Annotated in this window: 56 protein-coding genes and 1 pseudogene (2 of these 57 running past the window's edge); 41 read left to right on the top strand and 16 right to left on the bottom strand. The window is 67.5% G+C overall.

Annotation, left to right across the window (positions count from 1 at the left end):
• The 13 genes from ACNSTU_RS08005 to ACNSTU_RS07945 form a co-directional block, all read left to right on the top strand.
• A protein-coding gene (locus ACNSTU_RS08005; protein ID WP_290631810.1) for an acyl-CoA synthetase crosses the window boundary here: on the top strand, positions 1–504 show its 3' end. 1,047 nt of this gene lie to the left of the window's left edge; only the last 504 of its 1,551 coding nucleotides appear in the window; the start codon falls outside the window, past its left edge; the stop codon is at positions 502–504.
• Positions 501–1,511 (top strand): phosphotransferase family protein, encoded by a 1,011-nt coding sequence (locus tag ACNSTU_RS08000; protein WP_290631812.1) that lies wholly within the window; start codon positions 501–503, stop codon positions 1,509–1,511. The genes ACNSTU_RS08005 and ACNSTU_RS08000 overlap by 4 nt, the downstream gene beginning before the upstream one ends.
• Before the next feature lie 14 nt (positions 1,512–1,525).
• Positions 1,526–1,918: a DUF6285 domain-containing protein gene (locus ACNSTU_RS07995; RefSeq protein ID WP_290631813.1), complete on the top strand. Its 393-nt coding sequence runs from the start codon at positions 1,526–1,528 to the stop codon at positions 1,916–1,918.
• The gene (locus ACNSTU_RS07990; protein ID WP_290631815.1) at positions 1,915–3,216 is read left to right on the top strand and encodes an acyl-CoA dehydrogenase family protein; all 1,302 of its coding nucleotides are present in this window, start codon (positions 1,915–1,917) and stop codon (positions 3,214–3,216) included. The genes ACNSTU_RS07995 and ACNSTU_RS07990 overlap by 4 nt, the downstream gene beginning before the upstream one ends.
• A 3-nt stretch (positions 3,217–3,219) precedes the next feature.
• On the top strand, positions 3,220–4,032 hold the full coding sequence (locus tag ACNSTU_RS07985; RefSeq protein ID WP_290631817.1) for an enoyl-CoA hydratase-related protein: 813 nt from the start codon (positions 3,220–3,222) through the stop codon (positions 4,030–4,032).
• Positions 4,033–4,086: 54 nt separating this feature from the next.
• Complete coding sequence (locus ACNSTU_RS07980) at positions 4,087–6,786, top strand: LuxR C-terminal-related transcriptional regulator (RefSeq protein WP_290631819.1); 2,700 nt, start codon at positions 4,087–4,089, stop codon at positions 6,784–6,786.
• A gap of 158 nt (positions 6,787–6,944) precedes the next feature.
• Positions 6,945–8,105 (top strand): C4-dicarboxylate TRAP transporter substrate-binding protein, encoded by a 1,161-nt coding sequence (locus ACNSTU_RS07975; protein WP_290631821.1) that lies wholly within the window; start codon positions 6,945–6,947, stop codon positions 8,103–8,105.
• A gap of 80 nt (positions 8,106–8,185) precedes the next feature.
• Positions 8,186–9,349 carry an acyl-CoA dehydrogenase family protein gene (locus ACNSTU_RS07970; RefSeq protein ID WP_290631823.1) on the top strand — a complete coding sequence of 388 codons (1,164 nt, stop codon included), beginning with the start codon at positions 8,186–8,188 and terminating at the stop codon, positions 9,347–9,349.
• 94 nt (positions 9,350–9,443) lie between these two features.
• Positions 9,444–10,640 (top strand): C4-dicarboxylate TRAP transporter substrate-binding protein, encoded by a 1,197-nt coding sequence (locus ACNSTU_RS07965; RefSeq protein WP_290631825.1) that lies wholly within the window; start codon positions 9,444–9,446, stop codon positions 10,638–10,640.
• A 75-nt stretch (positions 10,641–10,715) separates the two neighbouring features.
• On the top strand, positions 10,716–11,291 hold the full coding sequence (locus ACNSTU_RS07960; protein ID WP_290631827.1) for a TRAP transporter small permease: 576 nt from the start codon (positions 10,716–10,718) through the stop codon (positions 11,289–11,291).
• Positions 11,288–12,595, top strand: coding sequence for a TRAP transporter large permease (locus ACNSTU_RS07955; protein WP_290631838.1), 1,308 nt, complete (start codon positions 11,288–11,290; stop codon positions 12,593–12,595). The genes ACNSTU_RS07960 and ACNSTU_RS07955 overlap by 4 nt, the downstream gene beginning before the upstream one ends.
• 42 nt (positions 12,596–12,637) lie before the next feature.
• Complete coding sequence (locus tag ACNSTU_RS07950; protein WP_290631840.1) at positions 12,638–14,623, top strand: acetoacetate--CoA ligase; 1,986 nt, start codon at positions 12,638–12,640, stop codon at positions 14,621–14,623.
• A gap of 38 nt (positions 14,624–14,661) precedes the next feature.
• Positions 14,662–15,816: a C4-dicarboxylate TRAP transporter substrate-binding protein gene (locus ACNSTU_RS07945; protein ID WP_290631842.1), complete on the top strand. Its 1,155-nt coding sequence runs from the start codon at positions 14,662–14,664 to the stop codon at positions 15,814–15,816.
• A gap of 56 nt (positions 15,817–15,872) precedes the next feature.
• Here ACNSTU_RS07945 and ACNSTU_RS07940 read toward each other — a convergent pair whose 3' ends face one another.
• Together ACNSTU_RS07940 and ACNSTU_RS07935 are read right to left on the bottom strand one after the other, a co-directional pair.
• A complete protein-coding gene (locus ACNSTU_RS07940) occupies positions 15,873–17,054 on the bottom strand; it encodes an acetyl-CoA C-acetyltransferase (protein WP_290631844.1) in 1,182 nt (393 codons plus the stop codon).
• A 254-nt stretch (positions 17,055–17,308) separates the two neighbouring features.
• Entirely contained in the window at positions 17,309–17,500 is a 192-nt protein-coding gene (locus ACNSTU_RS07935) for a hypothetical protein (protein ID WP_290631846.1), read from the bottom strand.
• Positions 17,501–17,631: 131 nt separating this feature from the next.
• Between ACNSTU_RS07935 and ACNSTU_RS07930 the strand changes: the two genes are divergently transcribed.
• Both ACNSTU_RS07930 and ACNSTU_RS07925 read left to right on the top strand, forming a co-directional pair.
• Positions 17,632–19,233, top strand: a complete 1,602-nt coding sequence (locus ACNSTU_RS07930) for a class I adenylate-forming enzyme family protein (RefSeq protein WP_290636808.1) — start codon at positions 17,632–17,634, stop codon at positions 19,231–19,233.
• A gap of 40 nt (positions 19,234–19,273) precedes the next feature.
• A complete protein-coding gene (locus tag ACNSTU_RS07925; RefSeq protein WP_418212226.1) occupies positions 19,274–20,698 on the top strand; it encodes a Glu/Leu/Phe/Val family dehydrogenase in 1,425 nt (474 codons plus the stop codon).
• Positions 20,699–20,705: 7 nt separating this feature from the next.
• Here the strand turns inward: ACNSTU_RS07925 and ACNSTU_RS07920 are convergent, their stop codons facing one another.
• Both ACNSTU_RS07920 and ACNSTU_RS07915 read right to left on the bottom strand, forming a co-directional pair.
• Positions 20,706–21,203 carry a hypothetical protein gene (locus tag ACNSTU_RS07920; protein ID WP_290635578.1) on the bottom strand — a complete coding sequence of 166 codons (498 nt, stop codon included), beginning with the start codon at positions 21,201–21,203 and terminating at the stop codon, positions 20,706–20,708.
• Between the two features lie 39 nt (positions 21,204–21,242).
• Positions 21,243–21,419, bottom strand: coding sequence for a PLDc N-terminal domain-containing protein (locus tag ACNSTU_RS07915; RefSeq protein WP_290635576.1), 177 nt, complete (start codon positions 21,417–21,419; stop codon positions 21,243–21,245).
• Positions 21,420–21,625: 206 nt separating this feature from the next.
• Between ACNSTU_RS07915 and ACNSTU_RS07910 the strand changes: the two genes are divergently transcribed.
• A complete protein-coding gene (locus tag ACNSTU_RS07910) occupies positions 21,626–22,243 on the top strand; it encodes a gamma-glutamylcyclotransferase (protein ID WP_290635574.1) in 618 nt (205 codons plus the stop codon).
• 12 nt (positions 22,244–22,255) lie between these two features.
• Here the strand turns inward: ACNSTU_RS07910 and bfr are convergent, their stop codons facing one another.
• The 4 genes from bfr to bluB all read right to left on the bottom strand — a co-directional run bounded on the left by bfr (position 22,256) and on the right by bluB (position 24,904).
• Positions 22,256–22,738, bottom strand: coding sequence for a bacterioferritin (gene bfr / locus ACNSTU_RS07905; RefSeq protein ID WP_290635571.1), 483 nt, complete (start codon positions 22,736–22,738; stop codon positions 22,256–22,258).
• Positions 22,739–22,863: 125 nt separating this feature from the next.
• Positions 22,864–23,085, bottom strand: coding sequence for a hypothetical protein (locus ACNSTU_RS07900; protein WP_290635569.1), 222 nt, complete (start codon positions 23,083–23,085; stop codon positions 22,864–22,866).
• Positions 23,086–23,148: 63 nt separating this feature from the next.
• The gene (locus ACNSTU_RS07895; RefSeq protein ID WP_290635567.1) at positions 23,149–24,183 is read right to left on the bottom strand and encodes an asparaginase; all 1,035 of its coding nucleotides are present in this window, start codon (positions 24,181–24,183) and stop codon (positions 23,149–23,151) included.
• On the bottom strand, positions 24,164–24,904 hold the full coding sequence (gene bluB, locus ACNSTU_RS07890) for a 5,6-dimethylbenzimidazole synthase (protein ID WP_290635584.1): 741 nt from the start codon (positions 24,902–24,904) through the stop codon (positions 24,164–24,166). Before bluB ends, ACNSTU_RS07895 begins: the two co-directional genes overlap by 20 nt.
• Positions 24,905–25,094: 190 nt before the next feature.
• Here bluB and ACNSTU_RS07885 point away from each other — a divergent pair, with 190 nt between their 5' ends.
• Positions 25,095–26,453 (top strand): alanine/glycine:cation symporter family protein, encoded by a 1,359-nt coding sequence (locus ACNSTU_RS07885; protein WP_290636771.1) that lies wholly within the window; start codon positions 25,095–25,097, stop codon positions 26,451–26,453.
• A 50-nt stretch (positions 26,454–26,503) separates the two neighbouring features.
• Here ACNSTU_RS07885 and ACNSTU_RS07880 read toward each other — a convergent pair whose 3' ends face one another.
• On the bottom strand, positions 26,504–27,163 hold the full coding sequence (locus ACNSTU_RS07880) for a cysteine hydrolase family protein (RefSeq protein WP_290632623.1): 660 nt from the start codon (positions 27,161–27,163) through the stop codon (positions 26,504–26,506).
• Between the two features lie 164 nt (positions 27,164–27,327).
• On the opposite strand from ACNSTU_RS07880, the gene ACNSTU_RS07875 reads away from it, so the two are divergent.
• The 4 genes from ACNSTU_RS07875 (at position 27,328) to ACNSTU_RS07860 (ending at position 30,404) form a co-directional block, all read left to right on the top strand.
• A complete protein-coding gene (locus ACNSTU_RS07875) occupies positions 27,328–27,810 on the top strand; it encodes a SufE family protein (RefSeq protein WP_290632621.1) in 483 nt (160 codons plus the stop codon).
• Positions 27,811–27,867: 57 nt separating this feature from the next.
• Positions 27,868–28,938: a tRNA-queuosine alpha-mannosyltransferase domain-containing protein gene (locus ACNSTU_RS07870; protein ID WP_418212225.1), complete on the top strand. Its 1,071-nt coding sequence runs from the start codon at positions 27,868–27,870 to the stop codon at positions 28,936–28,938.
• A complete protein-coding gene (locus tag ACNSTU_RS07865) occupies positions 28,935–29,924 on the top strand; it encodes an NADPH:quinone oxidoreductase family protein (RefSeq protein ID WP_290630605.1) in 990 nt (329 codons plus the stop codon). Before ACNSTU_RS07870 ends, ACNSTU_RS07865 begins: the two co-directional genes overlap by 4 nt.
• 114 nt (positions 29,925–30,038) lie before the next feature.
• On the top strand, positions 30,039–30,404 hold the full coding sequence (locus ACNSTU_RS07860; RefSeq protein ID WP_290630607.1) for a phasin family protein: 366 nt from the start codon (positions 30,039–30,041) through the stop codon (positions 30,402–30,404).
• 119 nt (positions 30,405–30,523) lie between these two features.
• Here ACNSTU_RS07860 and ACNSTU_RS07855 read toward each other — a convergent pair whose 3' ends face one another.
• From ACNSTU_RS07855 to ACNSTU_RS07845, 3 genes are all read right to left on the bottom strand, one after another.
• Positions 30,524–31,579, bottom strand: a complete 1,056-nt coding sequence (locus ACNSTU_RS07855; protein ID WP_290630609.1) for an EAL domain-containing protein — start codon at positions 31,577–31,579, stop codon at positions 30,524–30,526.
• Between the two features lie 18 nt (positions 31,580–31,597).
• Entirely contained in the window at positions 31,598–32,545 is a 948-nt protein-coding gene (locus ACNSTU_RS07850) for a GGDEF domain-containing protein (protein ID WP_290637070.1), read from the bottom strand.
• Positions 32,546–32,650: 105 nt separating this feature from the next.
• On the bottom strand, positions 32,651–35,029 hold the full coding sequence (locus tag ACNSTU_RS07845) for a helicase-related protein (RefSeq protein WP_290630613.1): 2,379 nt from the start codon (positions 35,027–35,029) through the stop codon (positions 32,651–32,653).
• A gap of 146 nt (positions 35,030–35,175) precedes the next feature.
• On the opposite strand from ACNSTU_RS07845, the gene ACNSTU_RS07840 reads away from it, so the two are divergent.
• From ACNSTU_RS07840 to ACNSTU_RS07830, 3 genes are all read left to right on the top strand, one after another.
• Entirely contained in the window at positions 35,176–36,078 is a 903-nt protein-coding gene (locus ACNSTU_RS07840; RefSeq protein ID WP_290637069.1) for a DUF4382 domain-containing protein, read from the top strand.
• Between the two features lie 65 nt (positions 36,079–36,143).
• Positions 36,144–36,785, top strand: a complete 642-nt coding sequence (locus ACNSTU_RS07835; protein WP_290630617.1) for a hypothetical protein — start codon at positions 36,144–36,146, stop codon at positions 36,783–36,785.
• 37 nt (positions 36,786–36,822) lie between these two features.
• Complete coding sequence (locus tag ACNSTU_RS07830) at positions 36,823–38,241, top strand: mannose-1-phosphate guanylyltransferase/mannose-6-phosphate isomerase (RefSeq protein WP_290630619.1); 1,419 nt, start codon at positions 36,823–36,825, stop codon at positions 38,239–38,241.
• Between the two features lie 141 nt (positions 38,242–38,382).
• Here ACNSTU_RS07830 and ettA read toward each other — a convergent pair whose 3' ends face one another.
• From ettA to ACNSTU_RS07815, 3 genes are all read right to left on the bottom strand, one after another.
• Positions 38,383–40,047 (bottom strand): energy-dependent translational throttle protein EttA, encoded by a 1,665-nt coding sequence (gene ettA / locus ACNSTU_RS07825; RefSeq protein WP_290630621.1) that lies wholly within the window; start codon positions 40,045–40,047, stop codon positions 38,383–38,385.
• A 100-nt stretch (positions 40,048–40,147) separates the two neighbouring features.
• Positions 40,148–41,053 carry a 30S ribosomal protein S6--L-glutamate ligase gene (gene rimK / locus ACNSTU_RS07820; protein WP_290630623.1) on the bottom strand — a complete coding sequence of 302 codons (906 nt, stop codon included), beginning with the start codon at positions 41,051–41,053 and terminating at the stop codon, positions 40,148–40,150.
• Positions 41,050–41,535 (bottom strand): ATP-dependent zinc protease, encoded by a 486-nt coding sequence (locus ACNSTU_RS07815; RefSeq protein ID WP_290630625.1) that lies wholly within the window; start codon positions 41,533–41,535, stop codon positions 41,050–41,052. The genes rimK and ACNSTU_RS07815 overlap by 4 nt, the downstream gene beginning before the upstream one ends.
• A gap of 370 nt (positions 41,536–41,905) precedes the next feature.
• On the opposite strand from ACNSTU_RS07815, the gene glyA reads away from it, so the two are divergent.
• From glyA to ACNSTU_RS07735, 16 genes and pseudogenes are all read left to right on the top strand, one after another.
• Positions 41,906–43,171: a serine hydroxymethyltransferase gene (gene glyA / locus ACNSTU_RS07810; RefSeq protein WP_290630627.1), complete on the top strand. Its 1,266-nt coding sequence runs from the start codon at positions 41,906–41,908 to the stop codon at positions 43,169–43,171.
• A gap of 9 nt (positions 43,172–43,180) precedes the next feature.
• Complete coding sequence (gene nrdR / locus ACNSTU_RS07805) at positions 43,181–43,651, top strand: transcriptional regulator NrdR (protein WP_290630629.1); 471 nt, start codon at positions 43,181–43,183, stop codon at positions 43,649–43,651.
• A 12-nt stretch (positions 43,652–43,663) separates the two neighbouring features.
• The gene (gene ribD, locus ACNSTU_RS07800; protein WP_290630631.1) at positions 43,664–44,797 is read left to right on the top strand and encodes a bifunctional diaminohydroxyphosphoribosylaminopyrimidine deaminase/5-amino-6-(5-phosphoribosylamino)uracil reductase RibD; all 1,134 of its coding nucleotides are present in this window, start codon (positions 43,664–43,666) and stop codon (positions 44,795–44,797) included.
• Between the two features lie 2 nt (positions 44,798–44,799).
• On the top strand, positions 44,800–45,462 hold the full coding sequence (locus ACNSTU_RS07795) for a riboflavin synthase (RefSeq protein WP_290630633.1): 663 nt from the start codon (positions 44,800–44,802) through the stop codon (positions 45,460–45,462).
• A 51-nt stretch (positions 45,463–45,513) separates the two neighbouring features.
• The gene (gene ribBA / locus ACNSTU_RS07790) at positions 45,514–46,629 is read left to right on the top strand and encodes a bifunctional 3,4-dihydroxy-2-butanone-4-phosphate synthase/GTP cyclohydrolase II (RefSeq protein ID WP_290630635.1); all 1,116 of its coding nucleotides are present in this window, start codon (positions 45,514–45,516) and stop codon (positions 46,627–46,629) included.
• Between the two features lie 42 nt (positions 46,630–46,671).
• A complete protein-coding gene (gene ribE / locus ACNSTU_RS07785; protein ID WP_290630637.1) occupies positions 46,672–47,139 on the top strand; it encodes a 6,7-dimethyl-8-ribityllumazine synthase in 468 nt (155 codons plus the stop codon).
• Between the two features lie 5 nt (positions 47,140–47,144).
• Complete coding sequence (nusB, locus tag ACNSTU_RS07780) at positions 47,145–47,681, top strand: transcription antitermination factor NusB (RefSeq protein WP_290630639.1); 537 nt, start codon at positions 47,145–47,147, stop codon at positions 47,679–47,681.
• 39 nt (positions 47,682–47,720) lie between these two features.
• Complete coding sequence (thiL, locus tag ACNSTU_RS07775) at positions 47,721–48,692, top strand: thiamine-phosphate kinase (RefSeq protein ID WP_290630641.1); 972 nt, start codon at positions 47,721–47,723, stop codon at positions 48,690–48,692.
• Positions 48,692–49,192 (top strand): phosphatidylglycerophosphatase A, encoded by a 501-nt coding sequence (locus ACNSTU_RS07770; RefSeq protein ID WP_290630643.1) that lies wholly within the window; start codon positions 48,692–48,694, stop codon positions 49,190–49,192. Before thiL ends, ACNSTU_RS07770 begins: the two co-directional genes overlap by 1 nt.
• Positions 49,193–50,119: a hypothetical protein gene (locus tag ACNSTU_RS07765; protein WP_290630645.1), complete on the top strand. Its 927-nt coding sequence runs from the start codon at positions 49,193–49,195 to the stop codon at positions 50,117–50,119. It abuts the gene before it with no gap.
• 48 nt (positions 50,120–50,167) lie between these two features.
• Positions 50,168–51,457, top strand: a complete 1,290-nt coding sequence (locus tag ACNSTU_RS07760; protein WP_290637068.1) for a putative PEP-binding protein — start codon at positions 50,168–50,170, stop codon at positions 51,455–51,457.
• 19 nt (positions 51,458–51,476) lie between these two features.
• Positions 51,477–51,911: an NUDIX hydrolase gene (locus ACNSTU_RS07755; RefSeq protein WP_290630649.1), complete on the top strand. Its 435-nt coding sequence runs from the start codon at positions 51,477–51,479 to the stop codon at positions 51,909–51,911.
• A gap of 79 nt (positions 51,912–51,990) precedes the next feature.
• Positions 51,991–52,644, top strand: coding sequence for a dienelactone hydrolase family protein (locus ACNSTU_RS07750; protein WP_290630651.1), 654 nt, complete (start codon positions 51,991–51,993; stop codon positions 52,642–52,644).
• A 71-nt stretch (positions 52,645–52,715) separates the two neighbouring features.
• Positions 52,716–53,201 carry a CapA family protein gene (locus ACNSTU_RS07745; RefSeq protein ID WP_290630653.1) on the top strand — a complete coding sequence of 162 codons (486 nt, stop codon included), beginning with the start codon at positions 52,716–52,718 and terminating at the stop codon, positions 53,199–53,201.
• Positions 53,186–53,254: pseudogene (locus ACNSTU_RS07740) on the top strand (CapA family protein); the annotation flags it as partial. The gene ACNSTU_RS07745 and the pseudogene ACNSTU_RS07740, both read left to right, overlap by 16 nt.
• Positions 53,255–53,359: 105 nt before the next feature.
• Positions 53,360–53,563 (top strand): hypothetical protein, encoded by a 204-nt coding sequence (locus ACNSTU_RS07735; protein WP_290637067.1) that lies wholly within the window; start codon positions 53,360–53,362, stop codon positions 53,561–53,563.
• A gap of 98 nt (positions 53,564–53,661) precedes the next feature.
• Here the strand turns inward: ACNSTU_RS07735 and ACNSTU_RS07730 are convergent, their stop codons facing one another.
• A complete protein-coding gene (locus tag ACNSTU_RS07730) occupies positions 53,662–54,783 on the bottom strand; it encodes a lysophospholipase (protein WP_418212224.1) in 1,122 nt (373 codons plus the stop codon).
• Between the two features lie 39 nt (positions 54,784–54,822).
• On the opposite strand from ACNSTU_RS07730, the gene ACNSTU_RS07725 reads away from it, so the two are divergent.
• A protein-coding gene (locus ACNSTU_RS07725; protein WP_290630659.1) for a DUF1499 domain-containing protein crosses the window boundary here: on the top strand, positions 54,823–55,354 show its 5' portion. 239 nt of this gene lie beyond the right edge of the window; 532 of the gene's 771 nt are visible here — the first part of the coding sequence; it begins with the start codon at positions 54,823–54,825; its stop codon lies beyond the right edge, outside the window.

Raw genomic sequence — 55,354 nt, 5'->3', positions numbered from 1 at the left:
GGTGACGACGTGCCGGTGGGCGAGGTGGGGGAGATCGCCGTGCGCGGCCCCACGGTCATGCAGGGTTACTGGGGCAAGCCGGAGCAGACCGCCGAGGCGCTGCGCGATGGCTGGATGCACACCGGCGACGGCGGCCGCATGGATGAAGACGGTTTTCTGTTCGTGGTGGACCGGCTCAAGGACATGATTGTCACCGGTGGCGAGAACGTTTATTCCGCCGAAGTGGAGGACGCCGTCCTGCAGTATCCCGACGTGGTGGCCTGTGCCGTCATCGGCGTCCCGGACGAGGATTTCGGCGAGCGCGTCCACGCGGTGGTGGTGCTGCGCGATGGCGCCGAGCTGGATCAGGATGCGCTCTTCCGGCATTGCAGCGCGCTGATCGGAAGGTTCAAGTGCCCGCGCAGCCTGGAAGTGCGCGACGAACTGCCGCTTTCCGCCGCCGGCAAGCTGCTCAAGTACAAGCTGCGTGAACCCCACTGGCAGGGGCGCGAGCGGCGGGTATGACGGCGCAGGACGGCGACTGGCAGCAGGCGCTCGATGCCCTGGCCGGGAGCATTCTCCCGGGCGGCAGGGCGACCAGCGTCACGCGCGTCAGCGGCGGTGCCAGCCAGGCGATCTGGGCCTTTGATGCCGAGACCGCGGATGCGCGCGAGCCGCTGATCATGCGCCTTGCCGGCGCATGGAACCAGTCGGACGAGCTCGGTGCCCTGGGTCTGGACACCGAGGCGGCCGTGGTGGATGCGGTCGCCGACTGTGGTGTGCCCGTCCCGCATGTGCGGCTGCGCCTGCAGCCGGACGACGGGCTGGGTGTCGGCTACGTGATGGACCGGATCGATGGCGAGACCATCCCCCGGCGCATCCTGCGCGACGCCGAGTACGCCGGTGCGCGGGAGCGACTCGCCGCCCAGTGCGCAGACGTGTTGGCGCGCATCCATGCCGTGCCCACGGCGGCGCTGCCGGCCGCCGTCCCACGTCCGGACATTGCTACGCAACTGGATGACCAGTACGCCGAGTACCGGGCTCAGGGCGTCCCGCGCCCGGTCTTCGAGTACGCCTTCCGCTGGTTGCGTGAAAACCGGCCGCCCGACCCGGATGCGCCCGTGCTTCTGCACGGTGATTTCCGCAACGGCAACTTCGTAGTGGGCGCCGAGGGGCTGCGGGCGGTGCTGGACTGGGAGGTCGCCCACGTGGGCGATCCCATGGAAGACATCGGCTGGATCTGCGTGAACTCGTGGCGGTTCGGCAACATGGACAAGCCCGTGGGCGGCTTCGGCGACCGGGACGCCTTCTACGCCGCCTACCGCGCCGCGGGCGGTGCTCCGGTAGACCGGGAGCGCGTCCACTACTGGGAAGTCTACGGCACGCTTCGGTGGGGCGTGATCTGCGGCAGCATGGCGCGGGCCTACCGGGAGGGGCGTGACCGTTCGGTGGAACGGGCCGCCATCGGCCGCCGGGCGTCCGAGACCGCCATCGACCTGTTGCGACTGCTGGTGCCCATCCGGAGCGCCTGAGGGGAGGAGAGGCGATGCGTGAACAGCCCGGCGCGGAAGACCTGATCGCTGGCGTGATCGAGTTCCTGGAGAACGACGTGGTGCCCGCCACCGAGGGGCGGCTGGCGTTCCACACCCGGGTGGCTGCCCGGGCGCTGGCCATCGTCCGCCGTGAGATCGAGCACGGGCTGACAGCGGAACTGGAGGAGCGGGTCAAGCTGGAAGCCCTTCTGGGCCGCCGGGGCACCAACAACACGCTGGTGGAGCAGTTGTGCGAACGCATCGCCGACGGGCGCATCCCGCTCGACAGCGGCAGCCTGCAGGACTACCTCTGGGCCAGCACCCTCAACGCCATGGCCGTGGACCAGCCCAACTACTCCGCCTACCGGCGCACCCTGGAAGAGCTGAACGAGAGTCGCCAGACATGAACTTCGATCTGCCCGATGCCATCACCGATTACCTGCAGGAGCTGGACGCCTTCATCGAGGACGCGATCCGGCCCCTGGAACTGCAGGACGACAATCAGCGCTTCTTCGACCACCGCCGCGAGTGGGCGCGCACCGATTTCGAGCGGGGCGGGCTGCCACGGCCGGAGTGGGAGGCGCTGCTGGCCGAGGCGCGCCGGCGTGCCGACCGGGCCGGCCACCTGCGCTTCCCGCTGCCCCGGGAGTACGGGGGGCAGGACGGCTCCCATCTGGCCATGACCGCCATCCGCGAGCACCTGGCGGCGCGGGGGCTGGGGTTGCACAACGACCTGCAGAACGAGCACTCCATCGTCGCCAACAATCCGTTCGTGCTGCTGTTCCGGGACTTCGGCACCCATGCGCAGCAGCAGGCGTTCATCCACGGCATGCTGGACGAGCACCTGCACCTGGCGTTCGGCCTCACCGAGCCGGATCACGGCTCAGATGCCACCCACATGGAAACGGCAGCGGTGCCGGAGGCGCGCGACGGCGTCGACGGCTGGCGGATCGACGGCGAGAAGATGTGGACCACGGGTATGCACCTGGCCACCCACTGCGTCGTGTTCGCCCGAACCCACGGCAACGCCGGGGACGCCAGCGGTATCACCGCCTTCATCGTGCCGGCGGACGCCCCCGGTGTGGTGATCGAGGAGTACCTGTGGACGTTCAACATGCCCACCGACCACCCGCGGGTGAGTTTCACCGACGTCTGGGTGCCGGATGACGCCATCCTCGGCGCCGCCGGTGACGGGCTCGCGGTGGCGCAGCATGTAGTGCACGAAAACCGCATCCGCCAGGCCGCTTCAAGCCTTGGCGCGGCCCAGTACTGCATCAACGAAAGCGTGACCTACGCCCGCCGGCGCAAGCCCTTCGGCCAGGCGCTGGCGAAGAACCAGGCCATTCAGTTCCCGCTGGTGGAGCTGGCCACCGAGGCGGAAATGCTGCGGTTGCTGATCCGGCAGACTGCCTGGCAGATGGACACCATGCCCAAGCTGGAGATCGAGCGCCGCCTCTCGGACCGGGTGGCCATGTGCAACTACCGGGCGAACCGGCTTTGCTGCGAGGCGGCCGACCGCGCCATGCAGGTTTTCGGCGCGCTCGGCTACTCGCGTCACCAGCCCTTCGAGCACATCTACCGTCATCACCGCCGTTACCGCATCACCGAAGGATCCGAGGAAATCCAGATCCGCAAGGTGGCCGGCTACCTGTTCGGGTACACGGGGCCGGGGAAGTGGCGCGACGCTGACGCAACCGTGGAGTGATTCATGAGCAGCACCTTCGAGACCATTACCCTGGAGCGTGCCGACGGCATCGCCTGGCTCACCCTGAACCGGCCGGACAAGCGCAACGCGCTCTCCATTCCCATGCAGGAGGAGATGCGCGCCGCGCTGGCCGAAGTGGCCGCCGATACTGGCGTGCGCGCCCTGGTGATCACCGGCGCCGGTGACGGCTTCTGCGCCGGCGCCGAGCTGGACAAGCTCTGGGGCGATGCCGGCGAACAGAGCTTCGGCGACGCCGTGGGCGACGTCATGGACCGGCTCTCCCATCCGCTGATCTGCGACATCCAGGCACTGCCGGTGCCGGTGGTGGCTGCCGTCAATGGCGCGGCGGCCGGTGCGGGCGCAAGCCTGGCCCTGGCCGCCGACGTGGTGCTCGCCCGGCGCTCGGCCTATTTCCTGCTTCCGTTTGTGCCCAACCTGGGCATTCTCCCGGACTTGGGGGCGACCTGGCACATGCCGCGCCTGATCGGGCGCGCGCGCGCCCTGGGGCTGACCCTGCTGGGTGACCGCCTGCCCGCCGAAGACGCTGCCAACTGGGGGCTGATCTGGGCGTGTACCGACGATGACGCCCTTCTGGATGATGCCCGCGCGGTGGCGTCACGGCTTGCCGCCGGCCCGCCGGACGTGGTGCGCCGGGTGCGGGAAGCGTTCGCGGCCTCGGAGCACAACAGCCTCCCGGCGCAGCTGGACTACGAGGGCGAGCACCAGCGCGGCCTGCTGAACCGGGACGCGTTCCACGAGGGCGTCGCCGCGTTCATGGAGAAGCGCGCGCCGCGGTTCGGGGAGCGCGGCGGCTGAATCCCGGGCGCCCCCTGCCCAGCGAAAGGGGCGGTGTGCTATAAGTGACGGCCTGTGAATACGCACCAGCCGCCATCACTACTGCTGTCCAAGCTGCGCCCGCCCCTGACCGCCCGGTTTCAGGTGCGGCGAGCTGCTGTGGTCGAGCGGATCGCCGATGACCGGGACAGCCGTCTGGTGCTGATTCGTGCGCCGGCAGGGTTCGGCAAGACCACGGTCATGCAGCAGGCCCGTGATGCCTGCGAGGCGCGGCAGGTGGCCACCGCCTGGCTCACCGCCGACCCGGCCGACAACGACGTCAATCGCTTTCTCGCGTTCCTGTCCGCGGCGCTGGACCGCATCGTCGCGGGGGGCGGCAGTCAGCGTGAACCGGCCTCTGCCCACCTGCAGCTCCGGGACGAGGCCAGCGGCGAGCTCGCGCTGGAACTCATGGACCGCGTCGCCAGCTGCGCCGTGCCGTTCTCGCTGTTCATCGACGAGTTCGAGTCGGTGCAGAACTCCACCGTGCTGGGGCTGGTCCGGGAGTTGGTGGACCATATCCCGCCAGGCAGCCAGCTGATCCTCGGCTCGCGCACCGTGCCGGAGCTTGGGTTCGGCCGCCTCCGGGCCCGGGGCCTGCTGCTGGAGGTGGAGCCGGCAGACCTGCGTTTCTCCATTGATGAGACCACCCACTTCCTGCGCGATCATCGCGGGCTCAGCCTGGACGCCAACCAGGTGGCGCGTCTGCACGAGTCCACGGAGGGGTGGGCGGCAGCGCTGTGGCTTGCCTCCATGGCCGTGGAGCGGCGTGCAGACGCCGGCGCGTTCCTGGAGGGCTTCTCCGGCTCCAGTGCCGCCATTGCCGATTACCTGGCCGAGGACGTGTTCGCGAATCTGCCGGAGCCGCTGCAGACCTTTCTCCTGCGCACCAGCGTGCTGCACCAGTTGAACGGTGACCTATGCAACGCCGTGGCGGGGGGCGCGGATGGCGCCGGCATGCTGGAGGAGCTGGAGCGGCGCAATCTGTTCCTGCTGCCGCTGAGCGACGACCGCAGCTGGTACCGCTACCACAGCCTGTTCCGGGACTTTCTGCGCAGCCAGCTTGACCGGCAGCAGCCCGGGGAGGTCGCCGCCCTGCACCGCGCCGCTGCCGACTGGTATCGCGAGCGGGGGCGGCCCATTCCGGCGGTGGAACATGCGCTGGCGTCCGATGAGTCCGACACCGCCGTTGCCATTCTGCTGGACAACGCCGAGCAATTGCTCATGGAGGGGCGGTTCCGGTTGCTGTCGCGCTGGCTGGGTGCGCTCCCGGCCGAGGCGCTGGATGCCCACCCCCGGTTGCGGGTGGTCCACGTGTGGGCGCTGGCGTTCAGCCGTGGCTACAAGGAGGGCATGGCCATTCTCGCACGCATGGATCATGGCGATATGGATGCCGGGACGCGCGCCCACGTGCTGTCGGTGCGGCCCATGTTGCTGACCATGATGGATCACGTGGAGCAGGCCTACGACGAAGCCATGGCCAATCTCCAGGAACTGGAGGCGGGGGTGAACTTCCCCTACAGCATGCTCGCCAACTCCGCGGCCTATCTGGCGATGATCAAGGGGCGCTACCGGGAGTCGCGCGAGCTGCTGGAGGCGTCCCGGCTGGCGCAGGACGTCGGTACCGGCCGCTTCAACATGATCTACTCCGAAGTGGTGGAAGCCACCATCGATCTGCTGCGCGGGCGGCTGCGCCAGGCCACCCAGCGCTTCCGCGTGGCCGCGGGAACCCAGCACGGCCACCGCCGCTTCGACACCAACGGCAATGTCATGGCCGGCGTGCCCCTGGCGGAGGTGCTCTACGAGACCAATGCGCTGGATCAGGCCGAGCGGTTGCTCAATGTCTACGTGCCGCTGGTGCGTGGGGTGCGGCTGCCCGATCAGATGATCAGCGCCCACGTCACCATGTCGCGGATCGCCGCCCTGCGCGGGGACGCGGAGAGTGCGTTCCAGCTCCTCACCGATCTGGAATACCTGGGCTACGAGGGGCAGCTTCCCCGGGTGGTCTCCAGCGCCCGGCTGGAGCGGCTACGCCACTGCCTGATCCAAGGCGATTTGCACGGTGCCCGCAACGAGTACCTGCGTGCCCGTGACCGGGCGTTGTGGGCGCGGGTCACCCCCTATTCCGCCCTGGGCAATGACATCGAAACCCTGGCGCTGGCGCGCCTGCGACTACTGGTGCACGGCTCCCGGCCCGACCGGGCGGTGGCACCGCTGCGTCAGGCCGTCAGCGAGACCGAGCGCAATCGCCGCCACCGCCGTGCTCTGAAGCTGCGGCTGCTGCTGGCGGCGGCGCTGGCGCGCGCCGGCGACGACGAGGGCGCCATGGCGGAGCTGGAGCCCGCCCTGCGCTTCGCGGCCGACGAAGGGTTTGTGCGCATCATCGCCGACGAGGGCGATGTGGTCACCGGCCCGGTGCGGGCGTTCACTACCAGCCGTGCCGGGGCCGACCTGCCCGCTGAGTACCGTGAACGGTTGTACGCCGCCTGCGGGCTCAGTGAACATGGCGCCACGGGCGCCTGCGCCGCCGGTGCGATGCCGGAGCCGCTCACGCCCAAGGAGGTGCGGGTGCTGGAGCAGCTCGCCGGGGGCAACTCCAACAGCGGCATCGCCGCCATGTTGTTCGTCTCCGAGAGCACCGTGCGCACCCACCTGCGCAACATCAACGCCAAGCTGGATGCCCGCAACCGCACCGAGGCCGTGGCCATCGCCCGGCGCCTCGGTCTGGTCGACTGAACTCCCGGGGTCCTGCCGTGAATGGACGGTGATTCGTCGCTTCGGACGATTCTGCCGCACGCCCCCGTTTCTAGACTGCTCCCATGCCGTCACCTCCCCTGGCTGGCGTGTCGTCAGTCGGGGCGGGCGGGTCGGCGGAACCTGGAGGAGAAGTCACCATGACCACAACGACGATAACGCGCGTGTCCGCTTCCGCTCTCGTGGCGGCCGGCCTGCTGCTGGGCGGGGCCTCGGCGGCCGATGCCCGGCAGTTGAACTACGCCAGCGGTTACCCCGATGGCTCCATCGGCATTGAAGCGGCCGAGCGCTGGGCCGATGCCGTGGAGGAATACTCCGACGGTGCCCTCAGCGCCCGGGTGTTCCCGCTGTCACTGCTGGATTTCGAGGAGGCGTCGTCCGGCGTTCGCGACGGCATCGCCGACAGCGCCTTCGTGCTGCTGCCCTATTTCCAGTCCGAGTACCCCCACGCCAACATGGTCGCCGAGATCTCCATGGCGCTGGAGCTGGCCGACGAGCGCACCCCGGGCCACGAAGGGCTGGCCTACGCCGGCGCCATGTCGGAGTTCATCTTCAATCACTGCCCCGAGTGCGTCGAGGAGTTCGAAGCCCAGAACCAGCTCTTCCTCGGGGGGTCGTCCAGCACCTCCTATCACCTGATCTGCACCGAGGAGGTGACCTCCCTGGATGATCTGCAGGGGACCCGCGTGCGTGCCGGCGGTGCGCAGTGGTCGCGGTGGGCGGATGCCCTGGGGGCGTCGTCGGTGTCCATGTCCGTGAACGACATGTACGAGGCGCTGAGCCAGGGGGTGCTTGACTGCGCCTCCATCGATCTCACCGGTCTGACCATCTTCAGCCTGTCCGACGTGGCCACGGACATCACCGTGCAGGTGCCGGGCGGCGCCTACGGCGGCAGCAGCCCGGCGAGCCTGAACCTGGACACCTGGCGCAGTCTCGACACCGACGGGCGCGAAGCCCTGATGCGTGCGGCCACGGTGATGTCGGCGGAGCTCAGCTACCTCTACGCCGAGGAGGACATCGCCAACCATACCCTGGCCGAGCAGGAGGGCATCGCCATTCACGAGCCCGATGACGCGCTGCTGGAGGCCTCCCACGACTTCATCCGCGAGGATCTCGAGACCATCGCCAGCCGCTATCAGGAGCGGGGCGTCGATCGGGCGGAGGAGATGATCGCGGAGTTCCGGCCGCTGCTGGACCGCTGGCTGAAGCTGGTGGAGGACGTGGACGACGCCGACGAGCTCGCCCGGCTCTACTGGGACGAGGTCTCCTCGAAAGTGGACGTGGACAGCTACGGCATGTAGCGCCACCGGGCGGAGCGGCACCGGATCGGTCCGGGTCGCTCCGCGCGTTCGCCCGTCACATCCGCCCCGGGGAGTTGCCCATGGGTATGCCGAGAACCATCTTCACCCCGGAACACGTGCAGTTCCGGGACGTTGCCAGCCGCTTCATGCGCGAGCGGATCGGGCCGCGCGCCGCCGCCTGGCGCGAACAGGGCCATGTGGACCGCGATGCCTTCCAGGCGCTCGGCGAGCAGGGGTTTCTGCTCATGTGGGCGGAAGACGACTACGGCGGTGCCGGCGTTCGCGACATCCGCTACGATCAGATCCTGCAGGAAGAGACGATCCGCCACGGCGAGATCGGCTTCTTCCACAACGCCCACTCCATGCTGGTGGGCCCCTACCTCGATCGCTACGCCACGCCGGAGCAGAAGCAGCGCTTCATCCCCCCGGCGGTGCGGGGCGACGCGATTCTCGCCATCGCCATGACCGAGCCCGGCACCGGCAGCGATCTTGCGGCGATCCGGACCCGCGCCGAAGACCGGGGCGACCACTGGCTCCTCAACGGCGCCAAGACCTACATCTCCAACGGCATTCTCGCGGATCTCGTGGTGGTGGCCGCGCGCACCGACCCGGACAGCCGCCACGGTATCAGCCTGTTCGTGGTGGAGCGCGGCATGCCCGGGTTCGAGCGCGGGCGGCGGCTGCAGAAGATGGGCCTGCACGCCCAGGACACCGCCGAGCTGTTCTTCGACGACGTGCGGCTGCCGAAGGAGAACCTGCTGGGCGAGGTGGGCAGGGGCTTCCGGCACATGGCGGAGTGTCTGGCGGTGGAGCGGCTGATGAGCGCCATCACCTCCATCGCCCATGCCCAGGTCGCCTTCGACATCACCCTGGAGTACATCAAGGAGCGCCGCGCCTTCGGTCGCCCCATCGGCACGTTCCAGAACAGCCGCTTCGTCATGGCGGACCTGCGCGCCCGGCTGGACGCGGTGCAGGCGCTGGTGGATCAGTGCGTCATGCTGGCCAATGACCAGGCGCTGGATGCCGAGGCCGCGTCCGGCGCCAAGCTGGCGGCCAGCGAGCTGGAGGGCGAGGTGCTGGACGCGTGCGTGCAGCTTCACGGTGGCGCCGGCTACATGGAGGAGTACCGCATCTGCCGCATGTACACCGACGCGCGCATCTCCCGCGTCTACGCCGGCACGTCCGAGATCATGAAGGAGATCATCGGCCGGGGTCTTGGCCTGGATGAGCGTCGATCGGGATGAATATCGTCGTTTCGGACGAGGCGCAGTCACCAGCCAGTATCCGAGGATGCCCAAGGAGAGCGCCGTCCACAGAAGACGGCTGCTGGCGATAACAATGACGAGACGTCTGGAGGAGATCATCATGGGGACCGGAACGCATCGAACTGGAAAACGACTTCTGGCAGTGTTGCCAGCCCTGGTCGCCGGCGTGGCGATGAGCGCGGCCGCGGATGCACGCCAGCTCAACTTCGCCATCGGTTACGCCGACGGCTCTCTTGGCGCCGACGCCGCCAACCGTTACGCCGACGCGCTGGAGGAGTACTCCGGCGGTGAGCTGACCGCGCGAGTCTTCCCCCGCTCGCTGCTGGAATTCGACGAGAGCTCCACCGGCCTGCGTGACGGCACGGCGGACAGCAGCATTCTGCTGTTGCCGTACTTCCCGTCCGAGTACCCCAGCTCCAACCTGGCGGCGGAGCTGTCCATGCTGCTGGAAGTGGGTGGCGAATCAGTGGACAAGTCAGGCCTCGCCTACGGCGGCGCCATGTCGGAGTTCATCTTTCATCACTGCCCGGAATGCCACGACGAGTTCCGGGCGCAGAACCAGGTATTCGCCGGGTCGGCGGCCACCTCGCCCTACTACCTGCTGTGCAATGGCGAGGTGACCAGCAGCGATGATCTCAGCGGCAAACGCATGCGCGTCGGCGGTGCCCAGTGGTCGCGCTGGGTTCGCGAGATGGGTGCCTCGCCGGTGTCGCTGTCCCAGCACGAGACCTACGAAGCCCTGAGCCAGGGCGCCGTGGACTGCAGCGTGCACTCCACCCCGGAGCTGACCATCGTCAATCTCATCGAGGTGATCGAGGACATCACCGTGGACATGCCCGGCGGTGTGTTCGGCGGTGTCGGCAGCAACAACCTCAACATGCAGACGTGGCAGAGCCTGGACGGCGACCAGCGCGAAGCGCTCATGCGCGCGTCGGCGGTGATGTCGGCGGAGATGAGCTGGGTGTACGAACAGGGTCACCAGGAGAACATGCAGAAGGTCCGCGACATGGACAAGATCACCGTCCACGAGCCGGACGACGGTCTGGTGGACGACACCGTTGCCTTCATCGAGGCGGACATGGAGCGCATCGCGGAGAACTACCGCGAGAACCATGGTGTAGAGCGGGCCGAGGAGATGATCGAGGACTTCCGAGGTATTCTCGAGGAGTGGATCGAGCGGGTGCAGGGCGTGGACTCCAGCGACGAGCTGGCCCGCCTCTACTGGGACCAGGTCTTCTCGCGCGTCGATCTCGAGTCCTACGGCGAGTAACCATTGTGCCGGCGTGGCGGCTGACCCGCCGCGCCGGCGTCCGTGAGACGTTGCCGCAATCTCCGGGGGCGGGGCATGTACACGATCGGCCGCTTGCTGTCGCGCATCACTGACTTCACCACCATTCTCGGCGGGCTCGCCATCGCGTTGATGATGCTGCACGTCACCGCTGACGTGATCGGCCGCTATTTCTTCAGTGCGCCGCTGCCGGGCACCATCACCATCGTCGCCTACTACTACATGCTGATCGCCGCTTTCGTGCCACTGGCATTCGCCGAGCAGAAGGGGGCGCACATCTCCGTGGAAGTGGTCACGGAGATGATGCCCGAGGTGTTGCAGAAGCACCTGAACGGGCTGGTGCTGGTGTTCTCCGCCACGGTCTTCGGCCTGTTGTCGGTGCGCACCTGGGAGGAGGCGCGCACCAAACAGGACATCGGCTCCATGGTTGTTCAGGCGGATACCTCCATTCCCGTATGGCCCACCGCGTATGCCTTACCCATCGGCTGCGGGCTGATGACGGTGGTGCTGGTCTACAAGTTCCTCGTCTACCTGTTCGGCGCCCGCTCCGGGCTGGATGAGGTCCGGGCGCGGCCGGAGGATCTCGCCAGCGATGACCGGTTCTCCTCCGACGACGGGGAGGGGCGCCCGTGAGTGATGTGGAGATCGGCCTCTACGGCCTCGGTATTCTCCTGGTGCTACTCGCCCTGCGGGTGCCCGTGGGCGTCGCGCTGATCGGCGTGTCGTTCGGCGGGCTGTGGTACATGGTGGGGTGGAACATCGCCTGGGGCGTGCTGGGGAACATTCCCTACAGCTTCGCCTCCAGCTGGGTATTGAGTTCGGTGCCCATGTTCCTGCTGCTGGGGTTCATCTGTTACCACACGCAGCTGACCCAGGGCATGTTCCGGGCGGCGCGGCTGTGGCTGTCGGGCCTGCCCGGCGGGCTCGCCATCGCGTCCATCTTCGGTTCGGCCGGGTTCGCGGCGGTATCTGGGTCGTCGGTGGCGTGCTCGGCGGCCATGGGCCGGATCGCCGTGCCGGAGATGATGCGCCACCGGTACCACCCGGAGCTGGCCACCGGCACCGTGGCCGTGGCCGGCACCATCGGTGCGCTGATCCCGCCGTCCATCATCATGATTCTCTACGGCATCATCGCCCAGGAGTCGATCCGGGCGCTGTTCCTGGGCGGTATCAGCGCCGGCATTCTCACGGCCATCGGCTACGTGATCGTCGTGCTGGTACGGGTGAAGCTCAAGCCGGAGCTCGCCCCGCCGCTGAACGAGAACATCCCGCTTAGCGAGAAAATCGCGGCCCTGAAGGACACCTGGCCGGTGCTGCTGATCATGATCGGCATCTTCGGCGGCCTGTTCAGCGGCGTGTTCACGCCCACCGAGGCGGGTGCCGTGGGCGCGTTCCTGGCCTGTCTGGTGGCGATCATCAAGCGCTCCATGACGTGGGAGCGCTTCCGCAACGCCATCCTGGAGACGGTGCTGACCACCGCCGCGCTCATGGTCATCGCCATCGGTGCCAATCTGCTCACGCGCTTTCTGTCCCTCTCCGGCGCCGGCGATTTCCTGTCCACCACCATTATCGGCGTGAGCCCGGATCCCATGATCCTGCTGCTGGGGATCGTGCTGGTCTACGTGATTCTTGGCATGTTCCTGGAGCCCATCGGGGCCATGCTGCTGACGCTGCCCATCGTCCTGCCGATCGTGGGCGACGCTGGCTTCAGCCTGCTGTGGTTCGGCGTTGTGCTCACCAAGCTGCTGGAGATCGGCATGATCACGCCGCCCATCGGCATGAACGTGTTCGTGATCAAGGGGGTGGTCCGGGATCTGGTCAGCACCACGGCCATCTTCAAGGGCATCGGCTGGTTCCTGGTGATGGACTTCATCGTGCTGGGTATTCTGATCGCGTTCCCCGGCATCATCCTGTTCCTGCCGGGGCTGGGGAGCTGATCGGCGTACCACTACAACTGACAACTGGGAGACGAGCGGACCATGGCCGCACACGAGCAACCGCAGATCCTTTGGACACCGACACCGGAGCGGGTGGCCGACAGCCGCATTCAGGACTACATGCACTGGCTGGCCCGGGAGAAGGGGCTGCAGTTCGACGACTACAACAGCCTGTGGCGGTGGTCCACGGAAGAGCTGGAGGATTTCTGGGCGTCCATCTGGGAGTACTTCGACGTGCGCCACTCGGCGCCGTGGGAGTGCGTGCTGGAGGAGCGGGTCATGCCGGGGGCGAACTGGTTCCCCGGCGCGCGCCTGAATCTGGCGGAGCAGATCTTCCGGGAGCAGGAGGCGGATGCGGATGCGCCGGCGATCCTGTTCCGCTCAGAGCTGCGTGGTCTGCAGACCCTGACCTGGCGCGAGCTGCGCGAGCAGGTGGCGTGCGTGGCCCACGCCCTGCGCGGGATGGGCGTGCAGCGCGGCGACCGTGTGGTGGCCTATCTGCCCAACATCCCGGAGACGGTGGTGGCCTTTTTCGCCTGTGCCAGCATCGGTGCCATCTGGTCCAGCTGCTCGCCGGACATGGGCACTCGCAGTGTGCTGGACCGCTTCCGGCAGATCGACCCCAAGGTGATGATTGCCGCCGACGGGTACCGGTACGGCGGCGAGGACTACGATCGCCTCGCCGTGGTGGAGCAGTTGCGCGCCGAGCTGCCCACTCTGGAGCACACGGTGCTGCTGCCCTATCTCAACGGTGACGCCGCGCTGCCACAGACCACGCCCTGGCGGGACCTGTTCGCGCCGCCGGGGGAGATGACGTTCGAGCAGGTGCCCTTCGACCACCCGCTCTGGGTGGTGTACTCCTCCGGCACCACCGGCCTGCCCAAGCCCATTGTCCACGGCCATGGTGGTGCCCTGCTGGAGACGCTCAAGGGCCACGGGCTGCAGCTCGACCTGGGGCCCCAGGACCGCTTCATGTGGTTCACCACCACCGGCTGGATCATGTGGAATCACCAGATCGGCGGGCTGCTGGTGGGCGCCACCATCTGCCTTTACGACGGCAACCCGGGGCATCCGGATCTCACCACGCTGTGGCGTTTCGCCGAAGAGACCGCCATGACGTTCTTCGGCGGCGGCGCGGCCTATTTCATCAACTGCCGCAAGGGCGGGGTGAAACCGGCCGAGGTGGCCGATCTGCGCCATCTCCGCGCGGTGGGATCAACGGGCTCACCGCTGCCGGAGGAGGGCTATCACTGGATCCATCAGGAGCTGGGTGACGTCTTCATCGCCGCCATCAGTGGCGGCACCGACGTGGCCGCCGCCTTCGTGGGCTCCTGCCCGGCGCTGCCCATCGTCGCCGGCGAGATGCAGTGCCGGGTGCTCGGCATTGCCGTGCATGCGGCCGACGACGCCGGCAACCTGCTCGACGACGAAGTGGGCGAGCTGGTGGTGACCGAGCCCATGCCCTCCATGCCCATCTACTTCTGGAACGACCCGGACGGCCAGCGCCTGCACGAAAGCTATTTCGAGATGTACCCCGGCTGGTGGCGCCACGGTGACTGGATCCGCATCACGCCGCGGGGTGGTGCCATCATCTACGGCCGCTCGGATACCACCATCAACCGCCACGGCATCCGCATGGGTACCGCCGAGATCTACCGCGTGGTGGAGGAGTTCCCGGAGGTGCTGGACAGCCTGGTGGTGGATCTGGAGTACCTGGGGCGGGAATCCTGGATGCCGTGCTTCGTAGTGCTCCGCGAGGGTGCAGCGCTGGACGGGGAGCTGGCCGCGTCCATCAAGCAGGCCATTCGCACCAAGCTCTCGGCGCGCCACGCCCCCAACGAGATCGTGGCGGTGGAGGAGATTCCGCGCACGCTCACCGGCAAGAAGATGGAGTTGCCCATCAAGAAGCTCCTGCTCGGCATGCCGTTGGACAAGGCGGCCAATCCGGACGCCATGGCCAACCCGCACAGCCTGGACTACTTCCAGGCCTTCGCCCGCCAGCGCGGCACGGCCGACGCGGATGCCTGAGCGATCCACCACACGCCACAGCTGATACGAGGTGACCCATGTCCCGTCAACACACAGGCGCTCGCGCCATCATCGCCGGCTCCGTTCTGGGGCTGGCTGCGGCCCAGCCGGTCGCGGCCCAGAGCCTCAACTTCGCCTCCGGCTACCCTGCCGACTCCATTACCGCCGAGGCCCTGGAGGTGTATGCCGACCGGTTGCAGGAGTATGCCGATGGCGCGCTGTCGGCACGGCTTTTCCATCTTTCCCTGTTGAACCTGGAGGAGACCAGCGGCGGGCTCCGGGACGGCATTGCCGATCTCGGCATCGTGCTCACGCCCTACTTTCCGGGCGAGTTCCCGCACATGAACATGATCGCCGAGCTCTCCATGCTGCTGGAGACCGAGGGCATGGATGCCGAGCATCCTGGCCCGGCCTTCGCCGGCGCCATGATGGAGTACGTCTTCTTCAACTGTTCGTCCTGCCGCGAGGACTTCCAGAGCCAGAATCAGGTCTTTCTCGGTGGTGCCTCGAGCCCGGAGTACGCGTTGTTGTGCACCACGCCGGTGACTGACGCCGAGGCGGTCGAAGGCAAGCGTCTGCGTGTCGGCGGCGCGCAGTGGGCGCGCTGGGCGGACGCCATGGGTGCCTCACCCGCGAGCATGTCCGTGAACGAGATCAACGAGGGGCTGAGTCAGGGCGTGGTGGACTGTTCGGTGCAGTCAGCGCCAGAGTTGTCCGTTTTCCAGCTGTTCGACGTGGTGGAAGACATTACGGTGGGCGCGCCGGGTGGTGTCTTCGCCGGAGTGGGGTCCAGCAACATCAACGCCGACACCTGGCGCGGGCTGGATGACCAGCAGCGGGAGGCGCTGCTGCGCGCGTCGGCGGTGCTGTCCGCCGAGTTCACGTGGCGGTATGAGAGCGAAGGGCTGGAGAACCTGGAGCGTGCCGAGGCGGAGGGCATCACCGTTCACGAAGCCGATGGGTCACTGATCGAGGCCACCCAGGCGTTCATCGGGCGCGACGTGGACCGCATCGCCGACAGCTACGCCGAAGACCACGGTGTGGCCGACAGTCACGACAGGGTGGAAGCGTTCCGGCCGATTCTCGAGCGCTGGGTGGAGCTGACCGCCGGTCTGGAGGACGCGGATGCGCTCGCGGAGCTGTACTGGAACGAGTTGCTCTCGGAGCTGGATCCGGCCGACTACGGTCTGTAGGAAGGTACCTGGCCGCCCGGGAGGAGTGCACCCGGGCGGCCAGGCTCGTGGCCGGTTTACAGCCGCTCGATGATGGTGACGTTGGCCATGCCGCCACCTTCGCACATGGTCTGCAGGCCGTAACGGCCCTGACGCTGCTTCAGGGCATGGAGCAGCGTGGTCATGAGCTTGGTGCCGGAGCTGCCCAGGGGGTGGCCCAGGGCAATGGCGCCGCCATTGATGTTCATCCGCTCCGGATCCGCACCGGTGGTGGACAGCCACGCCAGCGGCACCGGGGCGAAGGCCTCGTTGACCTCGAACGCGTCGATGTCGTCCGCCGACAGCCCCGCCTTCTTCAGGGCCCGCTCGGTCGCCGGCAGCGGCGCCTCCAGCATGATCACCGGGTCGTGGCCGATGACGCTCATGTGATGGATGCGGGCCAGCGGCTCAACGCCCATGGCTTTCAGGCCGCGTTCGCTAACGACCATGACGCCGCTGGCGCCGTCGCAGATCTGGCTGGCGTTGGCCGCGCTGATGTAGCCACCTTCCTGCAGGGTGGCGACACCGGCGATCCCCTCAAGCGAGGCGTCGAAGCGGATGCCTTCGTCCACCGTATGCATCTCGCCGTCGTCACCGCCCTCGGCGGAGCGGGCCGGCACCGGCAGGATCTCCTCCTCGAACCGGCCGTTGCGCGCCGCGTCCATGGCGCGCTGATGGCTCTGCAGCGAATAGCGGTCCAGATCCTCCTTCGAGTGGCCGTACTTCTTCGCGATCATCTCGGCGCCCATGAACTGGCTGAACTCCCCGACGCCGTCGTAGCGCTGATGGATGCCCGGGCTCATGTAGTGGCCCATGCCGGCCTTCTGGGGGAGCTTGATGGTGGAGAACATCGGCACCCGGCTCATGCTCTCGACGCCGCCGGCCACCACCACGTCCATGGAGCCGGACATCACCGCCTGAGCGGCGAAGTGAAGCGCCTGCTGGGAGGACCCGCACTGGCGGTCAATGGTGGTGCCCGGGACCGACTCCGGCAGCTTGGACGCGAGCACCGCGTTGCGTCCGACGTTCATGGCCTGTTCGCCCGCCTGACTGACGCAGCCGAGGATCACGTCCTCCACCAGCGCCGGATCGGCGCCGGACCGGTCCACAAGCCCGTTGATGACCTGCGCGGCCAGGTCCGCCGGATGCCAGCCCGACAGGCGTCCCCCTTTGCGGCCGCCGGCCGTGCGGGTTGCGGCAACGATATACGCTTCACTCATGATTCTGTCCTCCCCGTGGATTGGGTGATATAACCGCACGCGCCGTCACGGGGACAGCCGGAGCACGGTCAACACGCCAGGATTCTGATCGCTGTGCATGGATCGTGCGTCGTCGGAACAGACGAATCTCGCACTCCGGGCGCAGCGTCGACGTCGATAACTATGTTACAAAATGGACGGGAAGGTGTGTGATTGTGTGTTACGGGAAGGATGCGGCGGAGCCGTGAGCGGCTCCGCCGGGTCGGACTGTTGTGTCAGGCTTCGCGCGCCTCGCCGCGTGGGCTAATGGCGTCCAGCAGGCGGCCGGCGGCCGTGCGCAGGTAGCCGAAGCCGGCGCGGATGAGCGACGCCATGTAGCGGTTGCGCTCCAGGCGGGCCTGCTTTTCGAAAGCGGCGATGGTGGCGTGGCTCAGCACGAAATCGTTGTCGGTTCGTTGGTTGTCCATGACACCCCCGTTCTTGCCGGTTTATGTTGCGGTGCATGATAACGGGATCCCCGTCCACCATTCAGGGGTGTATGGGCATATTACTTTTGTCATCTGGTCACAAATCAATATGACTCGTGAGGAGAGGCGCGATGTGGGCAACACCCGTCCTACCGGATATCGCCCTGGAGCATCACTACGGCGATCGTGTGGTGCCCTGTTTTCGGGAGCGGCCCGGGAACCTCAACCGGCTGCTGCCTGAAGCCCTGGCCCGTGTACCCGACAACGACGCGCTGGTGCACGGTGACCGGCGCCTGAGTTACCGGGCGCTGGACGAGCAGGTGGGAAGGGTGGCTGCCGGTCTTGCCGCCTGTGGCGTCGGTGCCGGCGACCGGGTGGCGCTGATTCTCGGCAACCGCATTGAGTTCGTGGTGCTGGTGCTGGCCACCTGGCGCCTAGGCGCCGTCGCCGTGCCTCTGAATACGCGGGACAGCCGCTCCGGCTACGAGCACGCCCTGGGGGACTCCGGGGCGCTGGTGCTGGTGCATGAGCCCGACGTGCGCGAACGCCTGCCCGACAACAGGTCACTACCAGGTCTGCAGCACCGGGTCTGCGTCAGCGAGTTCGAACAGCTGCTGCAGCACGGTGAGCGCCGTGAGGCGGCGACGGTGGCGAAGGAAGATGTGGCAGCTATCCTCTATACCTCCGGCACCACCGGGCGACCCAAGGGCGCCATGCTCACCCATTTCGGCATTATTCATTCCCTGATGCACTTCACCGTCTGCATGGGGCTTGAGCCGGGCGAGCGCTCGCTGATCACGGTGCCGTTCAGCCACGTCACCGGGCTGGTGGCGCTCATGGGCACCTGCCTGCACGCGGCCGGGACGCTGATCATCCAGAGCGAGTTCAAGGCGCGCGCGTTCCTGGAACTGGCCGCCCGGGAGCGCATGACCCACACCGTGCTGGTGCCGGCCATGTACAACCTCTGCCTGCTGGATCCGGAGTTCGACCGCTTCGACCTCTCCGCATGGCGGATTGGCGGCTACGGCGGGGCGCCTATGCCGGCGGTCACCATCGGCAAGCTGGCGGAGCGGTTGCCGAACCTGCAGCTCATGAACGCCTACGGCGCCACCGAGACCAGTTCCCCGGTCACCATGATGCCGCCCGCCGAGACCGGCTCCCGCGGCGACAGCATCGGCGTGGCGCTGCCCTGCGCCCGGGTGGCTATCATGGACGACGATGGCCGCGAGGTGCCGCGGGGGCAGCCGGGCGAGCTCTGGGTAGCCGGCCCCATGGTGGTGCCGGGCTACTGGAACAACCCCGAGGCCACGGCCCGGGAGTTCACCGGCGGGTTCTGGCGTTCGGGTGATATCGGCTCCATGGACGCGGACGGCTTCGTGTATGTCTTCGACCGCAAGAAGGACATGATCAACCGCGGTGGCTACAAGGTCTTCACCACGGAGGTGGAGAACGTCATGCTGGCGTATCCCGGAGTGGCGGAGGTGGCCGTGATCGGAACGCCATGCCCGGTGCTGGGCGAACGCGTGCACGCGTTCGTGGTGTCAGCGGAGGGCGGCGTCGACGAGGCCGCCTTGCTGGATCATTGCGCCGCCGAACTTTCCGACTACAAGGTACCGGAGGGGGTGATTCTTCGGCAGGAGCCGCTGCCGCGGAATCCGAACGGCAAGGTGCTCAAGCGCGCGCTGCGCGACGCGTTCGCGGCGCAGCACGGCGATGGCGAGCCCGCGGGGTAATAGCGGCTGCAACATTCTTCAGGGGCAGGAGGCAAGTCTCATGGGGCAGAAGCATGCGGTCGGCGGCCTCTCCTTTCGCCAGAGCGTCGACCACATGGTCGACCACGCCATCGACATCATGGGCCTGGATGACGGACTCGGCGAGGCCATGAAGGCCTGTCATTCCGTCCTGCAGGTGTCGTTCCCGGTGCGGATCAACGGCCGGGCGGAGATGTTCACCGGCTGGCGTGCCACCCACAGCGATCACCGCCTGCCCGCCAAGGGCGGCATCCGCTACGCCACCCAGGTGGATCAGGACGAGGTGGAGGCGCTGGCGGCGCTCATGACCTACAAGTGCGCCATCGTCGATGTGCCGTTCGGCGGTTCCAAGGGTGGCCTGAAGATCGACCCGAGCCGTTACACCCGGGAGCAGCTCGAGGCGATCACGCGCCGGTTCGCCCGCGAGCTGATCGACAAGCAGTACCTCAGCCCCGCGCAGAACGTGCCGGCACCGGACCTGGGCACCGGCCCCCGTGAGATGGGCTGGATGGCCGACACCTATCGCCAGCTCTTCCCCAACGATATCAACTACCTGGGCTGCGTGACCGGCAAGCCCGTGGAACACGGGGGCGTGCGGGGGCGCAACGAGGCCACCGGCCGTGGCGTGCAGTACGCCCTGCGCGAGTTCTTCCGTAACGAGGAGGAGAGCAGTCGTGCGGGGCTCAAGGGGGATCTCTCCGGCAAGCGCGTGATCGTCCAGGGCCTTGGCAACGTGGGGTATCACGCCGCGTACTTCCTGAGCCGGGAGGATCACGCCCTGGTCACGGCGGTGATCGAGAGCGATGGCGCCGTGATCAACGAGGATGGCCTGGACATCGACGCCCTGGCGAATCACAAGCAGGCCCATGGCGGTGTCGAAGGGTTCAAGGGCGGCACCTTCGAGCCGGATGGCAGAAAGGTGCTGGAGCTGGACTGCGACATCCTGATCCCGGCAGCCCTGGAGGGCGTGATTACCACGGACAATGCGCCGAAGATCAAGGCCCGGCTGATCGCCGAGGCGGCCAACGGACCGGTGACCTTCGAGGCGGACGCCATGCTGCGGGAGCGCGGCGTGGAGATCATCCCCGATGCCTATTGCAACGCCGGGGGCGTGATCGTCTCCTACTTCGAGTGGATCCGGAACCTGGCCCACATCCGCTTCGGCCGGCTGGAGAAGCGCTTCCACGAGGCGCGCGGGCAGCACATCATCTCCGGTATCGAGATGGCGAGCGGCGGTCAGGTGCCGGACTGGATCCGGGATGAACTGGTGCGAGGTGCCGACGAGTTCGACCTGGTGCGCTCGGGACTGGACGACACCATGCGGCTCGCGTTCCGCGAGATCATGGACAAGCGCCGCAGTAACGACGATATCAGGGATTACCGTATGGCGGCCTACGTACTGGCCATCGAGAAGATCGCCCGCTCGTACCGCGACATCGGTTACTGAGGCCGTATCACTGCTCGGCGATGGGTTCGATGCGCTGGGCGTCGGTGGCGGCCACCAGATCGACGCAGCGCTGATCCTGGAACTGGAACACCGTCACCCGGTGGGGCTCGTCGTGGATGCAGAATCCCACATCGCCTGCCATCCAGACGGAGTAGGCAGGCACCACCTCGGCCAGGGTGCAGCGCCGCTGGCCGGCCAGGCGGGTGAGGGCGCTGGCGCCCTCGCTGAAGCTGGCCTCACGGACGCTGCTGGCATCCGGGGCATGGTTGATGCGGCCCTCGTGGGGCAGGCGGCAGAGCAGGTCCACTGCGTCGGGGTTGTTGTCCGGGCTGTCGTTGATCAGCACGCAGACATCGCTGGGTGTGAGCAGCAGATAGACCGGCCCGTGGTAGGCATGGCTCGCGGAGCGATACTGATTCACCGCGGCGCCGAACGTCCAGTTCGGCACCAGCACGCCGAAGTCCGGCGCAATGAAGCTGTTCAGCGCATAGAAGCGGCTGTCCATCGACGTCCTCATTAACGGGCCGGCGGAAAACGCTCCCGGTTACTTCGGCCCGAGCAGCAACCAGGCGATGAGGCCGATCACGGGCAGCAGCAGGAGGATCACGATCCACAGCGCCTTCACCACCGGCCCCGCGGGGCTCTGCGCCGTCCGGATGATGGCCCAGATGACGATGAACAGCCAGATCAGGCCGAGGATACCGCCGACTTCCAGTCCCATGGGTTGACTCCTTGCGTTGACGACCGGTCATCCTACTCGCATGTCGCGGCCAGCGCCCCCTGACGCCGGACGGGGACAGATCCTCCGCACGCCGCCCTGTACTTCGATAATGGCCGCTCCGGTGGCGGCGGTGCAAGTGCGGCGGCCACCCCTGTAGACTATGAAGCACTGATTCGTGCAACACAGGCATCGCCGGGATCCGCCCAATGAGCGTCGACACGATCACCATCAACCGGCAGCGGGGTATCTTCGAAGGCCAGGCCAGTTTCTGGCTGTTCGGTTACGGCTCACTGCTCTACAAGGCCGGCTTTCCCTACCTGGAGTACCGGCCCGCGACCATTCGCGGCTGGTCGCGCCGGTTCTGGCAGGGCTCCCACGATCACCGCGGCACGCCCGAAGCGCCGGGGCGGGTGGCCACACTGGTGGAGGAGCCGGGCGCGGTGTGCACGGGCATGGCCTACCGCATCACGCCGGAGGTGCTGGAGCCGCTGGACGTGCGCGAGAAGAATGGCTACCTGCGGTTTACCACCACGCTCATGTTTGCCGACGGTGATACGGCGCAGGGGCTGGTGTACATCGCCACGGAAGACAACGACGCCTTTCTCGGGCCCGCTCCCGCCATGGAGATGGCACGGCATATCGCCCAATCCTCGGGACCCAGCGGTCCGAACCGCGACTATCTGGTGGGGGTTGCCGCCGCGCTGGGGCGGCTCGGTGCCGAGGACGCCCATGTGGCCAACCTGATGCAGGCGCTGCAGGAGGTGGAAACAGGCTCTGAAACGAGACGGGCCGGACGGTCGCCCGCCCGGCCCGGTACCGTGTGAAACGGCCGCGGCTTACTCGGTCTGGCCGTTGCCCATGGCCGACTGCTCGTAGTTCTGCATGCCCAGGCGTTCCATGAGGTCGAGCTGGGTCTCCAGGAAGTCGTAGTGACCTTCCTCGTCGGCCAGCAGCTCACCGAACAGATCCCGGGTGGCGTAGTCCCTTACGGACTCGCAGTGGCCCATGGCCTCTCGATAAAGCGCAATGGCCTCGGACTCGGCTGCCAGGTCACACTCCATGATTTCCTTGACGTTGCCGCCGACGCGCACGGTATCCATATCCTGTACGTTGGGTGTACCGCCCAGGAACAGGATGCGCTCGATGCAGCGGTTGGCGTGCCCCATCTCTTCCTGGGTCTCCTGCTCCTGCTTGGCAGAGAGCTTGCTCAAACCCCAGTCTTCCAGCAGGCGTGCATTCAGCGTGTACTGGTGAACGGCCGTCAGTTCACTGCGCAGCGCGCGGTTGAGGTATTCGATGACTTTTTCGTCGCCCTTCATGCTGCCTCCTGATGATCCTCGGAACTTTGCGCCCGATTTTCCCTTTATTTGCCCGGATTGGCTAGTGCTCGCGGGCAATCGGTGCCCTGAGGGGCTTCAGCGTCGGCGCTCATGGGCGCCGCGGATCAGGCGCATGCGAACAATCGGGACAGCAGTGACTTTGGTTGGGATCGGGCGAGCAGCTCGCCGGCATGGCTGTCGGCGCGGGTGAAAATCGCATCCAGCTCCGTGGTGACGGCGTCACCGGCCTCCCGATCCTCGCGACTGAACGACGATCCGCGGCCGCGGACACCGGCGTCGAGCAGTGCATCGGCCCACAGACCGACGGCGCTGCGCGTCGCGGTCAAGTCCGGTGGCTGGTAGTGGCCCCGGGAAGGGGATACGGCAGTGAGCACTGGATGGACGGGAAGTCAGGCCGTTGCGGTGAGCTCGCCGCAGAGGTTGCGCTGGAAGGCGTCGATGATGGTGCCGCGGTCGATGCCGCAGTTGATCAGGTAGTGCAGTTTCGTGAATGCGGCTTCACGGGTCATGTCGGCGCCGGCGACGAGGCCGGCCTCCGCCAGTGGCGTGCTGGTGGCGTAGTGGCCGAGACGCACGCCGCCGTACTGGTTCTGGGAAACCGCGGCCACGACCACGCCGTGGCGGCTGGCCGCGTCGATGGCGGCCACGAAGCCCGCGTCTTCACCCGGGCCGATACCCGAGGGGTAAGTCTCCAGCAGCAGCGCCGCCACGCCGGTGTCCACCAAGCCGCGGATCACGTCACCGCTGATGCCGGGGTAGACCGCCAGCATCGCCGCTCGCGAGGCGCTGTCGGTCACCACGGGCAGCGATGCCTCCAACGTATCCAGGGTGCGCTGCCAGTGCAGTGTGTTGCCGTCGAACGTGGCCAGGGGGTCCGCGTTGGGCGAGGTGAAGGGCTGGCCCGGTGCACCGAAGCGCTTGCTGCTGCGATTGGCCTGCAGCAGCTCGCCGCCGAAGGCGAGGCCGGTGCCGGCAAAGCCGGAAGTGGCGGCGGCATGCAGCGCCGTCAGCAGGTTCTCCCGGGCATCGCTGGTGGCTTCGCCCAGAGGGGCGCGGGCGCCGGTGACCACCACCGGGCGGCCCACGTCGGCCAGCAGGAATGACAGGGCTGAGCCGGTGAACGCGAGGGTGTCGGTGCCGTGAATGACCACGAAACCGGCGCAGTGCACCGCATTGCGGCGGATCGTTTCGGCCAGTGCGTGCCAGAACGCCGGCGTGACATCGGCGCTGTTGATGGCCGGGCCCGTCCCTGGATCGAGCCAGCGCAGCGGCGGGTGATTGCTGCCGGCGAGAGCCGCCTGGGCCCGCTCCGGCAGGTCCGACGAGGGCGTGTAACCCCGGTCCGACGGCACCATGCCAAAGGTGCCCCCGGTGTAGAGAACGCCGACGGGCAGGGAATCGCTGTCAGGTGTGGTCTGCATCATGTCCGGGGCCGGTGTCCGTTGCGGGGTCGCCGGTGACGGGGCAGGGCGCGTGCCAGCGGTCCTGGTAGACCAGGCCGGCCAGTTCGCGCCGCGTGTCCCAGCCTTCCTGCTCCAGCATGGGGGCGTCGTAGAACGCTTCCACGTGGCCGAGGCAGAGGATGGCCACGGGGTGGCCGCCCTCCGGGATGCCCAGTAGTTCGCGCAGGGCGTCCGGGTCGAACAGGGAGACCCAGCCCATGCCGAGCCCCTCGGCGCGGGCGGCGAGCCAGAGGTTCTGGATGCCGCACGCCACCGAGGCGAGATCCATTTCCGGCAGGGTGCGGCGGCCGAAGACGTACTGCTCGCGGTCCGGCATGAGCGAGACCACCAGCACTTCCCCGGCGTCGCGGATCCCCTCCACCTTCAGGCGCATGAACTCGGCGCCGCGCTCGCCCAGGGCGTCGGCGGTGGCAACGCGCTCCCGCTCCACCAGGGCGTGGAGGCGCTCGCGCAGTGCGTGATCCGCGATACGGATGAACCGCCAGGGCTGCATGTAGCCGACGCTGGGCGCCCTGTGGGCGGCCGTCAGCAGGCGCGCAAGGGTATCCGCGTCCACCGGGTCGGGGCGGAAGTGCCGCATGTCCCGGCGCGAATGGATGGCGCGGTAGACGGCCTCGATCTCCGGTGCCGTGAAAGCGTGATCGGGCCGGGGTCTCTGGCCTCTGGAGGTGGAATCCTGCATGGGGGTCAGCCTATCACAGAGGGGGTGACAAGACGCTTGCCGGCAGGCACCTTGCATCCTGTCTACACTGCGCGAATGCACGGCCACCGTGGTTTTACGGGGTGCCGTGGCTGAGCCGAAGCGGGGCATTCCCGCGACTGTCCGCACCAAACGGGTGCGAATCCGACAAGACCAACAAACGGAGTGGCACATGGAACTGGTAACCGAACTCCTGGAAGGGATCAGCGGCTTTGTATGGGGGCCGGTCATGCTGGTGCTGTTGCTGGGCACCGGCCTCTATCTGACCATCGGTCTGCGCGGCATGCCCATTCGCCGCATCGGCTACGGGTTCCGGCAGATGATGCTGGGCCGTCGGGCCGCAGAGAAGGACAAGGGTGAGATCACGCCGTTTCAGGCGCTGGCGACGGCGCTCTCCGCCACCATCGGCACCGGCAACATCGCCGGCGTCGCGACGGCCATCGCGCTGGGTGGCCCGGGGGCGGTGTTCTGGATGTGGATGACCGCCCTGGTGGGCATGGCCACCAAGTACGCCGAGGCGGTGCTGGCGGTGAAATACCGCGAGGTGGACGAGGAGGGCCGGTATGTGGGCGGCCCCATGTACTACATCAAGAACGGGCTTGGTGCCAAATGGGCGTGGCTCGGCGGGGTCTTCGCCGCATTCGCCATGATCGCGGCCTTCGGTATCGGCAACACCGTCCAGTCCAATGCCGTGGCCGACGTGATTCAGTCGAACATGGCCATTCCGCACTGGGTCACCGGGCTGGTGCTCTCGGTGCTGGTGTTCATGGTGATCATCGGCGGCATCCGGCGCATCGCCAAGGTGGCCGAGAAGCTGGTGCCGCTCATGGCGCTGGTCTACATCGTCGGGGCGACGGTTGTGATTCTGCTCAATCTGGTGGACGTGCCCGCGGCCCTGATGCAGATCGTCGTGGACGCCTTCACCGGCACGGCGGCAACCGGCGGCTTTGCGGGCGCGGCTGTGTGGGCGGCCATCCGCTTCGGTGTCGCCCGCGGCATCTTCTCCAACGAGGCGGGGCTGGGGTCCGCGCCCATCGCCCACGCGGCGGCCCGCACCAGCAACCCGGTGCGCCAGGGCTCCGTGGCCATGCTGGGCACGTTCATCGACACCATCATTGTCTGCACCATGACGGCACTGGTGATCGTGCTCACGGGTGTCTGGGAAACCGGCGCTACGGGAGCGGCAATGACGTCGGAGGCGTTCGGCGAGGGCGTCGCGGGCGGCCAGTGGGTGGTGACCTTCGGCCTGATCCTGTTCGCCTTCACCACCATTGTTGCCTGGAGCTACTACGGTGAGCGCTGCGCCGAATACCTCTTCGGTGTGCGGGTAATCCTGCCGTATCGCTACCTCTGGGTGATCCTGCTGTTCGTCGGCGCGGTGGCCAACCTGAATCTGGTCTGGCTCATCGCCGACGTGCTCAACGCACTCATGGCCATTCCCAACCTGATCGCGCTGCTGGCGCTGTCCGGAACGGTATTCGCCGTGACCCGCGAGTACTTCGCCAAGGGGGGCGAGGCAGAGCGGACCTGAGGGTGAAACGGGCAGGGGCCGTCCCGGTTGGGATGGCCCCTGCCGCGCCGTCAGTCGTCCAGGCTGGCAAAGACCTGCCGCATGGTCTCCGGCGTGAACTGCATGGTGTCCACGCCCGGTGACTGCCAGTGCCGGAAGGGCTGACCGTCGAGTCGCTTGACCAGCTCCCGGCTGTCGTAGATTTCCAGGCCGTACACCCAGTTCGCCATGATCAGGATCGCGGCCATGTGGGCGCCCTCGTTGGAGGTGGCGCAGATGTCCTTCACCAGGTGCAGCTGGTAGTCGCGGAAGTAGCCGTCGAAGACCGAGGTCATCAGGCAGCCGTCGGTGACCAGCCCGCCGATGATGACGTGCTCCACCCCCAGGCTGCGCAGCACCAGATCGAGACTGGTGGCGTAGAAACTGCTCCAGCGGTGTTTGTCGATGACGATGTCGCCGGGCTCCGGGGCGATGGCGTCGAAGACCTCGATGGCGTCGCTGTCGCCGGCGTACAGCACCGGGCGGCCGGCGTCATCCAGTGGCTCACCCCGTGACAGCCCCACGCCGTCGGCGCGGTTCACCTGGCGCGTGTAGATCACGGGGATGCCCGCACGCCGGCAGCCGTCGATGAGGGTGCGGCTGTTCTCGACCACGGAATCCAGTGCGTCGATGCCGAATTGGCTCTCTTCTTGCAAGTCGATCAGGACCAGCGCGGTGTTATCTGCTTGCATCACGTGTCTCCCGGGGCCGCGGGGCAGGAATGGATCGGGGCGGGAGTCTACCCTTTCATGCAGCCGTTGTGGATGGCCGGAACAGCTTGCAAATGAGAATCATTACTATTACTGTGGTCCTCATCAGGCGGAAACTCCGCTACACGCCGAGGGAGGTAAGCGCGATGAGCCTGGAGAGCATCGAACAGAGGCAGGCAAGGATCGTGCGCCACGTTCTCGGCATGGAGACCTGGGCGGACCGGTATCAATTCATCATGGAGCAGGGCGACGGGATTCCGCGATTACCCGCCTGCTGGCGCACTTCGGCGCATCGCGTCCCCGACTGTGCTTCACGGGTGTGGGTGCGTGGCAGCGGCGATGCGGGGCGGCTGGGTTTTCTGGGGGCCAGCGACTGCCCCATGGACGCCGGGCTGCTCGGCCTGGTGTTTCACCTGTTCTCCGGCGAGGCGGCCGACGACATCATCGCCACGCCGCCGCGGTTCATCGAAGAGATGGGGCTGCCGGGGCGGATGAGCGCGCAACGCATCCGCGGGGCCTACGCCATGGTGCATCACGTGCGCCATATCGCTATCCGTCACCTGCTCGGTCAGCGGCCGGTTGCCGCGGTCACCGACTCCATGCGGACGCCGTCTCGGCTGGCGGGATGATTGCCATCGCCGTCCGGGTTGCGCATTCTGTGCAGCGTCCCGGTCGTCGGTGGAGTCATGGCAGACGCATTCCGTCACATCTGGTTGCTGTCCGCCTACCGCGCGGACAGTCACGCCGCTTGGGCGGATTGGCTGCAACGGCGCGTCCATGGTGTGCACTGGCATGTGCGCGAACTGCCCGGACGCCACTTCCGCTGGCGCATCCGCGGCAATCCCCTGTCGTGGCTGGATGAGCTGCCGCGGCAGACCCCCGACCGCATTCTCGCGACGTCCATGGTCGATCTTGCCACCCTGCGGGGGCTACACCCGCGGCTGGCGGGTGTTCCGGTGGACTACTACTTCCACGAGAACCAGTTCGCCTACCCGGTGAGCCCTGAACAGGTACGGTCAGTCGAGCCGCAGATCGTGCAGCTCTATGGCGCGCTCGCGGCGGATCGCCTGTTGTTCAACTCCCGGTTCAACCGTGACTCCTTTCTCGACGGCGCCGCCGATCTGCTGCGCCGCATGCCCGACGCGACGCCGGATCGGGTTCCGGAGCGCCTGTCGGCGCGCAGCGTCATCTGCCCTGTGCCCGTCCAGCCGTTGCCAGCGGCCCCGGAGAAGGACGACGCGCTGATCCTGTGGAATCACCGCTGGGAGTACGACAAGGCACCGGACCTGTTCGCGGATGCCATGATCGGTCTGGCGCGCGCCGGCTACCGGTTCCGGCTCGCGTTGCTGGGCGCTCGGCCACGAACACCGCCGGAGGCCCTGCGGCGACTGCGCACGGCGCTGCCGGAGCGCATCATCGCGGATGGTCGGGTGGCGGATGCGGCGTACCGCGAGCTGCTGGGCCGGGCGGGGATTGTCGTGAGCACCGCCGCCCACGAGTTCCAGGGGCTGGCCATGCTGGAGGCCGCCAGTGCCGGCGCCATCCCCCTGGTGCCCGACGCCCTGTGCTATCCGGAGCAGTATCCCGGGGCTTACCGATACCCGGCCGGCGATGTGGATGCCCTGCAGACCCGTCTGGCCGGTTGGCTTAGCGGAGACCGGCCGCCGCCGGTGGATGTGTCGCCCTGGCTGGAGCCTGCGGTTGCTCCAGCCTGGCAGCGGATGATGAGAGGCGATGACGTGGAGAGTGTTCTATGAGTGTGCGCACCATGGTGTGCCAGTCCCTGGACGGCCCGGATGCGCTGCGACCGGTCACCACCAGCCCCGAACCGTTGGCGCCGGATGCCGTGCGGCTCGCCGTGCGCGCCGCCGGGGTGAACTACCCGGACCTGCTGATGACCCGTGGCGCCTATCAGTTGCGGCTGGAGCCGCCGTTCACCCCCGGGATGGAGGTCGCTGGAACCGTGATCGAGGCCGGTCCGGACGCCGGGCAGTGGGAGCCCGGGGCGCGGGTGATCGCCATGCTGCGCTACGGCGGATACGCCGATCAGGTGGTAGTGCCGGCATCGAGCGTGGTATCGCTACCGGACGCGTTCGGTTTTGCCGAAGGCGCCACCTACCTGGTGGCGGCGAAGACGGCCCACCAGGCGTTGGTGTATCGGGGGCGGCTGGCGGCTGGCGAGACCTTGCTGGTGCTGGGCGCCACCGGTGGTGTGGGGCTGGCGGCGGTGGAGCTCGGTCACCTGCTGGGTGCGCGGGTCATCGCCGTGGGATCCAGTGACGAGCGCCTGGCCGTGGCCCGGGAGAAGGGCGCCGATGCGGTGGTGAACTACCATCAGCAGGATCTCCGCGGCGCCGTGGAAGCACTGGCCGGCCCGAACGGCGTCGACGTGGTCTACGACCCGGTCGGCGGCGCCCTGTCGAACGCCAGCACGCACCTGCTTGCCTGGGGCGGGCGGCTGCTGGTGGTCGGCTTTGCGAGTGGCGAGATTCCCGCGTTCGCTGCCAATCACGCCCTGTTGAAGGGGTACAGCATTGTTGGCGTGCGTGCCGGGGAAGCGGGCCGGCGCAATCCTGCCCAGGCGCGTGAGAGCCTGGATGCGTTGCTGGGTTACGCGGCGCGCGGCCAGCTCCGCCCTCATGTCTGTGCCACGTTCCCCTTGGAGGAGGCTGCGGCCGCCCTTCGCTTCATGGAGCAGCGGGGCGTGGTGGGGCGGCTCGCCCTGCTGACGGGGGGAGATTGATCGGGTTGGTTGAAAACTGTTGCGCCGCACAATTTGCGTTGCTATGATGCGCCGCAACAAGGGTGGAAAAGGTTCCACACCTTGCCTGAACCCGCAAACAAGTGAGGTGTTGCCATGACGAACCCGACCATCAATCAGTTCAACGAGCAGTTCGACAAGTTCTTCGGCGGCCCGGCGCGCGCTTTCGCCGAGCTCACCGTGAACCACATGGAATCCGTGGTGAATTCCCAGGTGGAGGCCTCCCGCGCCTACACCGATCTGGGCCTGAAGCAGATCCGCAGCGCCATGGACGTGAAGGCTCCGCAGGACGTGCAGAGCTTCATCCAGGGCCAGCAGGACGTGGCGAAGGAATTCGGTGAGCGCTTCAAGGGCGACGCCGAGAAGTTCGTGAACCTGAACCGCCAGTTCGCCGAGGAAGCGCAGAAGCTGACCCAGGCCAACGTGCAGTCCGCCACCAAGGCGGCCAGCAAGGCCAAGTAAGGCGATCGGTGCCGGCGCGGGATAGTCCGCGCCAGCCAGTCAGAAACCGCCGTCCCTTCGGGGCGGCGGTTTTTTTTTGGTTGGACCGGCCCGTTGGCTGGTGGACCTGAAGGTCCACCCTACGGTCTGGGGGGGATGGCTGCCGGCCTGGCGAAGTGGAACCCCTGCACGAAATCCACCTTCTGGGACTTCAGCCACTCCCAGTCGGCGACGGTTTCGATGCCTTCGGCGATGATCTGCACATCCAGGTCTCGGGCCATGTCGATAAGGCGTGAGGTGATCGACGCGCGATAGTCGTCCTGGCTGACGCCGTCGATCATGCCCCGGTCGAGTTTGACGAAATCGGGCCGGATGCTCTGCATCAGGCTCAGCGACCCGTAGCCGGCGCCCAGGTCGTCCAGTGCAACGCGGAAGCCGTGCCGTCGGTACTCGCGCAGAATGGCCTCCAGGTGCGAGGGGTCCTCCACCAGGTCGGTCTCCACCACCTCGAAGACGTAACGCCCCGGTTCCGAGCCTTGGCGGTTGACCTCGTCGAAAGTGGTCTGCAGGCAGAACACCGGGTCGTACACAGAGGTCGGGTTGAAGTTGATGAAGACGTTCTCGGTGATGTCCTGGGCCGCGGCCTGCCGGATCGCCGCGATGCGGCAGGCGCGGTCCATGTGAAACATGAGATCGGTGGCGCGGGCCGCCGTGAACAGTTGATCCGGGCGCACCAGGCCGCCATCCAGCCCGATCCCCCGGACGAGGCATTCGAATGCGAAGATGTCCTTGCCGTTCTCGGCGTGCAGGATGGGCTGGAAGTGCATCTCCAGCCGTTCCTCCTCGAGCATGCGCCCCAGCCACTGATGCTCCAGTCGTGAGATCAGGACTCCGAGCGGCACCATGTCCGCCAGATGGCGCACATGGAAGTCCGTCTCCCGCTCCAGGAGGACCGCCGGGCAGTTGGACTGCTCCGGGCGGGAGAGGATCCCGGAGAGTTCTTCGAGCAATCCTTCCGGCTCGCCGTCATCCACTTCCACGTAGAAGACATTGTCTTCCAGATGTTCCACTGCCCAGCCCCGCCGCTGCAGCTGGCGGATCGCCGTTGCGCGGGTGTGTGCCAGTTTCGGGGCCAGGTACAGCCGTCCCGCCTGCGCCTGCATGGTGGGGACGACTTCACAGCCTTGGCATGCCATGTGTTCGGTAACCTCGATTCATGATGGTGAATCCCGCAGTTGGATTTCGACACGGTTCTTGCCGCGCTCTTTCGCCCGGTACAGTGCTAGATCGGCACGTCGGAGCATTTTCTTGATGGTATCGCCGGATGCGGCTCCGGTGATACCGAAGCTGACCGTGACAGGTGGAAGCTGCCCCGGTTGCCATTCCGCCACAAGGCGTCGCAGCTGCTCCGCGGTCTCGACGGCACCAGTCGGGCCGGTGCCCGTGAGCAGCAGGGTGAACTCTTCGCCGCCCCAGCGCCCCAGATGATCGCTGGCGCGGGTGCTGTTCTGGAGCAGCCCGGCGAGGCTGCGCAGGACCTCGTCGCCGGTCTGGTGGCCGTAACGGTCATTGATGGCCTTGAAATCGTCGATGTCGAACAGGGCCAGGGAAAAGACCGTGCCGTGGCATTGGTGGCGCTCCAGTTCCTGCTCCAGGATCTCTTCGAAATGCAGGCGGTTGTTGAGCCCGGTAAGGCGGTCGGTAATGGCCAGCCGTTTCAGCTCTTCCTCAGCGGCGAGGCGGTCACTGATGTCCCGCTGCAGGGAAACGAAGTGCGTGACGGCTCCGCTGCTGTCACGAATGGGCGAGACGGACCACTCCACGTGGTAGGGCGAGCCGTCGCGGCGGTAGTTGACCACCGTGCCTTCGAATCGCTCACCCGCCTCGAGTGTCCGCCGCAGCGCGGCGAGCGTCTCCCGGCAGCTCTCCGGACCCTGAAGCAGGCGCGGCGATCTGCCGATCACCTCGCTGGCGGTGTAATGGGTCATGGCCTCGAAGGCCGGATTGACGTAGAGGATCTCCGGCCCTGGTGGCGCCAGATCGGCGGAGGTGATGATGACGGGGTTGTATGAGCACCTCACTGCCGCCTCGAACAGCGCAGGATGCTCCTCGGCGGGCAGATGGCGCGGCGCGTGTCCGGTCCCGATATCGCCCTTGGTCATCGCCCGCCCCGTATATGTACAAAAGTAGTACGTATCTTACGCAAGCAGGCGCGTCCGGTCTCTTTGTGTGCAAAAAATTGTGGGCGGTGTCACAGGATGACGCTGTTACCGGATCTCGACCTCTCGGCTGGCCTTTCTGAATCGTACTGTCCAGCCCGGCCACGCGGGCAGTTCCCAGCGCTGGGGTGGTTTGCGTCGTGTCCCGCCGGTCTGTTCGGCGGTGACGCGGCGGCGCTGCGGTTCGTAGTGCATGCGCAGCTCCAGCGACGGCAGCGACCAGTGGCGGGGGAAGTGTGCGTCAAAGCGCTCCCGTTCCCACTCCGGGATGCCCTCGAAGCGCAGGTCGCCGCTTTCGATCAGCGCCAGGTCGTCGCCGTGTTCAACGCCCAGCGCCTGCAGGCGGGCCACCAGCCAGGCCTCCGGATCGTGACGGTCGCCGGTGGTGCCCAGTTCCACGTGCTGGTACAGCCACCAGGCCTCCACGTCGTCCCGCAGGCGCTCGCCGGCCGGGCGCAGCAGCCGGCCGGCCAGGATGAGCTCGGCCATGGCGCGGCGAGCCGCTTCACCCTCGGGCTCCACCGCCTCTTCCTGCAGCAGTCGCCCGGCATAGTGCCACTGCTGCTGACAGATCAGTCGGCCGTGGTTCAGTGAGGGCGCGGCGACGGACACTTCGGCCAGCCCGGCAGAGACCAGGGTGGCGAGCGGTATGGGTGCCATGCAGGTGCCCATGGTGAGCGTCTGTCGGGTTCCGCGACCCGGCACACTGTGGTCGTCCAGCACGATGGCGGCCTCGTCCCGGTCGCCGAACAGTGTCTGCCGCCCGGGCTGGATCTCGCTGCCCCCGTTGCCCATGGCCTCACGCCGGCGGGGGCGACGGACGAACACCATCTCCGGAGCCGTGGCCGCGGCGTGGGTCAGCGCCTGTTCCACCACGGCCATGGTCAGCGTGTCGGGCACAGTCGGCAGTTGCAGGTCGTCCCGCAGCTGGGCGGCGAGGGCGCGGGCCTCCCTGAAGGGTCTGTTGGCGATGTCTGCCTCGGGGAGCTCGACGCCCCGCAATGCCGCCACCAGCAGGGTAGCGTCGCAGCGGCGCCCGAGTGCCCGTGTCAGGCGCTGACGCTGGTCCGCGGCAGGAGGCACCGGGATCATGCCCCTGCCGGCGGTCAGGGCCGCCGCCAGGTCCGCCATGAAGCCGCGGGTATCCGCATCCGGCATGGCCAGGATCAGCGTGGCGAGCACGGTGTCCACTGGCAGGCTGAACAGCTGCCGACCCAGCGGCGTCGCGGTGCCGTCATCGGCGAGGGCGCCGAGTGACCGGAGCCGCGATTCCGCGCGCGCCAGGGCGGTCGCCGGTAGCGCATCCGGGAAGGCGAGGGTGGATGCCGGTGCGCCGGCACTGGCGGCTGCCAGTGCGAGATCCGTCAGGTCCTCGCGCTGCGCCTCCGGCGGTGTGACCGCGGCCAGTGGCGCTTGGGCACCCCAGAGGCGGATACACCGGCCCGGCGCCGTACGCCCGGCGCGGCCGCGCCGCTGGTCGGCATTGGCTTTGGCGATGGCGGCGAGCGTCAGCACCGTGCGGCCGTTGCGTTGCGCGGTGCGCCGCTCCAGGCCACCGTCGACGACCCCGGTAACCCCGGGAACCGTGAGTGAGGTTTCCGCCACGTTGGTGGCGAGAATCACGCGCTGGCGCGTTCCGGCGGCGAGGGCACGGCGCTGATCTGCCGCCGAGGCCCCGCCGTGCAGCGGGATCACGTCCGCCGCGATGCCCCGGAGCGTCCTGGCCGCATCGTCGATTTCCCGCCGGCCGGGGAGGAACACGAGAATGTCGCCGTCATCGCCGTTCAGCAGCTCGTGTACCGCCGCGGTGACCCGCTCCGCGAGCCGGTCGGGGTGCGGCATGGCACGAGGGTTGTCCGCCTGATGGCTGACCGTCACCGGGTGACCGCTGCCCTCGGCCTCCAGGTGGGAGGCCTCCAGCCAGGTGGCGAGTCGGTCGCCCTCAAGCGTCGCCGATGTGACCAGCAGGCGGTGCGTGCGCCGTGCCCTGAGCAGGGCGAGGAGCAGGTCCGTATCCCAGCGGCGCTCGTGGAACTCGTCGAGCACGATGTTTGTAAACCCGGTCAGCCCGTCGCGCATCAGCCAGTTCAGGGCCATGCCCGGCGTGACGAACACGATGGTGGTGTCGGCGTTGAGGCGCGCATCGCCCCGGACCGCGTGACCCACGTATTCGCCCGGTGACGTCCCGGTATCCTGAGCCACCCGTTCGGCGAGGCCGATGGCGGCGATGCGGCGCGGTTCGACCACCAGTACCGGGCCGCGCGCTGCGGCCCAGACCGGCAGGCGCGTCGACTTGCCCGTGCCGGTGGCTGCAGTGACCACCAGGTGTTCCCCGGCCAACGCCTCTTCCACCGCCGGGCGCAGCGGGTCGATGGGAAGCCAGTGCGGTTCCGCGGTGGTTCGGGTGTGGTTCGTCCGGTCCGTCATGGGTGCCACAGCATACGTCAGCAACTGCGACGGGCGCGAGGTGGGACGGGCCCCGGTCGGGTCCCGGTGTTGTTCGCCGGCGCCGGTTTCCAGGGGCCGGTCTCAAGCGGTATAACGAGGGTGTTAGGGGACAGGGAGCGTCGGTCATGGTTCGGGGTCACTGGTTTCGTACGAGACGGCGGACGGCGCTGATTGCGGCGTTTGGCGTTGCGGCCGTCGTCGCGGGATGCAATCTGGAGTGGTCGGCGGGTACCGGCAGTGGCGACGCGGAGGTGGCGCTGCGCATGCCGGAAGAGCCGTCGGCGGAGCTGGCCAGCGCCCAGGTGGTGATCGAGGCGGTCACCCTGGAGGGTGACTCGGGCGCGCATGAGGTGGAGCTGGATCCGGCGGTGACCGTGGAGCTGGTGAGCGAGCTGGGCGACCAGGCGCCGCCGGCCGCCGTCGTGTTCTCCGGAGAGCGAGTGCCTGCTGGTGACTATGATGCCGTTTCGCTGCGCGTGGATACCGCCGGCAGCAGTGTGACCACCGCCACCGGCGACAGCGAGGGCCTTGAACTGGCGGACAGTGGTGATGCCGTGACCTTCGAGGACGCGTTCACCATCACCGGTAGTGGCGGCGACGAGATGGTGCTTGATGTGGATCTGCCGGCGGCGCTGCGCGCTGACGGTGGCGGCTATGCGCTGCACGGCGAGGGTGTGGTCACCACTGCCTCCCGAAGCGGGCTGGTGCTGTTTGCCGCGTTTCCCGCCTGTTCCTCACTGGATGGCCGGGGTGTCTATCTGTATCGGGGGTTCGACGCCGATCCCGTGCCCATGGGCGGTGGCAACGGCCCGCTGTTCAGCCTGCGCGTGGGTGGCCTGCCGTCTTTCACGCTTGCCTACATGCCGGCCGGGCGCTACACGGCGGCCTGGACCTGCGCCGCCGATGAGGACGACCCGGATACGGACAATCCCATCGACTTCAAGCCCCCGGAGAATCTCGAGGTGGAGCCCGGTGCGTGTACGCTGATCGAGCCCGATGGCGGCCAGGGCGAGCCGGGCTCCTGCTGACGGGCTTGGCCTTCTCGCGTCCGTCCCGTCATACTCGACTGGTCATTCAAGAAAGGAGCGCCTGCATGCGCAGCATTCTGCATACGCCCGATATTGCCCGGCTGACTCCCGGTGCCTTTCTGCGTGCGGTGGTCGCCCGAGTGTGGCCGTTTGCGGCTGTCAGCTTTCTGTTCGCCATCCTCGTGCTGCTGGTCCCGAGGACGTTCGACGGCACCGCCGTGGAGTGGCTGAACACACTTCGCCCGGTGAACGCGCTGCTGCGCGAGCTGGCGGTGGGATCGTTGCTGGTGGTGGGCGGCGTGGTCCTGATCCTGCGTCAGGTGCCGCCGGGGCGGCCATTGCTGCTGTTCATGGCCACGCTCTCGCAGGCATTCATCACTTTCTTCTTCTACCTGGCTGCGCTGTTCGTCGGCCTGCTGCTGGGCTGGCCGTTGGCGGTGTGGATTGAGGCCCCCCTCGGCAATATCCAGCCGGCGGTGCTGGGCCCCATCTACGGTGTGCTTAGCGTGTTGCTGGTGTACATCGCATTCGCACTGATTCACCGGCTGGGTGCTGGGCACTGGCCGGGGGAGGCCAGCGGTGCACTGTTCGGCAAGGTCGACGACGTCATGCGGCTGGGCCGCCTGCCTGATCTCGCCATCCGGGGTGTGGGCGCGGGCATGCTCATCATCTTCGTGGTGCTGTTCTGGACCGGGGCCATCCTCTAAATTCATACGTACACACGAATCAACCGAGGCACGCTCCATGGCGACGATTACGCCACTCATTCTCTCCGGTGGCTCCGGAACGCGGCTGTGGCCCCTGTCGCGGGAGTTGTATCCCAAGCAGCTCCTGCCTCTGATGTCGCCGCAGGAGACCATGCTCCAGAGCACGGTGAATCGCCTCGCCGGCCTGCCGGATCTGGCCGCCCGCGCCGTGGTGATCTGCAACGAATCGCACCGTTTTCTGGTCGCCGAGCAGCTGCGCGGCACGGCCATGGGGCAGGCGGATATCCTGCTGGAGCCCGCGGGCCGCAATACCGCACCCGCCGTCTGCGCCGGTGCGCTGCACGCCCAGGCGACCGATCCGGAGACCCTGCTGCTGGTCATGCCGGCGGATCATGCCATCACCGACCCCACCGCATTCCGGCAGGCGGTGAGCGCCGGGGCCCAGGCAGCCCGGGATGGCGCGCTGGTCACCTTCGGCATCCGGCCGGCGTATGCCGAGACTGGTTACGGTTATATCCGCGCCGACCTGCAGGGGCAGGAGCCGGTGGCCGTGGCGGAGTTCGTGGAGAAGCCGGACCTCACGACCGCCGAGCACTACGTACGCTCGGGAGACTACCTCTGGAACAGTGGGCTGTTTCTGTTCCGTGCTGACCGCTTCCTGCAGGAGCTGGAGCGATTCGAGCCCGACATGCTGGCTGCCTGCCGTGAGGCGGTGGCCGGCGCCGACCAGGATCTGGATTTCGTCCGCCTGGCCCACGACGCATTTTCTCGCTGCCGCTCTGATTCCATCGATTACGCAGTCATGGAGCGTACCCGGGACGCCATGGTGGTACCCATGGATCCGGGCTGGAGCGATCTTGGCTCCTGGGCGGCGCTGCAGGCGGCCACTGATGCCGATGGCGACGGCAACGTGACCCAGGGCGATGTCTACGCCCACGACAGCCACAACAGCTACATCCGCTCCGAGCACCGGCTGGTGGCGACGGTGGGTGTCGAGAACGTGGTCATCGTGGAGACCGCCGACGCGGTGCTGGTGGCGGACCGGGAGCGGGTGCAGGACGTCAAGGTGATCGTCGACAGGCTGCGGCGGGACGGCCGCGAAGAGCCGCTCAACCACCGCCGCGTGGTCAGGCCCTGGGGCTCCTACGAGAGCATTGCCGGCGGCGAGCGGTTCCAGGTAAAGCGCATCATCGTCACGCCGGGTGCGAGCCTGTCGCTGCAGATGCACCACCACCGGGCCGAGCACTGGGTGGTGGTGCGTGGCACGGCCCGCATCACCCGGGGCGACGAGACGTTCATGCTCACCGAGGATCAGTCCACGTACATCCCGCTGGGCGTGACCCACCGGCTGGAGAACCAGGGCAAGATCCCGCTGGAGCTGATCGAAGTGCAGTCAGGTAGTTATCTCGGCGAGGACGACATCGTGCGGTTCACCGATGTGTATGGCCGTGGGTGAGAGCCGGATCGGGATGGTGGACCTGAAGGTCCACCCTACGCATGACGCAGGATGAATTGACGCCCGGAATCGGGGAACGGTGAAGGGGATGGCGTAGGGTGGACCTTCAGGTCCACCACCATCCACCACCCCGTTATTCCGTTACGCCAGCCGCTTGTACTTGATGCGATGCGGCGTCATGGCGTCGTCGCCCAGACGCTTCTTGCGGTCTTCCTCGTAGTCCTGGTAGTTCCCTTCCACGAACGTCACCTGGCTGTCACCCTCGAAAGCCAGGATGTGGGTGCTGATGCGGTCCAGGAACCAGCGGTCGTGGGAGATGACTACGGCACAGCCGGGGAAGGTCAGCAGGGCCTCCTCCAGCGCCCGGAGTGTCTCCACATCCAGATCGTTGGTGGGTTCGTCCAGCAGCAGCACGTTGCCACCGCTCTGGAGCAGCTTTGCCAGGTGCACGCGGTTGCGCTCACCGCCGGAGAGCTCGCCGATGCGCTTCTGCTGCTCCGTGCCCTTGAAGTTGAACCGCCCCACGTAGGCGCGTGAGTTCACCTCGTAGTTGCCGACCTGGATGATGTCCTGGCCGTTGGAGATCTCCTCCCACACGGTCTTGCTGTCATCCAGGCTGTCCCGGGACTGATCCACGTAGGCCAGGTCCACGGTGTCGCCGATGCGGATCTCGCCGGAGTCCGGCGTCTCCTGCCCGTTGATCATGCGGAACAGCGTCGTCTTGCCGGCGCCGTTGGGGCCGATCACGCCGACGATGCCGCCCGGAGGCAGGTTGAAGGTCAGGTCTTCGTACAGCAGCTCATGGTCGAACGCCTTGCTGACGCCGTCGAACTCGATGACCTTGTCGCCCAGGCGCGGACCCGGTGGGATGTAGAGCTCCTGGGTCTCGTTGCGCTTCTGGAACTCCTTCGACTGGAGCTCGTCGAAGCGCTGCAGACGCGCCTTGTTCTTGGCCTGGCGGCCCTTGGGGTTGGTGCGCACCCACTCCAGCTCCGACTTCACGGCGCGGTCGTGGGCGGCCTGCTGTTTCTTCTCCTGCTGCAGGCGCTGCTCCTTCTGCTCCAGCCAGGAGGAGTAGTTGCCCTGCCAGGGAATGCCCTGGCCGCGGTCCAGCTCCAGGATCCAGCCGGCGACGTTGTCCAGGAAGTAGCGATCGTGAGTGACTGCCACCACGGTGCCCGGGAACTCGTCCAGGAAGCGCTCCAGCCAGGCCACGGATTCGGCGTCCAGGTGGTTGGTGGGCTCGTCCAGCAGCAGCATGTCCGGCGCGGAGAGCAGCAGCCGGCACAGGGCTACGCGGCGGCGCTCACCACCGGAGATCTTCGAGACATCGGCGTCCCAGGGCGGCAGACGCAGGGCGTCGGCGGCCTGCTCCAGCTGGCGCTCCAGATCCCAGGCGTTGGCGGCGTCGATGCGGTCCTGGAGTTTGCCCTGTTTCTCCATGAGGGCTTCGAAGTCCGCGTCGGGGTCGGCCATTTCGGCGGACACGGCGTTGAACTCGTCCAGCAGGTTCTTGATCTCGGCAACCCCTTCCTCGACGTTGCCGCGCACGTCCTTCTCCGGATCCAGCTGCGGCTCCTGGGGCAGGTAGCCGATGTTGATGCCCGGCTGTGGCCGCGCCTCGCCTTCGAACTCCTTCTCCACGCCGGCCATGATCCTGAGCAGGGTGGACTTGCCGGAGCCGTTGAGGCCGAGGACGCCGATCTTGGCGCCCGGGAAGAACGACAGCGAGATATCCTTGAGGATTTCGCGTTTGGGCGGGACGATCTTTCCCACCCGGTTCATGGTGTAGATGTACTGCGCCATTGGTCAGTTAAACCTGCTGTTCCGTGAAATGATGCAACATTCTACCTGTCGCGCGTTCGCTGGCCAGTCCCTGCCAATGAATGAGCCGGAGGACCCATCTTCACCCCTTGCCGCGGGTGCCGGTCTTGCCTTTGCGGCCGCGCTTCTCCAGGAACTGGATTACATGGGTGGCAATGTCCTTGCCGGTGGCCCGCTCGATACCCTCCAGCCCCGGGGAGGAGTTGACCTCCAGCACCACCGGGCCGTGATTGGACCGCATGATGTCCACACCGGCGGTGTTCAGTCCCATGATCTTGGCCGCCCGTACCGCGGTGGAGCGTTCTTCCGGCGTGATGCGGATGGGCCGTACCGAGCCGCCCCGGTGCACGTTGGAGCGGAATTCGCCCTCCTGCGCCTGGCGGATCATGCTGCCCACGATCTTGTCGCCGACCACGAAACAGCGAATGTCGGCGCCGTTGGCCTCGCGGATGTACTCCTGCGTCATGAAATACGCCTTGAGGCCGCGGAAGGCGTCGATGACGCTCTCCGCTGCCTTGTTGGTCTCGGCGAGCACCACGCCGCGGCCCTGAGTGCCCTCCAGTAGCTTGACCACCAGCGGCGCTCCGCCCACCAGGTTGATCAGGTCCTGGTTGTCGTCCGGCGAGTAGCCGAACCCCGTCACCGGCAGGCCGATGCCGCGCCGCGAGAGCAGTTGCAGGGAGCGCAGCTTGTCCCGGGAGCGGCTGATGGCCACGGACTCGTTCAGCGGGAACACGCCCATCATCTCGAACTGGCGCACCACGGCCGTGCCGTAGAAGGTGATCGAGGCGCCGATCCGCGGGATCACCGCGTCCGGCATTTCCAGCACCTCGCCCTTGTAGTGGATCTCCGGCTTGTGGGAACTGATGTTCATGTAGCACCGCAGCGGGTCCACCACGCGGACCGTATGCTCGCGAGCTTCCCCGGCTTCGACCAGACGCCGGGTGGAGTAGAGCTTGCGGTTGCGCGAGAGGATGACGATGTTCATCGAGCGGCGCTACTCCGTGTGTCGGGCTGCGGGTTCGCCCCGTCGGGCGGACCGCAGATAAAGGAAGCGGATGGATTGACGACGAGCCGGCGGCGCATCGCCCGCCGGCCAAGCAGCATACGAAACCCCATGCTATCGCGGTTGGTCAAGGTCAGATCGATGGGCCAGGCCTGACCGGCCAGCATGAGGCGGGTGCGGATGACCGGGCGGCGTTCCCGGTGACCGCTGGAACTGGTAACCAGGCGCTCACCGACCAGGTCTGCCGTACAGGCTATGGTGGGCTGACTGCGACGCTGAAACGGATGGATCCGGAAACGCACGCGCGCCCGGCCGTCCTCGGAGAAATGCTCGATGTGAATGGCGTGCAGCGCCGAACTGAGGGCGCCGGTGTCCACCTTGACCTTGATGGCGGGGATCTGCAGATCCGGAAGGGCGGCCCATTCCCGCCAGCCGGCCATCAGGTTGGGTGTCTGTTTGCGCATGCCGCTCCGTCAGGTGGCGGTGGGTGTGGCTCGATGCCCGGGTTCTCGGCCCTTGTAGAGGATTCACCGGCGCGAGGCAAGCCTCGGGCACAGCGGTTGGGGATGTCGTGGAGGCTGCGGCCGGGGGGCGGTGTCGTTCGTGACTAACCGCCCGTCCGTGCAGATACAGCCCGAATCCGTTAGACTGATACGCTTCTCCGGAGCAGCATCCGGGCCCCTCGGCTCGTCGTGCGGGCGCATCAGCGCCGCCGACGGATCGCGTCATTCGAGTCACAGCGTCCGCGGGTCCGGGCCGCTTCCGGTGGCCGTGATCCCCGGTGCCTGGTACCTGGATCACGTCATTTCTCTTTGACAACATCGAGGGAGCCGCATGTTCAACAGCGACCTGAACATCGCCAGCTTTGATCCCGAACTCTGGGATTCCATTCAGAAGGAAACGCGCCGGCAGGAAGAGCACATCGAGCTCATCGCGTCCGAGAACTATGCGAGCCCGCTGGTCATGGAAGCCCAGGGCAGTGTCCTGACCAACAAGTACGCCGAAGGCTATCCCGGCAAGCGCTACTATGGCGGCTGCGAATTCGTCGACGAAGCCGAGCGCCTGGCCATCGAGCGCGCCAAGCAGCTGTTCGGCGCCGACTATGCCAACGTCCAGCCGCACAGCGGCTCCCAGGCCAATGCCGCCGTGTATCTGGCGCTGGCCTCGCCCGGCGACACCATTCTCGGCATGAGCCTGGACCACGGCGGTCACCTCACCCACGGCGCCAAGGTCAACTTCTCCGGCAAGATCTTCAACGCCGTGCAGTACGGGCTGGATCCGGAGACCGGCGAGATCGACTACAAGCAGGTGGATGAGCTCGCCCAGGAGCACAAGCCGAAGATCATCGTGGCCGGCTTCTCCGCTTACTCCCGTGTGGTGGACTGGGCCCGCTTCCGCGAGATCGCGGACAAGGTGGGCGCCTACCTGGTGGTGGACATGGCCCACGTCTCCGGCCTGATCGCCGCCGGCGTCTACCCGAACCCGGTGCCCTACGCCGACGCCTGCACCACCACCACGCACAAGACCCTGCGCGGCCCGCGCGGCGGCCTGATCGTCGCCCGCGACAACCCGGAGATCACCAAGAAGTTCCAGTCGCTGATCTTCCCGGGCACCCAGGGCGGCCCGTTGATGCACGTGATCGCCGCCAAGGCCGTGGCGTTCAAGGAAGCGTTGGGCCCCGACTTCAACGCCTACCAGCAGCGCGTGGTGGACAATGCCCGCGCCATGGCCAAGACGGTGCAGGAGCGCGGCTACAACGTGGTCTCCGGCGGCACCGACAACCACCTGTTTCTGATCGATCTGGTGGACAAGGGGCTGACCGGCAAGGACGCGGACGCCGCGCTCGGCGAGGCCCACATCACGGTGAACAAGAACACTGTGCCCAACGATCCCCAGTCGCCGTTCGTGACCTCCGGCCTGCGGATCGGCACGCCGGCGATCACCACCCGCGGCTTCGACACCGAGGATGCCAGTCAGCTCGCCCACTGGATCTGCGATGTGCTGGACAACATCTCGGATCAGTCGGTGATTGGCCGCGTGCGTGATCAGGTGATCGAGATCTGCCGCCGCAAGCCGGTCTACCAGGCGAACCAGGGCTGACCGACGCGCATGCGCTGCCCGTACTGCCAGGCTCAGGACACCCGGGTCGTCGACTCCCGCCTCGCGCGGGAGGGCGACCAGGTGCGCCGTCGTCGGGAGTGCGGGCAGTGCGGCGAGCGCTTCACCACGTTCGAGACCGCGGAGCTGCTGATGCCGCGGATGGTGAAGCAGGATGGCACCCGAGAGCCGTTCGACGAGGACAAGCTTCGCACCGGCATGCTCCGGGCACTGGAGAAGCGCCCCGTGGATACGGATCGCATCGAGGCGTCCATCCACCGGATTATTCGCAATATCCGCGCCCAGGGTGAACGGGAGATTCCTACCCGGGAGCTCGGGCACTGGGTCATGGAAGAGCTTCGGGAACTCGACAAGGTCGCGTTCGTGCGGTTTGCATCGGTCTACCGCAGCTTCGAGGACGTGAGCGCCTTCCGTGAAGTCATCGAGGGCCTGGAAGAGACGCCCCCGTCCGCTTCAGACTAGCGACACCTGCCGATGACCCCGCCGACGATCGACCATCGCTCCACCAGTGACCATCGCTGGATGGCCCGCGCCCTGCAGCTTGCCCGGCTTGGTCTGTGGACGACACGCCCCAACCCCCGGGTCGGTTGCGTGATCGTGCGCGAGGGCGAGAACGTGGGCGAGGGCTGGCACGCCCGCGCCGGCGAAGCCCATGCCGAAGTCAACGCGCTGCGGGCAGCCGGTGAAGCGGCGCGCGGGGCCACCGCCTACGTGACACTGGAGCCGTGCTCCCACCACGGCCGTACTCCGCCCTGTGTGGATGCTCTGATCGCCGCCGGCGTCAGCCGTGTCGTGATCGCCACACGTGATCCGAATCCGGCCGTGGCCGGGGCCGGTCTCGTGCGTCTGCGCGAGGCCGGCATTCAGGTCACCGAAGGCATCGCCGAGGCCGAGGCAGTGGACCTGAACGCCGGTTTCATGCGTCGCATGACTCAGGGTCGCCCCTGGGTGCGGGCCAAGCTGGCCGCAAGCCTGGACGGGCGCACCGCCATGGCCTCCGGCGAGAGCCGCTGGATCACCGGCAGCGCGGCGCGCGCCGATGTGCACCGGTGGCGGGCCCGCTCCTGTGCCGTGGTGACCGGCCGTGGCACCGTGGTCGCCGACGATCCGGCCATGACCGTCCGGGACGTGCCGGACGCCGCCGATGTGCCGCCGCCGCTGCGCGTGGTGCTGGACAGCCGGCTGCAGATGCCGGCGGATGCGGCCATACTGCGTCAGCCAGGGCCGGTGCTGATTCTCACGGCGTGCGACAACGGCCGGCACCGCGCCGCCCTGGAGGCGGCCGGCGCCGAAGTGGAAAAAGTGCCGTCCGGCCCCCATGGTCTGGATCTGGATGCGGTGCTGCGTGCCCTTGGCCGCCGACAGATCAACGAAGTACTGGTGGAGGCCGGGCCAACGCTGGTCGGCGCCTTCGTCGCGGCGACGCTGGTGGATGAGCTGATCCTGTACCAGGCGCCCCATCTCATGGGGCACGAAGGGCGGCCGCTGCTGCATCTGCCGGGGCTGGAGCGCATGGCCCAGCGGTTGCCGTTACGGCTACTGGACGTCCGCCAGCTCGGCGATGACGTCCGCATTCTGGCGCGACCGGAATCAGGTCAGGAGGGTTAACCATGTTTACCGGGATCATTCAGGCCGTAGGCGAGGTGGCCGCCCTGGAGCGGCGCGGTGACGACGCGCGCCTGCGCATTCGCACCGGGGAGCTGCCGCTCGACGACGTGGCCATTGGCGACAGCATCGCCGTCAACGGTGTGTGCCTGACCGCCATCGAGCTGCCCGGTGACGGATTCGGCGCGGATGTGTCCGTGGAGTCCCTGGACCGGACCAGCCTCGGAGCCCTGGATACGGGCAGCCGGGTCAACCTGGAAAAGGCGCTGACGCCGTCCACACCGCTCGGCGGGCATCTGGTCAGCGGTCACGTGGATGGCCTCGGCACCGTCGTGGAACGGCGGCAGGACGGCCGCTCCTGGCGGTTCACGTTCCGCGCTCCGGATCGGCTGGCGCGCTACATTGCCGAGAAGGGCTCGATCTGCATCGACGGCGTCAGCCTGACGGTGAACGGCGTAGATGGCGCCTGTTTCGATGTCAATATCGTGCCGCACACGATGGACGCCACCCGCTTCGGCGGGTATCGTCCCGGCCAGTCGGTGAATCTGGAAGTGGATGTTATTGCCCGTTATCTGGAGCGCCTGATGCTCGGCGACGGGGCGGCCGAACCCGGAAGTGCCGGCATTACCCGCGAGTTTCTTGCCCGGAACGGTTTTCGCGCCGACTGAACCCCACCGGTGGCGCCGCCAGCAGGGCCCCGCAGCAACAGGACGAACACCATGGCCATGAACAGTGTTGAGGAGATCATCGAGGACCTGAGCCAGGGCCGGATGGTCGTCATCATGGATGACGAGGACCGGGAGAATGAAGGCGACCTGGTCATGGCGTCCAGCATGGTCCGCCCGGAGGACATCAACTTCATGGCCCGCTACGGCCGGGGGCTGGTCTGCATGACCCTGACCCGCGACCGCTGCGCGCAGCTTCGTCTGCCGCTCATGGTCGGTGGCACGGACGAGGCGCAGAGCACCAACTTCACCGTCTCCATCGAGGCCAGCACCGGCGTGACCACCGGCATTTCCGCCGCCGACCGGGCGCGCACCGTTCAGGCGGCCGTGGCGCCCCACGCCAGGCCGGAGGACATCACCCAGCCCGGTCACATCTTCCCGCTGATGGCACAGCCCGGTGGCGTGCTGACCCGGGCCGGGCATACGGAGGCGGGCTGTGATCTGGCGCGCATGGCGGGCTTCGAGCCTTCGTCGGTGATCGTGGAGATCCTCAACGAGGACGGCACCATGGCGCGGCGCGACGACCTGATCGCCTTCGCGCGCGAGCACGGTCTCAAGATCGGCACCGTGGCCGACCTGATCGCCTACCGCGTGCGCAACGAGCGTACTGTGGAGCGGGTCGCCGACTGCGAACTGCCCACCGAGTTCGGGCCGTTCCATCTCTACGCCTATCAGGACAACGTCGACGACGCCCTGCATTTCGCCCTGGTCAAAGGGCGCCCCGATCCGGACGCGCCAACGCTGGTGCGCGTGCATCTGCAGAATACCCTCTCGGACATGTTCGCCAGCACCGGCCCCCTCTGCGGCTGGCCGTTGCGGGCGGCACTGCGGCAGGTGGCCGATGCTGGCGAGGGCGTCGTGGTGGTCCTGCGGGGCAACGAGGACGACTCCGCGCTGCTCAAGCGCATGCACGAATATCACCGTCAGGCGGAGCGGCCGGATGACGACCCCACGGCCCAGTCCAGCGGCGACCTCCGCACCTACGGCAAGGGCGCCCAGATCCTGTCCGATCTGGGCGTGCGGCGCATGCGGGTACTCAGCGCGCCCAAGCGCATGCATGCGCTATCGGGCTTCGGCATGGAAGTGGTTGAATACGTGGACCCGGAGTAAGCGCGGGGCCGACTGCAATCCAGAAACGTGGAAACAGGTGCAATGAAGACAATCGAGGGTGATTTCACGTCCGTTGACGGCCAGTACGCCATTATCGTGGGCCGGTTCAACGCCTTCGTGGTGGACAGCCTGCTGGGCGGTGCGCTGGACGCACTCAAGCGCCACGGCGTCGGTGAAGACCACCTGACCGTAGTGCGTGCGCCGGGAGCCTGGGAATTGCCACTGGTGGCCGACAGGGTCGCCGCGTCCGGCAAGTACGATGCGGTCATCGCCCTGGGCGCCGTCATCCGTGGTGGGACGCCCCATTTCGACTATGTCGCCGGCGAATGCAGCAAGGGGCTCGGGCAGATCGCGACCAGCCGCGACCTGCCCGTTGCCTTCGGCGTGCTCACCGTCGATTCCATCGAGCAGGCCATCGAGCGGGCTGGTACCAAGGCCGGCAACAAAGGGGCCGAAGCGGCCATGTCCGCCATGGAGATGGTCAGCCTGCTGCGGAGGCTCGATAGCTGAACGCCATGGCGAGAACGCGAAACAGGCAGAACGACAATCGCCAGCGCCGTGCGGCGCGGCAACGGGCACTGCAGGCCCTTTACCAGTGGCAGCTCACGGGGCAGAGTGCCCGTGATATCGAGGGGCAGTTCCTTCCGGCCGAGGACGACCAGCCACCACCGGAGCGGCCGCCCGCCGTGGAGCCGGACCGGGAGCTGGAAGAAGCCCTGGACATGGCGGATACCGATCTGGAGCTGTTCCGCGAACTGTTGCATGGTGTACTGGAGCGCATGGAGGAGTGGGACGCCCAGATCACGCCGCATCTCGATCGCGCCATGGCCAGTCTTGATCCGGTGGAGCGCCTGGTGCTGCGGATGGGCGCCTACGAGCTCAACGAGCGTCTCGACATTCCGTACCGGGTGGTCATCAACGAGGCCGTGGAGCTTGCCAAGTGCTTTGGCGCAGAGGCGAGCCACAAGTACATCAACGGCGTGCTGGACAAGGTCGCCCGCGGCCAGACCATGCGTGCCGCGGAAATCGAACGCCCGCGCGGCCGGCGCTGAACCCCGCGGACGCGGCGCTCCGGCAGGACGGGAGACGGCATGACGGAATTCGACCTGATCCGCACCTACTTCAGCGACGTCGGCTCGCGGCGTCAGGACGTTCTGGTGGGCGTCGGCGACGATGGCGCCGTGCTCCAGCCGCCGGCCGGCCACTCGCTGGTGATGGCCACCGACTGCCTGGTCAACGGCGTTCACTTCCCCGTGGACGCCCCCGCCGATGCCATCGGCGAGAAGGCCCTCGCCGTGAATCTCAGCGATCTCGCCGCCATGGGGGCCCAGCCCGCCTGGTTCCAGTTGGCACTTACGCTCCCGGAGGCAGACGACCACTGGCTGCGGCAGTTCTCGCGCGGGCTCGCGCGCGTCGCGACCTATCATCAGATGCGCCTCGTGGGTGGGGATACCGCCAGGGGCCCGCTCAACATCACCATCCAGGTGGTCGGGTTCGTGCCTGCGGGCACCGCGCTGCGGCGCCGGGGAGCGCGCCCCGGTGACGCCGTAGTGGTCAGCGGCACTCTGGGCGATGCGGCCCTGGGCCTGTCGCTGTGGCGGGGCAGGGCGGACCGGGATGATCCCGACGTGGCCTACCTGCTGGACCGGCTGCACCGGCCCACGCCCCGGGTCAGCCTGGGGCAGGCCCTGCGCGGGCGCGCCACCGCGGCCGTGGATGTCTCCGACGGGCTTGCTGCGGATCTTGGCCATCTGCTCGTCGCCGACAATCTTGGTGCCACGCTGGATGTGGACCGGGTGCCGCTGTCCGAGCCGGGGTTGCGCTTCGGCGGTCGCGAGCGCCAGTGGCAGGCGGCGCTCACCGGCGGGGACGACTACGAACTGTGCTTTACCGTGCCGCGCTCGCGGCTGCACGAGCTGGACGCCATCGCCAGCCGTCTGGGCGTGGCGCTGACGCGCATCGGCCACGTGCAGCCCGAGCCGGGCCTGCGGCTGATGCGCTCGGACCGGACACCCGTGTCGCTGGAGACCCCTGGTTACAGCCATTTCCCGGAGGCCACCTGATGGCGGAATCCGATGGCGCCCCATCCCTGCGCGGCCGCGCCCGCCTGAGCAATCCCGTTCATTTCCTGGCCCTTGGCTTCGGTACCGGGCTGGCGCCGAAAGCGCCGGGTACCGTCGGCACCCTTGCGGGGCTGCCGGTCTATGCGTTGCTGCTGCCGCTGCCCCTGTGGGGCTACCTGCTGGCGACCCTGGCGGTCATCGTCGCCGGCATCTGGATCTGCGACCGTGCGGCACGGGATTTCGGTGTGCACGACCATCCGGCCATCGTCTGGGATGAAGTGGCCGGGTTTCTCGTGACCATGATCGCGGCTCCGGTCGGTCTCGTCTGGGTACTGCTCGGCTTTTTGCTGTTTCGCGTCTTCGATGTGCTCAAGCCCTGGCCCATCGGCTGGCTGGACCGGCGCGTGGGTGGTGGCTTCGGCATCATGGTGGACGACATACTGGCCGGCCTGTACGCGGCGGTCTGCCTGCAGGTGATTGTGCGGGTCGCAGGGGCCTGAATGCTGGGACGGGCGGTACGCGCACTGGTGGTTGTGGTCCTGGTCGGGGTGCTGGTCGGTGTCGCGCTGTTTGGCGGGCAGCGGTACCTGGAGAACCGGGTCGCAGCGGCCGTGGATCGCCTGCTCGACGATCTGCCCGCCTACCTCGATGGCAGCTATGCGGCCGTTACCGTCAATCCCTTCGACCGGACAGCGGCGGTTCACGATCTGCGCCTCGAGGGCACGGGGCTGTTTCCCGATGTCCGTGTCCGCCGTGTCAGCATCGCCAACTACAGCGGCGGCACGGTTCTGCCCGAGTCACTGGACCTGCGCCTTCACGACGTGCACTGGGAGCGGGGCGGGTGGCCGCAGACACTGGAGGCGGTGGAGAATGCCCTCAATGGCCCGGTGGTCGGCGATATCGCGCTGGCCATGACGTTCCAGCCGGACAGCCGCCGGCTGGAGATCGACAGCCTGGCGGTGGCGTTGCACAGCGGGGATGCCATCGAGGTGCGCGGCCGCTTCCTGCTGGGGGATCGCGGCTTGCTGGATCACCCCTACGACGGTCCCGCGTCCGGGCTGGAGCTGCTGGAGTTCGATGGCCGCTGGCGGGACACCGGCCTGCTCCACAGCCTCATCGACCGGCTGGCGCGGGAGCAGGGAATGACCGGCCCGACTCTGAGCGCCAACGTGCTCGGGGAGCTCGAATGGGCGGTGGCGGAGTGGGACGATCCCCGCCTTGATGCCGGCATGGACGCCCTGCGTGCGTTCTTCCGCGAACCCGGTCTGTTGCACCTGCGCATTGCGCCGGGCGACCCGGTGAATCTGGTTCTGCTGGGTGAGCGGTTTCTGGTGGATCCGCCCGCCGCGTTGCAGCGGCTCGGGCCCGAACTGCGTTATACCGCCGTGTCTCCGGATGCGGAAGGGACACTCACCGCCATCGACTGAGCGATGACGGAGGTGACGCGGGTCACGCCGATTCCGTAGACTGCGGACATGTTCATACAAGCCATGCCATTCGTCCCCGGGGTCGCCGAGGGGGCGCTCAGCACCGACACGCACGCCGCTGATGTCCGCCATGTCCTGTTGATCGATTACGCCGAGCTGGAGACGTTCCGCGCCCGGCCGGCGGGGCTGATCGTCATCGGTGGCGCGCCCCTGTCGCACCCCATGACACAGCTCCAGAGCTACGGTATCCCCACGGTGGTCCTCGGCCGTCGCCAGGCCGCCGAACTGGAGACGGGCGAGACCATCCACCTGGACGGTGGCAGTGGCCAGTTGCACAGCGCCGCCGCCGGGGGCACGGATGGTGATGGCCGGGTGCCGGGCCTGCGGGCGGGGTCACCGGTCCACACCGCCGACGGCGTGCCCATCGAACTGCGCGGCAGCATCACCGGCGCAGAGGGTGCCCGCGAGGCCGTATCGGTGGGGGCGGCGGGAATCGGTATGGTCCGCACTGAGTACCTCACGCCGCCCCACGGCCGCCCGCCCGATGTCGCCTTCTATCGGGAGGCACTGGGCGAGATCTGTGCGGCGGCCGGCGATCTGCCCGTGACCTTCCGGCTCCTTGATATCTCCGTGGACAAGCGCCCGCCCTGGCTCGGGGAAATGGCCGGCATGGCCGGGCTGCTCGGCATGCAGGGATCGCGGCTGTTCGCCGTGGAGCCCGTGCGCAGTGTCGTGCGTGCCCAGGTGGCAGCCATTGCCGAGCTGGCCAGCCGGTATGATCTGCGCGTCCTGATTCCCTACGTGGCGAGCCCCGAGGAGTTCGGCCACTGGCGACAGGAACTGGGAGCCTGGCTGCCCGAGACGGTCCCCGTCGGGATCATGGCAGAGACGCCGGCTGCGGCGCTGGCCATGCCGGAGTGGCGCGAGCGGGCGGATCTGGTCTCCATCGGCTGCAACGATCTGATGCAGTGCCTGTTCGGAGCGGACCGGGACATCCCGGAGGTTGCCGGCTACCTGGATCCGTATTCGCCGCCACTGTTGCGGTTTCTGCGCATCATCGCCGGGCAGGCGGGTGCCGATTGCCAGCGCGTCCAGCTCTGCGGCTTGCTGCAGCAGCTGCCCGGTGTGCTGCCGCTGCTGATCGGGCTCGGGTACCGGCGGTTCTCCATGGCGCCGCGGCTGATTCCCACCCTGGCGCGGGTGGTGCAGGAGACCGATACGGCCGAAGCGCAGGGCCGGGCAGCATCGGTGTGCGAGGCCCCGGACTCCGATGCGGTCCACGCGCTGCTGGGGCTGGAGGCCGATGCGCGGCCGGAGATGCCCTGGAGCCGAATCTGATGTGCGACGGGAGAGCCTGATGGGACGCCCCCAGACACCGCCGCTCGCCGCCGACTGCATTATCCGTCTCGACGGCGATCCCTGCCGCATCGTGCTCATCGAACGGGCCAATCCACCGCGGGGCCGGGCGTTGCCCGGGGGCTTCGTGGACCCGGGCGAGGCCGTGGAATCCGCCGCGTGCCGCGAAGCCCTGGAGGAGACGGGGCTGGTCGTGCGGCTGGTGTGTCTGCTCGGGGTCTATTCGCATCCGGACCGGGATCCGCGTGGGCATACGGTGAGCTGTGTCTACATCGCCGATGCGCGGGGCGACCCGGTGGCCGATGATGACGCCGCGGCAGTGCACGTCGTCGACGTTGGCGCCCCCGGGCCGCTTGTCTTTGATCACGCCATGATTCTGGAGGATTATCGCTGCTGGCTGCGCACCGGCGAGGTAGCCCCCCTGCGTGGCGGCTGACGAGCAGAACTCCATGTGCATGGTTCAGACGGTATGGAGTCCCCGTCTTTGGTCTTTGCTTGCTGAAAGGTTAGTAACCATGCAGCCGTCAATCACCGACCGCGAGTACGAAATCGACGTGGGGGACGCCGTACTCCCCGGGGTACTGTCCTGTCCCGCCGGTGCCACCGGGATCGTGGTGTTTGCCCACGGCAGCGGCAGCAGCCGGTTCAGTGCCAGGAACCGCCATGTCGCTCAGACCTTCAACCGGGCGGGCCTCGCCACGCTACTTTTTGACTTGCTTACCGCCGAGGAACACTGGCGGGACGAGCGCACCCGTGAGTACCGCTTCGATATCCCGCGGCTGGGTTTGCGTCTCGTCCGAACGGTGGACTGGGTCAGCATGCACAACGACACCTGTACCCTCCGTATCGGCCTGTTCGGGGCCAGCACCGGTGCTGCGGCAACCTTGATTGCGGCGGCGGAGCGCCCGGAGGCGGTAAGTGCCCTGGTCGCTCGCGGTGGCCGTCCGGATCTGGCGGCGCCGGTTCTGGACCGGGTGCTCGCACCGACCTTACTGATCGTGGGTGGCAATGACAGCCCGGTCATCGAGATGAACCGCGAAGCCGCCCGGGAGCTGCGCTGTGAGAATCGGCTCGAGATCGTACCCGGAGCCAGCCACCTGTTCGAAGAGCCGGGCAAGCTCGAAGTCGTCGCCCAACTGGCCCGCGACTGGTTTACCCGGTTCCTTTGAGGCGCGAAGGCTGACAGTCACGGATGCGTCGCGCCGGGAGCGGTCCGGTCCGGGAGGAGGTCCCGCAATCCGTGTCGACCGCGGCCGATACACCTGTCACTCTCTTCCTCGCAGGCGATGTCATGACCGGGCGCGGTATCGATCAGATCCTGCCCCGACCCTGCTCGCCGGAGCTCTACGAGGGCCACGTCCGGGATGCCCGCGACTATGTCAGGCTGGCGGAGCGTGCCAACGGCTCCATCCCGAAGCCCGTGGCCCCTGGCTATATCTGGGGTGATGCCCTGGAGGAACTCGGCCGGGTTGCGCCGGATCTGCGCATCGTCAACCTGGAGACCAGCATCACGCGGCATGCGCACCCGTGGCCGGGGAAGGGCATCCACTACCGTATGCACCCGGATAACGCCACCTGCCTGCAGGCCGGCGGCATCCACTGCTGCACGCTGGCCAACAATCACGTACTGGACTGGGGCTACCCTGGTCTCGCGGAGACGTGCCAGGTCCTTGATTCGCTAGGCATCACGTCCCGGTCGCCCACCGTGATATCGCCCGCTACCTGATCGATTGCGGGGCCGATGTCATCCACGGTCACTCGGCCCATCACCCACGCCCCATCGAGATCTACCGTGGGCGCCCCATCCTGTACGGCTGTGGCGATTTCATCAACGACTATGAAGGCATCGGCGGCTACGAATCCTTTCTCCCCGACCTCGCCCCCATGTACTTCTGCAGGTTTCTGCCGGTCAGTGAACGGCTGCAGGCGCTCTGGATCACGCCACTACGCCGCACGCGCCTGCGCCTGCAACGGGCCGGGGAGGAAGAGACACACGGGCTCCAGGACATGCTCAACCGGAATCGTCTCGCTGACAGCCCGCGCCTCCGGCGTGACGGAGAGGGAAACCTGCGCATAACCGCCGAGTAACGCCAGCCACAAGCAGCCCCGGCCCCCTTTCCCGGATCGGAGCCGGGGCGCGGAGTATCACCGGTCACCTTGCAGCCGGAGGCCATATGGGCGTTCTCTCAAGTCCGGTAACCGCAGAAATCGCCCAGGCGCCCATCCATGAGCGCTTCCTCGCCCGAGGAGAGCGTGCCCTCCGGATTCAGCGCCCAGTCACCGATATCCGCACGCACCACGGTGCCCTGCAGGTCGCGGGTGAGCATGTGGTATCCCTCGCCGTAGAGGGCGGCGCGCCACTGGTCCGGGTTGGGCAGGCGGCGGAACATCTCGCAGGTCGGGCGTCGCGGAATGATCTGGTCCTTCTCGCCGTAGAGCACCAGCGTGCGGCCGCGGTAGTCGGGAATCGCGGACTGGGCGTGGTCCATCAGGTTGGCGAGGCCGCTCAGAGCGTCAACCCGGGCACCGCGCTGGATCAACGGATCGCGGCCCAGGGCGCGCAGCATCTCGCGGTTGTCGGATGGTCGCACCTCCAGCCCGCTGCCCGTGAGCTTGCGTTCCGGCGCCACCCACGATGCCGCCCACAGCCCGAAGCGCTGGTACCAGGGCATGCTGCCCCGGTTCCACACCGCCGGTGCAAGCAGAATGGTGCCGTCGATATCCAGATCCGGGTGCCGGGCGTGGGTGACCAGCGTCACCGCGCCACCCATGCTCTCGCCGGCAATATACAGCGGCGTCTCGGGGTACTGCTCGCGCAGGAGCGCGGAGAGTATCGCCAGGTCCGAGGTCATGACATCTGTGCCCGCCCAGACGCCGCGCTGTTCCGTGGCGCCGAAGCCGCGCTGATCGTAGGCGTACACGGAGATACCGCGCTCGCGTAGGTCCTGCCCCAGCACTGCCCATGCCCGGCGGTAGTCGTTGAACCCGTGGACACCGAGAATCACCGCCTCCGGGTCGCCGCCCTGGGCGCTCCAGCGGCTCATGGGCAGACGTTGCCCGTCCGGCATCGTGGCCACGCCGGGGTCCAGGCGCGGCGGGTTGGTGGGGGGTTCCGACTCCTGCACCCGCGGCCCGCAGCCCGCCAGCATCACGACCGTCACGGCCAGCAGCAGGCAACTGAGCCAGGCCGGGAAGGGCAGCAGCGGAGGTGGGGCGGGGATCGTCAGAGCCATCACTCTGTTGATACCCGAGATGCTTTCTTTTTTCCAGTCCGGTGACGCTGGCGCCCCGTGTGTTGCAGTTCGCATTCCGGGTATCCTGTGCGGACAGTGCGCAATGGGAGAGTAATGGTGTTCGGTAAACATGAAGGCGGTCCCCGGCAGCGCGCCGTCGCCGGCGTCGGTGTGGCGCTGGGGGTGGTCGCGGGGCTGGTGGTGCTGCTGGCGGGGCCCTGGTACCAGCTCGGCTGGGTGGGCGTGGGCACGGCGTTTACCATGATCGAGTACGGCGCCTGGATCGGGCTTGCCGCGGCGGTCTGCGGCTTTGCCGTGATCCTCGCCGCGCTGGTGGCCCGCAACCGGACGCGCGCGCTGGTCGGGCTCGTGGCGCTGGTGTTCGGGCTTGGCGCCGCGTCGGGGCATCTCACCATTCAGCACCGGGCCGACACGGCGCCACCCATTCACGACATCACCACCGACACCGACGACGTGCCGGCATTCGTGGTCCTGGTGGACGCCCGGGAAGCCGCGCCCAACGCCGTCGAGCATCCGGGCGAAGACGTCATCGCGCAGCAGCGTGAGGCTTACCCGGACCTGGAGTCGCGCCGCTATAACGCGTCCATGGGTGCGGTGTTCGACGCCGCCGAGGAGGCCGCCCGGG

The organism is Aquisalimonas sp. APHAB1-3 (genome assembly GCF_048323695.1).
Taxonomy (GTDB): domain Bacteria; phylum Pseudomonadota; class Gammaproteobacteria; order Nitrococcales; family Aquisalimonadaceae; genus Aquisalimonas.
Note: the sequence above shows the minus strand (reverse complement) of the source record. Positions and strands in the feature narration are given on the sequence as shown.

Excerpts from the sequence above, each read along its gene's own strand:
- ACNSTU_RS08000 (WP_290631812.1), top strand. The coding sequence starts at position 501 with ATGACGGCGCAGGACGGCGACTGGCAGCAGGCGCTCGATGCCCTGGCC.
- ACNSTU_RS07995 (WP_290631813.1), top strand. The coding sequence starts at position 1,526 with ATGCGTGAACAGCCCGGCGCGGAAGACCTGATCGCTGGCGTGATCGAG.
- ACNSTU_RS07990 (WP_290631815.1), top strand. The coding sequence starts at position 1,915 with ATGAACTTCGATCTGCCCGATGCCATCACCGATTACCTGCAGGAGCTG.
- ACNSTU_RS07985 (WP_290631817.1), top strand. The coding sequence starts at position 3,220 with ATGAGCAGCACCTTCGAGACCATTACCCTGGAGCGTGCCGACGGCATC.
- ACNSTU_RS07975 (WP_290631821.1), top strand. The coding sequence starts at position 6,945 with ATGACCACAACGACGATAACGCGCGTGTCCGCTTCCGCTCTCGTGGCG.
- ACNSTU_RS07970 (WP_290631823.1), top strand. The coding sequence starts at position 8,186 with ATGGGTATGCCGAGAACCATCTTCACCCCGGAACACGTGCAGTTCCGG.
- ACNSTU_RS07965 (WP_290631825.1), top strand. The coding sequence starts at position 9,444 with ATGACGAGACGTCTGGAGGAGATCATCATGGGGACCGGAACGCATCGA.
- ACNSTU_RS07960 (WP_290631827.1), top strand. The coding sequence starts at position 10,716 with ATGTACACGATCGGCCGCTTGCTGTCGCGCATCACTGACTTCACCACC.
- ACNSTU_RS07950 (WP_290631840.1), top strand. The coding sequence starts at position 12,638 with ATGGCCGCACACGAGCAACCGCAGATCCTTTGGACACCGACACCGGAG.
- ACNSTU_RS07945 (WP_290631842.1), top strand. The coding sequence starts at position 14,662 with ATGTCCCGTCAACACACAGGCGCTCGCGCCATCATCGCCGGCTCCGTT.
- ACNSTU_RS07940 (WP_290631844.1), bottom strand. The coding sequence starts at position 17,054 with ATGAGTGAAGCGTATATCGTTGCCGCAACCCGCACGGCCGGCGGCCGC.
- ACNSTU_RS07935 (WP_290631846.1), bottom strand. The coding sequence starts at position 17,500 with ATGGACAACCAACGAACCGACAACGATTTCGTGCTGAGCCACGCCACC.
- ACNSTU_RS07930 (WP_290636808.1), top strand. The coding sequence starts at position 17,632 with ATGTGGGCAACACCCGTCCTACCGGATATCGCCCTGGAGCATCACTAC.
- ACNSTU_RS07925 (WP_418212226.1), top strand. The coding sequence starts at position 19,274 with ATGGGGCAGAAGCATGCGGTCGGCGGCCTCTCCTTTCGCCAGAGCGTC.
- ACNSTU_RS07920 (WP_290635578.1), bottom strand. The coding sequence starts at position 21,203 with ATGGACAGCCGCTTCTATGCGCTGAACAGCTTCATTGCGCCGGACTTC.
- ACNSTU_RS07915 (WP_290635576.1), bottom strand. The coding sequence starts at position 21,419 with ATGGGACTGGAAGTCGGCGGTATCCTCGGCCTGATCTGGCTGTTCATC.
- ACNSTU_RS07910 (WP_290635574.1), top strand. The coding sequence starts at position 21,626 with ATGAGCGTCGACACGATCACCATCAACCGGCAGCGGGGTATCTTCGAA.
- bfr (WP_290635571.1), bottom strand. The coding sequence starts at position 22,738 with ATGAAGGGCGACGAAAAAGTCATCGAATACCTCAACCGCGCGCTGCGC.
- ACNSTU_RS07895 (WP_290635567.1), bottom strand. The coding sequence starts at position 24,183 with ATGATGCAGACCACACCTGACAGCGATTCCCTGCCCGTCGGCGTTCTC.
- bluB (WP_290635584.1), bottom strand. The coding sequence starts at position 24,904 with ATGCAGGATTCCACCTCCAGAGGCCAGAGACCCCGGCCCGATCACGCT.
- ACNSTU_RS07885 (WP_290636771.1), top strand. The coding sequence starts at position 25,095 with ATGGAACTGGTAACCGAACTCCTGGAAGGGATCAGCGGCTTTGTATGG.
- ACNSTU_RS07880 (WP_290632623.1), bottom strand. The coding sequence starts at position 27,163 with ATGCAAGCAGATAACACCGCGCTGGTCCTGATCGACTTGCAAGAAGAG.
- ACNSTU_RS07875 (WP_290632621.1), top strand. The coding sequence starts at position 27,328 with ATGAGCCTGGAGAGCATCGAACAGAGGCAGGCAAGGATCGTGCGCCAC.
- ACNSTU_RS07870 (WP_418212225.1), top strand. The coding sequence starts at position 27,868 with ATGGCAGACGCATTCCGTCACATCTGGTTGCTGTCCGCCTACCGCGCG.
- ACNSTU_RS07865 (WP_290630605.1), top strand. The coding sequence starts at position 28,935 with ATGAGTGTGCGCACCATGGTGTGCCAGTCCCTGGACGGCCCGGATGCG.
- ACNSTU_RS07860 (WP_290630607.1), top strand. The coding sequence starts at position 30,039 with ATGACGAACCCGACCATCAATCAGTTCAACGAGCAGTTCGACAAGTTC.
- ACNSTU_RS07855 (WP_290630609.1), bottom strand. The coding sequence starts at position 31,579 with ATGGCATGCCAAGGCTGTGAAGTCGTCCCCACCATGCAGGCGCAGGCG.
- ACNSTU_RS07850 (WP_290637070.1), bottom strand. The coding sequence starts at position 32,545 with ATGACCAAGGGCGATATCGGGACCGGACACGCGCCGCGCCATCTGCCC.
- ACNSTU_RS07845 (WP_290630613.1), bottom strand. The coding sequence starts at position 35,029 with ATGACGGACCGGACGAACCACACCCGAACCACCGCGGAACCGCACTGG.
- ACNSTU_RS07840 (WP_290637069.1), top strand. The coding sequence starts at position 35,176 with ATGGTTCGGGGTCACTGGTTTCGTACGAGACGGCGGACGGCGCTGATT.
- ACNSTU_RS07835 (WP_290630617.1), top strand. The coding sequence starts at position 36,144 with ATGCGCAGCATTCTGCATACGCCCGATATTGCCCGGCTGACTCCCGGT.
- ACNSTU_RS07830 (WP_290630619.1), top strand. The coding sequence starts at position 36,823 with ATGGCGACGATTACGCCACTCATTCTCTCCGGTGGCTCCGGAACGCGG.
- ettA (WP_290630621.1), bottom strand. The coding sequence starts at position 40,047 with ATGGCGCAGTACATCTACACCATGAACCGGGTGGGAAAGATCGTCCCG.
- rimK (WP_290630623.1), bottom strand. The coding sequence starts at position 41,053 with ATGAACATCGTCATCCTCTCGCGCAACCGCAAGCTCTACTCCACCCGG.
- ACNSTU_RS07815 (WP_290630625.1), bottom strand. The coding sequence starts at position 41,535 with ATGCGCAAACAGACACCCAACCTGATGGCCGGCTGGCGGGAATGGGCC.
- glyA (WP_290630627.1), top strand. The coding sequence starts at position 41,906 with ATGTTCAACAGCGACCTGAACATCGCCAGCTTTGATCCCGAACTCTGG.
- nrdR (WP_290630629.1), top strand. The coding sequence starts at position 43,181 with ATGCGCTGCCCGTACTGCCAGGCTCAGGACACCCGGGTCGTCGACTCC.
- ribD (WP_290630631.1), top strand. The coding sequence starts at position 43,664 with ATGACCCCGCCGACGATCGACCATCGCTCCACCAGTGACCATCGCTGG.
- ACNSTU_RS07795 (WP_290630633.1), top strand. The coding sequence starts at position 44,800 with ATGTTTACCGGGATCATTCAGGCCGTAGGCGAGGTGGCCGCCCTGGAG.
- ribBA (WP_290630635.1), top strand. The coding sequence starts at position 45,514 with ATGGCCATGAACAGTGTTGAGGAGATCATCGAGGACCTGAGCCAGGGC.
- ribE (WP_290630637.1), top strand. The coding sequence starts at position 46,672 with ATGAAGACAATCGAGGGTGATTTCACGTCCGTTGACGGCCAGTACGCC.
- nusB (WP_290630639.1), top strand. The coding sequence starts at position 47,145 with ATGGCGAGAACGCGAAACAGGCAGAACGACAATCGCCAGCGCCGTGCG.
- thiL (WP_290630641.1), top strand. The coding sequence starts at position 47,721 with ATGACGGAATTCGACCTGATCCGCACCTACTTCAGCGACGTCGGCTCG.
- ACNSTU_RS07770 (WP_290630643.1), top strand. The coding sequence starts at position 48,692 with ATGGCGGAATCCGATGGCGCCCCATCCCTGCGCGGCCGCGCCCGCCTG.
- ACNSTU_RS07765 (WP_290630645.1), top strand. The coding sequence starts at position 49,193 with ATGCTGGGACGGGCGGTACGCGCACTGGTGGTTGTGGTCCTGGTCGGG.
- ACNSTU_RS07760 (WP_290637068.1), top strand. The coding sequence starts at position 50,168 with ATGTTCATACAAGCCATGCCATTCGTCCCCGGGGTCGCCGAGGGGGCG.
- ACNSTU_RS07755 (WP_290630649.1), top strand. The coding sequence starts at position 51,477 with ATGGGACGCCCCCAGACACCGCCGCTCGCCGCCGACTGCATTATCCGT.
- ACNSTU_RS07750 (WP_290630651.1), top strand. The coding sequence starts at position 51,991 with ATGCAGCCGTCAATCACCGACCGCGAGTACGAAATCGACGTGGGGGAC.
- ACNSTU_RS07735 (WP_290637067.1), top strand. The coding sequence starts at position 53,360 with ATGTACTTCTGCAGGTTTCTGCCGGTCAGTGAACGGCTGCAGGCGCTC.
- ACNSTU_RS07730 (WP_418212224.1), bottom strand. The coding sequence starts at position 54,783 with ATGCGAACTGCAACACACGGGGCGCCAGCGTCACCGGACTGGAAAAAA.